The 54,810-nt window shown below is 74.3% G+C and carries 58 protein-coding genes (2 of these 58 cut by a window edge); 30 read left to right on the top strand and 28 right to left on the bottom strand.

The genetic code is table 11. The annotated features are described in order from the left end of the window. The 6 genes in view from ACFPL3_RS31865 to ACFPL3_RS31840 are tightly spaced (at most 27 nt apart) and all read right to left on the bottom strand, a layout consistent with a single transcriptional unit that may run on beyond the window. Positions 1-394, bottom strand: the start of a protein-coding gene (locus ACFPL3_RS31865; RefSeq protein WP_343941523.1) for an ABC transporter permease. It extends 638 nt beyond the left edge of the window; only the first 394 of its 1,032 coding nucleotides appear in the window; the start codon lies at positions 392-394; its stop codon lies off the left edge, out of view. Next, positions 391-1,167 (bottom strand): ATP-binding cassette domain-containing protein, encoded by a 777-nt coding sequence (locus ACFPL3_RS31860; protein ID WP_343941522.1) that lies wholly within the window; start codon positions 1,165-1,167, stop codon positions 391-393. The genes ACFPL3_RS31865 and ACFPL3_RS31860 overlap by 4 nt, the downstream gene beginning before the upstream one ends. Beyond that, positions 1,167-2,156, bottom strand: coding sequence for a sugar ABC transporter substrate-binding protein (locus ACFPL3_RS31855; RefSeq protein ID WP_343941521.1), 990 nt, complete (start codon positions 2,154-2,156; stop codon positions 1,167-1,169). Before ACFPL3_RS31855 ends, ACFPL3_RS31860 begins: the two co-directional genes overlap by 1 nt. Before the next feature lie 27 nt (positions 2,157-2,183). Beyond that, positions 2,184-3,125: an alpha/beta hydrolase gene (locus ACFPL3_RS31850; RefSeq protein WP_343941520.1), complete on the bottom strand. Its 942-nt coding sequence runs from the start codon at positions 3,123-3,125 to the stop codon at positions 2,184-2,186. After that, entirely contained in the window at positions 3,122-4,504 is a 1,383-nt protein-coding gene (locus ACFPL3_RS31845) for an MFS transporter (protein ID WP_343941519.1), read from the bottom strand. The genes ACFPL3_RS31850 and ACFPL3_RS31845 overlap by 4 nt, the downstream gene beginning before the upstream one ends. Next, on the bottom strand, positions 4,501-5,181 hold the full coding sequence (locus ACFPL3_RS31840; RefSeq protein ID WP_343941518.1) for a DJ-1/PfpI family protein: 681 nt from the start codon (positions 5,179-5,181) through the stop codon (positions 4,501-4,503). Before ACFPL3_RS31840 ends, ACFPL3_RS31845 begins: the two co-directional genes overlap by 4 nt. Before the next feature lie 225 nt (positions 5,182-5,406). Between ACFPL3_RS31840 and ACFPL3_RS31835 the strand changes: the two genes are divergently transcribed. The 3 genes from ACFPL3_RS31835 (at position 5,407) to ACFPL3_RS31825 (ending at position 8,179) form a co-directional block, all read left to right on the top strand. Continuing rightward, positions 5,407-6,996 carry a PucR family transcriptional regulator gene (locus tag ACFPL3_RS31835; protein ID WP_343941517.1) on the top strand — a complete coding sequence of 530 codons (1,590 nt, stop codon included), beginning with the start codon at positions 5,407-5,409 and terminating at the stop codon, positions 6,994-6,996. 97 nt (positions 6,997-7,093) lie between these two features. Beyond that, on the top strand, positions 7,094-7,663 hold the full coding sequence (locus tag ACFPL3_RS31830) for a peroxiredoxin (RefSeq protein ID WP_343941516.1): 570 nt from the start codon (positions 7,094-7,096) through the stop codon (positions 7,661-7,663). A 36-nt stretch (positions 7,664-7,699) separates the two neighbouring features. After that, entirely contained in the window at positions 7,700-8,179 is a 480-nt protein-coding gene (locus tag ACFPL3_RS31825; protein WP_343941515.1) for a CinA family protein, read from the top strand. A gap of 18 nt (positions 8,180-8,197) precedes the next feature. Here the strand turns inward: ACFPL3_RS31825 and ACFPL3_RS31820 are convergent, their stop codons facing one another. The 3 genes from ACFPL3_RS31820 to ACFPL3_RS31810 form a co-directional block, all read right to left on the bottom strand. Then, positions 8,198-9,991 (bottom strand): thiamine pyrophosphate-requiring protein, encoded by a 1,794-nt coding sequence (locus ACFPL3_RS31820; protein ID WP_343941514.1) that lies wholly within the window; start codon positions 9,989-9,991, stop codon positions 8,198-8,200. 84 nt (positions 9,992-10,075) lie between these two features. After that, on the bottom strand, positions 10,076-12,007 hold the full coding sequence (locus ACFPL3_RS31815) for a primary-amine oxidase (RefSeq protein WP_343941513.1): 1,932 nt from the start codon (positions 12,005-12,007) through the stop codon (positions 10,076-10,078). 217 nt (positions 12,008-12,224) lie between these two features. Beyond that, a complete protein-coding gene (locus ACFPL3_RS31810) occupies positions 12,225-12,482 on the bottom strand; it encodes a hypothetical protein (RefSeq protein ID WP_379589910.1) in 258 nt (85 codons plus the stop codon). Positions 12,483-12,575: 93 nt separating this feature from the next. On the opposite strand from ACFPL3_RS31810, the gene ACFPL3_RS31805 reads away from it, so the two are divergent. After that, positions 12,576-12,815: a DUF397 domain-containing protein gene (locus ACFPL3_RS31805; protein ID WP_343941511.1), complete on the top strand. Its 240-nt coding sequence runs from the start codon at positions 12,576-12,578 to the stop codon at positions 12,813-12,815. A 22-nt stretch (positions 12,816-12,837) separates the two neighbouring features. Here the strand turns inward: ACFPL3_RS31805 and ACFPL3_RS31800 are convergent, their stop codons facing one another. Next, positions 12,838-13,665, bottom strand: a complete 828-nt coding sequence (locus ACFPL3_RS31800; protein ID WP_343941510.1) for an SAM-dependent methyltransferase — start codon at positions 13,663-13,665, stop codon at positions 12,838-12,840. 117 nt (positions 13,666-13,782) lie between these two features. On the opposite strand from ACFPL3_RS31800, the gene ACFPL3_RS31795 reads away from it, so the two are divergent. Continuing rightward, positions 13,783-14,295, top strand: coding sequence for a mycothiol transferase (locus ACFPL3_RS31795; protein WP_343941509.1), 513 nt, complete (start codon positions 13,783-13,785; stop codon positions 14,293-14,295). 64 nt (positions 14,296-14,359) lie between these two features. Here the strand turns inward: ACFPL3_RS31795 and ACFPL3_RS31790 are convergent, their stop codons facing one another. Genes ACFPL3_RS31790 through ACFPL3_RS31750 form a run of 9 tightly spaced genes read right to left on the bottom strand, consistent with a single transcriptional unit; the run spans position 14,360 to position 23,080 of the window. Then, positions 14,360-15,544, bottom strand: a complete 1,185-nt coding sequence (locus ACFPL3_RS31790) for an MmgE/PrpD family protein (protein ID WP_379589907.1) — start codon at positions 15,542-15,544, stop codon at positions 14,360-14,362. Further along, positions 15,541-16,848, bottom strand: a complete 1,308-nt coding sequence (locus ACFPL3_RS31785; RefSeq protein ID WP_343946339.1) for a TRAP transporter large permease — start codon at positions 16,846-16,848, stop codon at positions 15,541-15,543. The genes ACFPL3_RS31790 and ACFPL3_RS31785 overlap by 4 nt, the downstream gene beginning before the upstream one ends. Then, on the bottom strand, positions 16,848-17,390 hold the full coding sequence (locus tag ACFPL3_RS31780; protein WP_343946340.1) for a TRAP transporter small permease: 543 nt from the start codon (positions 17,388-17,390) through the stop codon (positions 16,848-16,850). The genes ACFPL3_RS31785 and ACFPL3_RS31780 overlap by 1 nt, the downstream gene beginning before the upstream one ends. Positions 17,391-17,398: 8 nt before the next feature. Then, positions 17,399-18,421: a TRAP transporter substrate-binding protein gene (locus ACFPL3_RS31775; protein ID WP_343946341.1), complete on the bottom strand. Its 1,023-nt coding sequence runs from the start codon at positions 18,419-18,421 to the stop codon at positions 17,399-17,401. Next, on the bottom strand, positions 18,418-19,437 hold the full coding sequence (locus ACFPL3_RS31770; protein WP_343946342.1) for an LLM class flavin-dependent oxidoreductase: 1,020 nt from the start codon (positions 19,435-19,437) through the stop codon (positions 18,418-18,420). Before ACFPL3_RS31770 ends, ACFPL3_RS31775 begins: the two co-directional genes overlap by 4 nt. A 34-nt stretch (positions 19,438-19,471) precedes the next feature. Next, the gene (locus ACFPL3_RS31765) at positions 19,472-20,626 is read right to left on the bottom strand and encodes an acyl-CoA dehydrogenase family protein (RefSeq protein ID WP_343946343.1); all 1,155 of its coding nucleotides are present in this window, start codon (positions 20,624-20,626) and stop codon (positions 19,472-19,474) included. Further along, the gene (locus ACFPL3_RS31760) at positions 20,623-21,111 is read right to left on the bottom strand and encodes a MaoC family dehydratase (RefSeq protein WP_343946344.1); all 489 of its coding nucleotides are present in this window, start codon (positions 21,109-21,111) and stop codon (positions 20,623-20,625) included. Before ACFPL3_RS31760 ends, ACFPL3_RS31765 begins: the two co-directional genes overlap by 4 nt. Then, positions 21,108-22,256 carry a CaiB/BaiF CoA transferase family protein gene (locus tag ACFPL3_RS31755; protein ID WP_343946345.1) on the bottom strand — a complete coding sequence of 383 codons (1,149 nt, stop codon included), beginning with the start codon at positions 22,254-22,256 and terminating at the stop codon, positions 21,108-21,110. The genes ACFPL3_RS31760 and ACFPL3_RS31755 overlap by 4 nt, the downstream gene beginning before the upstream one ends. After that, complete coding sequence (locus ACFPL3_RS31750) at positions 22,253-23,080, bottom strand: HpcH/HpaI aldolase/citrate lyase family protein (protein ID WP_343946346.1); 828 nt, start codon at positions 23,078-23,080, stop codon at positions 22,253-22,255. Before ACFPL3_RS31750 ends, ACFPL3_RS31755 begins: the two co-directional genes overlap by 4 nt. A gap of 104 nt (positions 23,081-23,184) precedes the next feature. Between ACFPL3_RS31750 and ACFPL3_RS31745 the strand changes: the two genes are divergently transcribed. The 5 genes from ACFPL3_RS31745 to ACFPL3_RS31725 all read left to right on the top strand — a co-directional run bounded on the left by ACFPL3_RS31745 (position 23,185) and on the right by ACFPL3_RS31725 (position 28,166). After that, positions 23,185-23,988, top strand: coding sequence for an IclR family transcriptional regulator (locus tag ACFPL3_RS31745; RefSeq protein WP_343946347.1), 804 nt, complete (start codon positions 23,185-23,187; stop codon positions 23,986-23,988). A gap of 193 nt (positions 23,989-24,181) precedes the next feature. Next, a complete protein-coding gene (locus tag ACFPL3_RS31740) occupies positions 24,182-25,144 on the top strand; it encodes a carbohydrate ABC transporter permease (RefSeq protein ID WP_343946348.1) in 963 nt (320 codons plus the stop codon). Then, complete coding sequence (locus tag ACFPL3_RS31735; protein WP_343946349.1) at positions 25,141-25,986, top strand: carbohydrate ABC transporter permease; 846 nt, start codon at positions 25,141-25,143, stop codon at positions 25,984-25,986. Before ACFPL3_RS31740 ends, ACFPL3_RS31735 begins: the two co-directional genes overlap by 4 nt. 22 nt (positions 25,987-26,008) lie before the next feature. Beyond that, positions 26,009-27,358, top strand: coding sequence for an ABC transporter substrate-binding protein (locus ACFPL3_RS31730; protein ID WP_343946350.1), 1,350 nt, complete (start codon positions 26,009-26,011; stop codon positions 27,356-27,358). Then, positions 27,342-28,166, top strand: a complete 825-nt coding sequence (locus ACFPL3_RS31725) for a glycerophosphodiester phosphodiesterase (RefSeq protein ID WP_343946351.1) — start codon at positions 27,342-27,344, stop codon at positions 28,164-28,166. Before ACFPL3_RS31730 ends, ACFPL3_RS31725 begins: the two co-directional genes overlap by 17 nt. Here ACFPL3_RS31725 and ACFPL3_RS31720 read toward each other — a convergent pair. Then, on the bottom strand, positions 28,156-28,440 hold the full coding sequence (locus ACFPL3_RS31720; RefSeq protein WP_343946352.1) for a DUF6158 family protein: 285 nt from the start codon (positions 28,438-28,440) through the stop codon (positions 28,156-28,158). The genes ACFPL3_RS31725 and ACFPL3_RS31720 overlap by 11 nt on opposite strands. A 71-nt stretch (positions 28,441-28,511) precedes the next feature. On the opposite strand from ACFPL3_RS31720, the gene ACFPL3_RS31715 reads away from it, so the two are divergent. Continuing rightward, complete coding sequence (locus ACFPL3_RS31715) at positions 28,512-28,835, top strand: hypothetical protein (RefSeq protein ID WP_343946353.1); 324 nt, start codon at positions 28,512-28,514, stop codon at positions 28,833-28,835. On the opposite strand, the gene ACFPL3_RS31710 is transcribed toward ACFPL3_RS31715, so the two are convergent. Both ACFPL3_RS31710 and ACFPL3_RS31705 read right to left on the bottom strand, forming a co-directional pair. Continuing rightward, positions 28,804-29,514, bottom strand: a complete 711-nt coding sequence (locus ACFPL3_RS31710) for a DUF1990 family protein (RefSeq protein WP_343946354.1) — start codon at positions 29,512-29,514, stop codon at positions 28,804-28,806. The two genes, ACFPL3_RS31715 and ACFPL3_RS31710, sit on opposite strands and share 32 nt — an antisense overlap. After that, entirely contained in the window at positions 29,511-29,738 is a 228-nt protein-coding gene (locus ACFPL3_RS31705) for a hypothetical protein (RefSeq protein WP_343946355.1), read from the bottom strand. Before ACFPL3_RS31705 ends, ACFPL3_RS31710 begins: the two co-directional genes overlap by 4 nt. A gap of 23 nt (positions 29,739-29,761) precedes the next feature. Between ACFPL3_RS31705 and ACFPL3_RS31700 the strand changes: the two genes are divergently transcribed. Continuing rightward, complete coding sequence (locus ACFPL3_RS31700) at positions 29,762-30,589, top strand: DUF1990 family protein (RefSeq protein WP_343946356.1); 828 nt, start codon at positions 29,762-29,764, stop codon at positions 30,587-30,589. Continuing rightward, positions 30,576-31,019 (top strand): hypothetical protein, encoded by a 444-nt coding sequence (locus tag ACFPL3_RS31695; protein WP_343946357.1) that lies wholly within the window; start codon positions 30,576-30,578, stop codon positions 31,017-31,019. Before ACFPL3_RS31700 ends, ACFPL3_RS31695 begins: the two co-directional genes overlap by 14 nt. 363 nt (positions 31,020-31,382) lie before the next feature. Here ACFPL3_RS31695 and ACFPL3_RS31690 read toward each other — a convergent pair whose 3' ends face one another. Together ACFPL3_RS31690 and ACFPL3_RS31685 are read right to left on the bottom strand one after the other, a co-directional pair. Continuing rightward, positions 31,383-31,796 (bottom strand): SsgA family sporulation/cell division regulator, encoded by a 414-nt coding sequence (locus ACFPL3_RS31690; protein ID WP_343946358.1) that lies wholly within the window; start codon positions 31,794-31,796, stop codon positions 31,383-31,385. 241 nt (positions 31,797-32,037) lie between these two features. Then, complete coding sequence (locus ACFPL3_RS31685; RefSeq protein WP_343946359.1) at positions 32,038-32,502, bottom strand: hypothetical protein; 465 nt, start codon at positions 32,500-32,502, stop codon at positions 32,038-32,040. Between the two features lie 153 nt (positions 32,503-32,655). Here ACFPL3_RS31685 and ACFPL3_RS31680 point away from each other — a divergent pair, with 153 nt between their 5' ends. The 3 genes from ACFPL3_RS31680 (at position 32,656) to ACFPL3_RS31670 (ending at position 35,735) form a co-directional block, all read left to right on the top strand. Continuing rightward, the gene (locus ACFPL3_RS31680) at positions 32,656-34,341 is read left to right on the top strand and encodes an AMP-binding protein (RefSeq protein WP_343946360.1); all 1,686 of its coding nucleotides are present in this window, start codon (positions 32,656-32,658) and stop codon (positions 34,339-34,341) included. A gap of 157 nt (positions 34,342-34,498) precedes the next feature. Beyond that, positions 34,499-34,726, top strand: a complete 228-nt coding sequence (locus tag ACFPL3_RS31675) for a hypothetical protein (RefSeq protein ID WP_343946361.1) — start codon at positions 34,499-34,501, stop codon at positions 34,724-34,726. A 4-nt stretch (positions 34,727-34,730) separates the two neighbouring features. Continuing rightward, entirely contained in the window at positions 34,731-35,735 is a 1,005-nt protein-coding gene (locus ACFPL3_RS31670; RefSeq protein ID WP_379589898.1) for a cobalamin biosynthesis protein, read from the top strand. Here ACFPL3_RS31670 and ACFPL3_RS31665 read toward each other — a convergent pair. Continuing rightward, positions 35,668-36,675, bottom strand: a complete 1,008-nt coding sequence (locus tag ACFPL3_RS31665; protein WP_343946991.1) for an HNH endonuclease signature motif containing protein — start codon at positions 36,673-36,675, stop codon at positions 35,668-35,670. The genes ACFPL3_RS31670 and ACFPL3_RS31665 overlap by 68 nt on opposite strands. Before the next feature lie 760 nt (positions 36,676-37,435). On the opposite strand from ACFPL3_RS31665, the gene ACFPL3_RS31660 reads away from it, so the two are divergent. Then, positions 37,436-37,900 carry a hypothetical protein gene (locus tag ACFPL3_RS31660; protein ID WP_379589896.1) on the top strand — a complete coding sequence of 155 codons (465 nt, stop codon included), beginning with the start codon at positions 37,436-37,438 and terminating at the stop codon, positions 37,898-37,900. A 384-nt stretch (positions 37,901-38,284) separates the two neighbouring features. On the opposite strand, the gene ACFPL3_RS31655 is transcribed toward ACFPL3_RS31660, so the two are convergent. Further along, the gene (locus ACFPL3_RS31655) at positions 38,285-39,085 is read right to left on the bottom strand and encodes an SURF1 family cytochrome oxidase biogenesis protein (RefSeq protein ID WP_343946990.1); all 801 of its coding nucleotides are present in this window, start codon (positions 39,083-39,085) and stop codon (positions 38,285-38,287) included. A 20-nt stretch (positions 39,086-39,105) separates the two neighbouring features. Between ACFPL3_RS31655 and ACFPL3_RS31650 the strand changes: the two genes are divergently transcribed. The 3 genes from ACFPL3_RS31650 to cobO all read left to right on the top strand — a co-directional run bounded on the left by ACFPL3_RS31650 (position 39,106) and on the right by cobO (position 43,299). Continuing rightward, positions 39,106-40,623: a cobyric acid synthase gene (locus ACFPL3_RS31650; RefSeq protein WP_343946989.1), complete on the top strand. Its 1,518-nt coding sequence runs from the start codon at positions 39,106-39,108 to the stop codon at positions 40,621-40,623. Continuing rightward, on the top strand, positions 40,620-42,614 hold the full coding sequence (locus tag ACFPL3_RS31645) for a putative cobaltochelatase (protein ID WP_379589894.1): 1,995 nt from the start codon (positions 40,620-40,622) through the stop codon (positions 42,612-42,614). Before ACFPL3_RS31650 ends, ACFPL3_RS31645 begins: the two co-directional genes overlap by 4 nt. 70 nt (positions 42,615-42,684) lie before the next feature. After that, complete coding sequence (gene cobO, locus ACFPL3_RS31640) at positions 42,685-43,299, top strand: cob(I)yrinic acid a,c-diamide adenosyltransferase (RefSeq protein ID WP_343946986.1); 615 nt, start codon at positions 42,685-42,687, stop codon at positions 43,297-43,299. A 4-nt stretch (positions 43,300-43,303) separates the two neighbouring features. On the opposite strand, the gene ACFPL3_RS31635 is transcribed toward cobO, so the two are convergent. Further along, positions 43,304-43,588 (bottom strand): GNAT family N-acetyltransferase, encoded by a 285-nt coding sequence (locus ACFPL3_RS31635; RefSeq protein WP_343946985.1) that lies wholly within the window; start codon positions 43,586-43,588, stop codon positions 43,304-43,306. 120 nt (positions 43,589-43,708) lie between these two features. Between ACFPL3_RS31635 and ACFPL3_RS31630 the strand changes: the two genes are divergently transcribed. Both ACFPL3_RS31630 and ACFPL3_RS31625 read left to right on the top strand, forming a co-directional pair. Beyond that, the gene (locus ACFPL3_RS31630; RefSeq protein ID WP_343946984.1) at positions 43,709-44,680 is read left to right on the top strand and encodes an aldo/keto reductase; all 972 of its coding nucleotides are present in this window, start codon (positions 43,709-43,711) and stop codon (positions 44,678-44,680) included. Beyond that, on the top strand, positions 44,677-46,008 hold the full coding sequence (locus tag ACFPL3_RS31625; RefSeq protein ID WP_343946983.1) for a cobyrinate a,c-diamide synthase: 1,332 nt from the start codon (positions 44,677-44,679) through the stop codon (positions 46,006-46,008). Before ACFPL3_RS31630 ends, ACFPL3_RS31625 begins: the two co-directional genes overlap by 4 nt. 29 nt (positions 46,009-46,037) lie before the next feature. Here ACFPL3_RS31625 and ACFPL3_RS31620 read toward each other — a convergent pair whose 3' ends face one another. After that, positions 46,038-47,276 carry an FAD-dependent monooxygenase gene (locus ACFPL3_RS31620; protein WP_343946982.1) on the bottom strand — a complete coding sequence of 413 codons (1,239 nt, stop codon included), beginning with the start codon at positions 47,274-47,276 and terminating at the stop codon, positions 46,038-46,040. Between the two features lie 85 nt (positions 47,277-47,361). Here ACFPL3_RS31620 and ACFPL3_RS31615 point away from each other — a divergent pair, with 85 nt between their 5' ends. The 8 genes from ACFPL3_RS31615 to cobA all read left to right on the top strand — a co-directional run. Continuing rightward, entirely contained in the window at positions 47,362-47,898 is a 537-nt protein-coding gene (locus ACFPL3_RS31615; protein ID WP_343946981.1) for a TetR/AcrR family transcriptional regulator, read from the top strand. Between the two features lie 76 nt (positions 47,899-47,974). Beyond that, complete coding sequence (gene cobM / locus ACFPL3_RS31610; protein ID WP_343946980.1) at positions 47,975-48,787, top strand: precorrin-4 C(11)-methyltransferase; 813 nt, start codon at positions 47,975-47,977, stop codon at positions 48,785-48,787. A 31-nt stretch (positions 48,788-48,818) separates the two neighbouring features. After that, a complete protein-coding gene (cbiE, locus tag ACFPL3_RS31605) occupies positions 48,819-50,000 on the top strand; it encodes a precorrin-6y C5,15-methyltransferase (decarboxylating) subunit CbiE (protein WP_379589887.1) in 1,182 nt (393 codons plus the stop codon). Then, positions 49,997-51,724, top strand: a complete 1,728-nt coding sequence (gene cobJ, locus ACFPL3_RS31600; protein ID WP_343943383.1) for a precorrin-3B C(17)-methyltransferase — start codon at positions 49,997-49,999, stop codon at positions 51,722-51,724. Before cbiE ends, cobJ begins: the two co-directional genes overlap by 4 nt. Positions 51,725-51,751: 27 nt before the next feature. Then, positions 51,752-52,237, top strand: coding sequence for a Fic family protein (locus tag ACFPL3_RS31595; protein ID WP_343943384.1), 486 nt, complete (start codon positions 51,752-51,754; stop codon positions 52,235-52,237). 220 nt (positions 52,238-52,457) lie between these two features. Next, positions 52,458-53,054 (top strand): precorrin-8X methylmutase, encoded by a 597-nt coding sequence (locus ACFPL3_RS31590; protein WP_343943385.1) that lies wholly within the window; start codon positions 52,458-52,460, stop codon positions 53,052-53,054. Beyond that, positions 53,051-53,947: a sirohydrochlorin chelatase gene (locus ACFPL3_RS31585; protein WP_343943386.1), complete on the top strand. Its 897-nt coding sequence runs from the start codon at positions 53,051-53,053 to the stop codon at positions 53,945-53,947. The genes ACFPL3_RS31590 and ACFPL3_RS31585 overlap by 4 nt, the downstream gene beginning before the upstream one ends. After that, positions 53,947-54,810: the 5' portion of a uroporphyrinogen-III C-methyltransferase gene (gene cobA, locus ACFPL3_RS31580; RefSeq protein ID WP_343943389.1), read on the top strand. The gene runs 354 nt beyond the window's last position; 864 of the gene's 1,218 nt are visible here — the first part of the coding sequence; it begins with the start codon at positions 53,947-53,949; the stop codon falls past the right edge of the window. The genes ACFPL3_RS31585 and cobA overlap by 1 nt, the downstream gene beginning before the upstream one ends.

The raw sequence follows: 54,810 nt of genomic DNA, 5'->3' as shown, positions 1-54,810 counted from the left end.
CCACACCGACGAGGGCGGCCAGCGCCAGCCCGCCGAGCAGGGCGATCGGCCACGGCACCTCGGACACCAGCATCGTGCTGCCCATCAGCGCGGCGAGGGTGAACACCGCGCCCGCGGAGAAGTCGAGCCCGCCGCCGATGATCAGCATCGCGGCCCCGCAGCCCACCAGGAAGTAGATGACGCTGCTGCGCAGGATCTCCAGGAGGTTCTGGGCGTCCAGGAACAGGCTCGACCGCGACGCCGCGAGCGCCCCCACCACCACGATGACCAGCAGCAGGGTGGTCTCCTGGCGGGCCAGGAGGTCGCGCAGCAGCTCGCCGCGGGTGCGCCGCGGATCCGCGGAGCCCTGGTGGCCGGTGGCCTGCCACGGGGCACCGGTGCGCACGGCGCTCACCGCCCCACCTCGGCGGTGGCCGCGTCGCCCGCGACGGCGCCGGTGATCATGCCCACGACCTCGTCGCGCGTGACGTCGGCGACGGTTCGGGTGCCGACGGTGCGGCCGAGCCGCAGCACGGTGACCTTGTCGGCGTGCCGGAACACGAAGTCGAGGTCGTGGCTCACGCAGATCACGGCCTTGCCCGCCGCCTTCAGCTCGTCGATGATCTCGCCGACGTGCGCGGTCTCCTGCACGCCGAGCGCCGCGGTGGGCTCGTCCAGCAGGATGATCGGCTTGTCCATGCGCACCGCCCGGGCGATCGCGACGACCTGGCGCTGACCGCCCGACAGGAGGCCCACCGGGGTGCGGACGTCGCCGACGCGCACCTTCAGCGCGCGCAGCACCGCCGCGGCCTCGCGTTCCATCCGTCTGCGGTCGAGCACGACGCCGAAGCGGCGCGGCAGGTTGCCCAGCGCCATGTTCTGCGCGATGTCGAGGCATTCGACGAGTGCGAGGTCCTGGTACACGACCGAGACCCCGTGGTCGTGGGCGTCCGCGGCGGAGTGGCGCAGCGCCATGCGCTCGCCGTGGAGGAGCACGTCACCCGCGTCGGCGGCGTGGATGCCCGTGATGATCTTGATGGTGGTCGACTTGCCGGCCCCGTTGTCGCCGACGATCGCGTGCACCTCACCGGCGTGGGCGTCGAACCCGACGTCCTCCAGCGCGGCGACCGAACCGAACGACTTGCGCACGCCCCGCAGGCGCAGCGCGGGTGGTGCGTCCACCGCCATCAGACCCACCCCCGGGCCAGGTAGCCCTGCACCTCGTCGGCTCCCACGACGACGGTCTCCACCGGGATCGGCGCGGCCGCCCGGCCCTCGGCGACGTCGACGACGCGGTCGACCATCGCCTTGCCCAGGCCGCACACGTCCTGCAGGAGCATCAGGTTCGCCGTGCCCTCCGCGATCGCCTCGGAGCCGCCGTTGTCGTGGCCCACGGCGGTGAGGAACGTGCGGCCGGTGAGGTTCTTGGCCTTGATCGCCGCCACCGCGCCCGGCGTCACCGTGCCCATGTGGGTCGCGATGTCGGTGATGTCCGGGTGGGCCGCGAGCAACGCGTTGACCTGCGGCAGTGCCTTGGCGGCGTCGTCGCCGGTGTAGACCTCGCCCGCGATCGTCACGTTGTCGGTGCGCGCGGCAGCCGCCTTGATGCCGTCCAGCCACGCCTTGCCCAGGCCCGTGTCGGCCGCGGCGACGAGCCCCAGCACGTGTTGACCGGGCAGGGCCGAGATCCCGCCGACGACCTGCTCGCCGATCGTGCCCCAGTCGGGCCCGGCGTTGACGTCGGCTCCGCTGTCGGGGCCCTCGGACCCGTAGTACGTGCCGGTGACGATCTGCTTCGACTGGGCCTGCTTCAGCACCGGGGCGAAGCCCTCACCGGCGGGCAGGGTGACGATCGCGCCGGCACCCGTGGCGATGGCCCGTTGGAGCTGCTGGATCATCGCGCCGGAGTCGATGGTCTGCCCGCTCGGCCCGCTCTCCCGCAGCGGCACGCCGCGTTGCCCTGCCTGCTCCTCCATGCAGTCGCCCAGCAGGCGCCACGTCGGGTAGTGGGGGAGCGGGTTCACGAACTGGATGGAGCTGAGCGCGGGGTTCGCGGGTGCCGCGGCCGCGCTGGCGTCGTCGCCGGCCGCGCAGCCGGCCGCCGTGGCCGTCAGGAGGGCGAGTACGGGCGCGACGAGCCGCGCGCGCCGCCTGCCCACGGTGGGGATGGGTGACACGGTTCCTCCTGGGGGTGACCCTCGAGGTCAGGACGGCCAGGACGGCGTTGTTCCCGTCCGGATGAGGTGGCTGACGGTGTGGGTCAGCCGGGTGAAGGCGCGATCGGCCGCGGGGATGCACGGCGCGAAGTCGATCCAGCCGTGCACGAGCTCGGGGTCGAGTTGCACGGTGACGGGCACGCCCGCCTCCCGCAGCCGCCGGGCGAAGTCCTCCTCGGCCGAGCGCAGCCGGTCGTGCCCGGCGATCACGAGCACGGCCGGTGGCAGCCCGGCGAGCGAGGCGGCCTGGCCCGGGTAGGCGTACGGGGTCCCGGTCCCGGGCGGGGCGTACCGGTGGAAGTGGTGGCGCAGGTCGTCGCGCGTGATCCGCGGGTCCCCGGTGTCGCCCAGCATGCTGGGGGTGTCGAGGTCGTCGTCGGTGGCCGGGTACACGAGAACCTGGCCGTCGATGCGGGGGCCGCCCTCGTCGCGTGCGCGCAGCGCCACGCACCCGGTGAGGGTGCCGCCCGCGCTGTCACCCGCCACGAGGAGCGGCAGGTCCGGGTGCAGGCCCGCCGCCCATGAGACGGCGTCCCACGAGTCGTCGAACTGCGCCGGGAACGGGTGCTCGGGCAGCAGGCGGTAGTCGACCGACACCACGGTGGCGCCGGTGTCGCGGCTGAAGCGGCGCGTGACGAACTCGTGGGTGTCGATGTCGCCCGCCACCCACGCCCCGCCGTGCAGGTACACGAGCACCGCGGTCGGGGTGCGCGGCCGGTAGACCCGCACCGGGATGCCACCGCCTCGGCCGGGGACGACCTCGTCGACGACCTCGTGGACGGCGATGGGCTCGGCGTCGCGGGTGAACGCGTCGATCGCGTCGCGCATGCCCTTGCGCATCTCGTCGGCGGTGACGTCAGCGACCGGGACGGGCGGGCCGAGCCGGGCCAGCAGAGCCGTGACGTCGGGGTCGACGGGCTGCTCGGTCACGCCACGCCCCCGGATCCCACCGCGGGCCGGGCGGCGGCGGGCGCCGGAGCCAGGGTCGGGGCCATGTCCGTCAGGTGCGTCTCGGGGAGCATCCGGGCGCACACCACGCTGACCAGCGCCAGGGCGGCGAGCATGATCCCGACCGCCATCGGGCCGAAGGTCACCGCGAGCGGCGCGGCGATCATCGGCGGCACCGTGCCCCCGAGGATCGCGGCGAGGTTGTAGGCCGCACCGGCGCCGGAGTAGCGGTGCCGGGTCTCGAAGAGCTCGGGGAACATCGCCCCCATCGGGCCGTGCTGCACGCCCACGATCGCCAGGGTGACCACCAGCCCGATGCCGAAGGCCCACCCGGTGCCCACGCCGAGCAGCGGGAACAGGACCAGCGCCCACACGGCGGCGGCCGCGCACGAGGCGATGACCAGCCGCCTGCGCCCGATGCGGTCCGAGAGCCGCCCGGACACCACGGTCATCGTCCCGAAGGCGATGCCCGACGCGATGCCCATCGCCAGCACCGTCTGCCGGCTCAGCCCGACGCCGGACGCGCTGGCCCCGTAGCTGGTGAGATAGGCGGTGCCGATGTAGAAGAACGCGAACAGCGCGATCCCCGTGCCGCCGCCGAGCAGGATCGTGCGGGCCTGCGAGCGGATCGCCGAGACCAGGGGAGCGGTGCCGAGCTGGGCCGAGGCCTCCCGCTGGCTGCGGGCCCGGACGAACGCCGGGGTCTCCTCGATGTTGAGCCGGACGTAGAGCCCGACGCCGACGAGCACCGCGCTCACCAGGAACGGGATGCGCCAGCCGTAGTCGAGGAACGCCTGGTCGGTGTCGCCCAGCACGAGGCCGGTGGCGAGGAAGGTCGCGTTCGCGAGCACCAGCGCGATCGGCGCGCCGAGCTGGGGGAAGACCGCGTAGAAGCCACGCTTGCCCGGAGGGGCGTACTCGGCGGTGAGCAGCACCGCGCCCGTCCATTCCCCGCCCACGGCGAAGCCCTGGGCGAAGCGCAGCACCACGAGCGCGATCGGCGCCGCGACGCCGATCGTCGCCGATCCCGGGAGCAGCCCGATCAACATCGTGGACACGCCCATCAGGACGAGGGTCGCCACGAGGGTGCGTTTGCGGCCGAGCCGGTCGCCGAAGTGGCCGAAGAAGATCGCGCCGAGGGGCCGCGCGATGAACGCCACCGCGAACGTGGCGAAGGACGCCACCGTGCCCGCGGTGGCCCCGAGCACCGGGAAGAACACGGTCGGGAAGACGAGCGCCGCCGCCGTGCCGTAGATGAGGAAATCGTAGAACTCGATCGTGGTGCCGACGCCGCTGGCGATCGCCACCCGGCGCATCGTCGCGGAGTCGGGGGTGCCGGTCCCGGCTGCGGGCGTGGTCATGACAGGGCCCCTTCCGCGACGGCCGGGGTGGCCGGGCGGGCGCCGGCCAGCCGCTGCTCCCGCTGCGCCAGCAGCTGCTCGACCACGGCGGCGGGTGCCTTCTCCCGGGATCCGGCGTCATGGGGAGGGTCGGGGTCGTACTCCATCATCAGCTGGATCTCCTGCGCGGTGCGCTCCCCGGCGATGCGCTCCGCCAGCCCCAGCGCCATGTCGATGCCGGCGGACACCCCGGCGGAGGTCACGTACTTGCCGTCCACCACCACGCGATCGGCCACCGCCGTGACGCCGTACTCGGCGAGCTGGTCGACGGCCAGCCAGTGCGAGGTGGCCCGGCGACCGCGCAGGAGCCCGGCCGCCGCCAGGATCAGTGATCCCGTGCAGACCGAGGTGGTCCAGGTGGTGTGCGCGTCCACGGCGCGCAGCCAGCGGTGCAGCGGCCCGTCGGACATCTGGTGCCGCTGGCCGGGCCCACCGGGCACGACCACGACGTCCGGGTCGGTGACCTCGTCGAAGGTGGCGGTGGCCACCACGGACAGGCTGCCGACGGTGTCGGGGACCGGGCCGGTGCGCTCGGCCACGATCACCGTCTCGGCCCCGGGGAGGCGGCTCAGCGCCTCGTAGGGCCCGACGGCGTCCAGGCTGGTGAATCGATCGTAGAGGGGAATGGCGATCTTCATGATCTTCTCCGTCCCGGACGGCCGCACGCGCGCGGGAAGCCCCACCGGGGTCGCCGGCGTCGGCGTCAGCGCGGTTCAGCCTTGTGCAGGGGGTGCCCCGGCTCGGGAGCCCGGGGAGCGGCCCAAGCATAAGAACGCATGTGACCTGCACGACTGTTCGCGACAACGAATAGGACGGTAGATTTCCGTGCGATTGCCCAATGACGGCCGGCCGGGGTGAACGCGATGACACGGATGACCGGCACGGCCGACGACACCGCGCTGCCGCTCGCCCGGATCGTCGACAACCTCGGGCCCACGCTGCTGCGCGTGGTGCAGGGGAATCGGGAGCGGGCCGTCCGCAGCCTGAGCATCGTCGATCCCGTCGACGGCGGTGCCGTGGGCGCGGCCGCCCTCGTGCTCGGCATCGGCGTCACGGACGCCGCCCGGGCCACCGCCCTGCTCGCCGAGCTCGGTGCGGCGCAGGCCGCCGCGCTGCTGCTCAAGGCCCCGCCGGCGGCCGACCCCGACGTGCTGGCCGCGGCCGCGGCGGCCGACGTCGCGGTGCTCGAGGTGAGCAGGGGAGTGGCGTGGGGGCAGCTGTTCCTCCTGCTGCGCCGGTTGCTCGAGCATGCCGACACCGGCGCCTCCGAGGACGGCGCTGGCGACCTGTTCCAGCTGGCCAACGAGGTGGCGGCCCTCGTGGGCGCCCCGATCACGATCGAGAACGCCACCGGCGGCCTGCTCGCCTTCTCCGTGGGGCAGGAGGACACCGACGACGGCCGGATCCGCACCATCCTCGGCAGGCAGGTCCCCGAGCAGTACCAGCAGTCGTTGCAGGACGAGGGCGTGTTCGGCCGGCTCACACGCACCACCGAGCCCGTCTACATCCCGTCGTTCGCGCCGGGGAACCTGCCGCGCACGGCGATCGCCGTGCGGGCGGGCGACTCGGTGCTCGGCTTCCTCTGGGCGGTCGTGCGCGAACCGCTGCCCGAGCGGAACCTCCGTGCGCTCAAGGCCGCCGCGGCGATGGTGGCGGTCCAGCTTCTCCACGAGCGGGTGGTCACCGCCGCGGGGCCGCGGCTGCGCAGCGAGCAGCTCACCGTCCTGCTCAGCCGCGACGGCGACCCGGTGGAACCGGCGCGCCGGCTCGGGGTCTCGGGGCTGAGCCTCTGCGTCGTCGCGGTGGAACTGGAGGGCGGGTCGGCCGACGCGGAGCGGGCCGCGGAGCTCCAGCGCATCTACGACGCCCTGGGCATCCACCTGCGCCTCGTGCACCGGGCCACCGCGGTGGCCACGCTCGGGGACGTCGTCTACGGGCTCGTGCCGGCGCCGACGGAGGAGGCCGCGCTGCAGGTCGTCGAGGAGTTCGTCAAGCGGTCCGGCTCGCGCACCCCCGTGCGCGCCGGGGTGGGCCGCGTGGTCGACGACCCGGCGCACCTCGCCGTCTCCCGGGCCGACGCCGACGACGTGCTGCGCGTGTTGCGCTTCTCCGGCCGCCCGGCGGCGTCCGCGCGCTCGCTGCGCACCGACCTGATGATCCTGCGCATGGCGGACGTGGCGGGCCTGCGCGAGATGCCGCAGGACGGTCACGTCGCGCGGCTGCTGCGCCACGACGCCGAGCACGGCACGAACCTCACCCGCACGCTCGAGGCCTACCTCGACCGGTTCGGCGAGGTCAGCCGAGCTGCCGCCGACCTGCACGTGCACCCCAACACGTTCCGCTACCGCCTCGCCCGGCTCGCCGAGGTGGCCGGACTGGACCTCGGCGACCGCGACGCCCGGCTGCAGGCGATGATCGACCTGCGCCTGTACCGCCACCGCGGCCTGCGCTGAGGCCTCCCCCTGTGCCGGCAAGGTGGCTTTACTGGCGTAATGGGCCGGCAGAGCCACCTTGCCGGCATTGCGTGCCGGCATTCGAGGAGGAGCCTTCATGAGCCTGCCCGTGCCCGTGGACGACGGGGCCGCCGACCACCTCCCCGGGCTCTCGGTGCCTCACCTGCTGCTGCCGAGCACGTCCGGCGGCAGCGTCGCGCTGGACGGGCTCGGCCCGGGGCGCACCGTGCTGTACGTCTACCCGAGGACCGCGGGGCCGGACGGCGTGGTGCCCGACGGGTGGGACGACATCCCGGGAGCCCGCGGCTGCACGCCCGAGGCCTGCGGCTTCCGCGACCACCACGAGGAACTGCTCGCCGCGGGTGCCACCGGCGTGTTCGGGATCTCCGCGCAGGACACCGCCGAGCAGTGGGAGGTGGTGGAGCGCCTCGGCCTGCCGTTCGCGCTGCTGGCCGACCCGGGGCTCGGGCTCGCCGCCGCGATGCGGCTGCCGACGTTCGACGTCGCGGGGGCCACGCTCTACCGGCGGCTCACGCTCGTGGTGCGCGACGGCGTGGTGGAGCACGTCTTCTACCCGGTGTTCCCGCCGGGTGAGCACGCGCAGGAGGTGCTCGCGTGGCTGCGGGCCACCCCCCGGATCACCGAGCCCTCTCGAGGGTGCGGGTGAGGGTTGGCGGGCGCCCGGTGCGGGTATCGACGCGAGGTGTCCGAGGTCGATGATCGTCAGACGAGGGAGCGGCTCGCCGCCGAGGTGTCGCGCCGTGCCCGGGAGCGTGGACGCACCGTCGCCGTCGCGGAGTCCCTCACCGGCGGGATGATCGCCGTCGACCTCGCGGCCGCCGAGGCCGCGAGCGAGTGGTTCCGCGGTTCGCTGGTCGCGTACGCGAGCGAGACCAAGCACGAGGTGCTCGGCGTGCCTGACGGGCCCGTCGTCAGCGCCGAGGCCGCCGGGGCGATGGCCCGGGGGATCCGCAGGCTGCTGAACGCCGACCTCGCGGTGGCCGTCACCGGGGCCGGTGGTCCCGGGTCGCAGGACGGGCGCGACCCGGGCACCGTCTTCCTCGCGGTGCAGGACGGCGACGACGTCGAGGTCCTGCGCCTCGACCTCGACGGCAGCCCGGAGGAGATCTGCTCCGCCACCGCGGAGGCCGCGCTGCGGGCGCTGGTCGAGCGCCTCGGCTAGCGCGCGATATCCCCTGGATCAGCTGCGCCGGCCCGGCAGCATCTCCTGCACCTTCGTCTTCACCCCCTGCGCCACCATGTGGAACGCGTCGGGGTCGCCCTTCAGCACGGCCTCGGTGGCCGACTTCACCTGCTCGAACGTGGCGTGCGGTGGGATCGGCGGCACCTCCGGGTCGCACCGGACGTCGAGCAGCGCGGGCCCGTCGGCGGCCAGCACGGTGTCCCAGGCCGGGCCGAGCTGCTCGGGCCGGTCGACGCCCACCGCGGTGATCCCGAGCGAGCGGGCGAAACCGGTGTAGTCGACGTCGGGCAGGGCCTGGGACTCCTCGAACTTCGGTGCGCCGCCCATCGCGCGCAGCTCCCACGTGACCTGGTTGAGGTCGTTGTTGTGGAAGACGCAGACGACGCAGCGCGGGTCGCGCCACAGGTCCCGGTAGTGGGCGAGGGTGATCAGCTCGGCGAGCCCGTTCATCTGCATGGCGCCGTCGCCGACGAGCGCGATCACGGGGCGGTCGGGGTGGGCGAACTTGGCGCCGAGCGCGTACGGCACGCCGGCGCCCATCGTGGCGAGCGTGCCCGACAGGGACCCGCGGATGTCACCGCGGATGCGCAGGTTGCGGGCGTACCAGTTGGTGGACGAGCCGGAGTCGGCGGTGACGATCGCGTTGTCCGGGATGCGGCGCGACAGCTCGGACACCACGGCCATCGGGTTCACCGGCTTCGCCTCCAACGCGGCCTCCCGCTCGACCGTGTCCCACCACGCCGCCACGTTCTTCTCGATCGTCTCGCGCCACGACCGGTCCGGCTTGCGGTGCAGCCGCGGCAGCAGGGCTGCCAGGGTGGCCGCGCTGTCGCCCACGAGGTTGACCTCGGTGGGGTAGCGCATGCCGATGAGCCGGCCGTCGATGTCGATCTGCACGGCCCGCGCCTGGCCGGGTTCGGGCAGGAACTGGCTGTACGGGAAGTTCGAGCCGACGATCAGCAGCGTGTCGCAGTCGCGCATGAGCTCGTAGCTCGGCCGGGTGCCCAGCAGCCCGATGGCGCCGGTGACGTAGGGCAGCTCGTCGGACAGCACGTCCTTGCCCAGGAGCGCCTTCGCGACGCCCGCGCCCGTGAGGTCCGCGAGCTGCCGCACCTCCTCGGCGGCACCGCGCGCCCCCTGCCCGACCAGCACGGCCACCCGTTCGCCCGCCTCGAGCACCTCGGCGGCGGCGTCCAGCTCCGCGTCCGAGGGCACCGGGCGCGACCACGACGTGCCCGGTGGGCTGGACGGCACCTGCTTGAACGCGTGCGCGGGCGGCGAGTACGGCTCCTCCTGCAGGTCGGCCGGGATGATCAGCGCCGTCGGGCACCGCGACCACCGGGCGGTGCGGATCGCCCGGTCCAGCGCGTTGGGCAGCTGCTGGGCGACGTTCACCTCCACCAGGTACTCGCTCGCGACGTCCTTGAAGAGGGCCTGCAGGTCGACCTCCTGCTGGTAGCTGCCTCCCATCGCGCTGCGCGCCGTCTGCCCGACGATCGCCACCACCGGCACGTGGTCGAGCTTCGCGTCGTAGAGCCCGTTGAGCAGGTGGATCGCGCCGGGGCCCGAGGTCGCCATGCACACCCCGACCTCGCCGCTGAACTTCGCGTAGCCGACGGCGGCGAACGCCGCCATCTCCTCGTGGCGGGTCTGCACGAACCGCGGCTGGTTGTCGGCCTCGCCGAACGCCGAGACGAGGCCGTTGATCCCGTCGCCCGGATAGGCGAACACCTGCTCCACGCCCCATTCGCGCAGCCGGTGGAGCAGGTGGTCGGCGACCGTCTGGCCCATGAGAACTCCTCACCACGAACATCGGATCCGCCTGCGCGGTTACCCGATGTCCCGGCGTGTACGCCGCCTGCCGGGTGGGAGCGCTCAGCAGTGGTGGGCCGGCGGAGGCACGTCCAGCGCGGGGCTGCGGTCGAAGAAGCCCGCGGGCTGCAGCAGGAACCCCACGTGCTGCACGGGCATCACCGGCCAGTCCTCCAGCCGCGCGACGTGGTGGGAGCCGAACGTGTACCAGACCACCACGTCGCGGTCGGTCACGTCGCGGTCGGCTGCGGTCCAGCGGGGGAGGCCGTCGCCGCCCGCGTGCTGGTTGGGGTACTCGCCCGCGGCGTACCGCTCGTCCTCCGCGTACGGGGTGACCCAGAGGTGGTGGGCCATGAACCCGGCCCGGCGCAGCACGCTCGCCTCCGGCCGCACGAACGGCACGACCGTGCCGTGCGGCTTGATCGCGTACGCCGTGGGCTCACCCACCGCGTTGCGCGCGCCGCTGCTGCGCACCTCCCAGTACCGCGCCCGGTCCAGGCTCACCCGCCGCTGGGCGCCGAGCTCGCTCGTGAGCCGGGTGGCGGTGGTGCGGAACGCGTTGCCGAGCGGGTTGTCCGGCCCCGCCGGGTCGGTGACGGTGTCGACCTCGTAGACGGAGTTGGCGGTGCCGTCCACGTCGAAGTCGAGGCGCACGTTGAACACGTGCTGGTGGATCGGCGCGTAGAGGCCGTCGGTGTTGAGCAGCTGGCCGTGGGTGGGCGTGGTGCCCGGCGGCACCGCGCCCGTGGACATGATGCCGGTGAGCTTGACGTCGAACTCGATCGAGCCGTCCTGGTAGAGGTACCAGAAGAAGCCGTACTCGTAGTTGCCGACCGTGGCGATGAACGACAGCACGAGCCGCCTGCCGCGGCGGACCTCGGTCTTCTCGGTGCGGAAGTCCGTGTGCTTCCACAGCATGCCGTGGTCCTCCTCGTGCAGGCACACGGCGTGCGGGATCGTGAGCGGGTTGCCGTCGGGGTCGGCGAGGACGGCGTCGAAGTAGCGGATCTCGCCCAGGCAGTCGCAGCCCAGCTCGAGCGGGTTGGCGAGCGTGCCGATGTTGTACTCGCCCGCGTCGAAGGCGTTCTTGCGCCGGTGCGTGGGCGCCGGGTCGCCGTAGGGCACGACCATCTCCGACAGCGAGGCGCGGTGCAGCACCGGCCGCTCGCGGTCGCCGCCCGATCCGTCCGTGTCGGTATAGCGGACCGCGTGCAGCACCAGGCCCTCGCGCGCGGTGAACCCGATCCGGAACCGCCACTTCTGCCAGCGCACCTCGTGCCCGTCGATCTCGAAGGACGTGCCATCGGGCTGGGTGATCTCGATCGGCTTCAGGTCGGTGCGCGGCGCGACGTCGGCGCTCGTGTATTTGCCGGGTTGCTGCGGCACGGGTACCACGCCGTGGTCCTCGATCTTCGCGACGCGGCCGGCGAGGGGGTCGACGTAGACCACGAGGTTCTCGACGGGGTGGGCGTAGCCGTTGTCGTCCGGCCCGCCGATCTTGATCCACACGAGGGCGCGCACCAGCCTGCCCTCGAGCTCGTCGCCGTAGTGCCCCGCCGACCACGGGTCGACCATCACGCCGTCGAACTCGGTGATCCCGCGCGCCCGCAGCGCGTCCTGAACGCCGGGGTCGGACTTCACGATCTCCTCGCAGGCGAAGAACTCCTCGAGCAGCACCTGCGGCTGCACGCCGGGCACGTGCTCCCAGCGGGTGACGGTCGAGTCCGACAGCGAGACCGTGGCTTCGTAGGTGCGCCCGTCGGACCGGTCGAGCACCACCGCGTCGGCCTCCCTCGCCACGCCGGTGCCGTCCTCGTCGAACGCGAGCACCGCGGACTTCACCGGCTCGTGCAGCGTGATCGAGACGAACCGGGAACCGGGCCCGGTGCGGCCCGAGTCCCGCAGCACGGCCGCCGCGACGCTGATCTCGGCCGCCGTCAGCGGCTCCAGCGGATGCGTGACGGTGGTGGACTGACGCTCTCCGGTCGCGGTCACTGCTCCTCCTCAGGGTGGCGCTCACCCCACTGTGGTCCGCACCACCCGGCCCGGTCCAACCGTGGTCGGTGAGCGGAGGGCGTAACGAACGGGCGGCGGGCACGGAGTCAACGAGGCGTCCGCGGTGATCCCCCCGGCCGCGGGCGCAACCGGTCGGGGCCCGGCCCCGCCCGGCGGCAGCACCCGCCCGGTCCGGGCGGGTGCTGTTCGCCGCAGGTCAGCGCAGGATCCGCGCGCGGCGGCGGGGGGAGGTGCGCTCGACGATCGCCGCGCAGAGCAGGCAGGGCTCGCCGTCCGGCTCCACCATGGGCGCCGCCGCGACCCGGTGACCGCACAGCGCCTGGTAGTGGCCGTCGCTGCGCTGGGCCGCCGCGGCGAGCTCGGCGTCGGGCACCTCGTGGGCCCGGGAATCGGCAGCGCAGGTGATGGTGATGGTGTCGGCAGTGAACAGACCTGGTCGATCGCCACCGCTCATAGGGCTCAGTTTTCCCAGTCCGGCTTGCGGATGCAAGAGCGTCTGCAAGTACATTCGTCGCGGACGTCAGTACGTGAACTTCCGGGAGGGCGCATGGAGCAGGTCGAGGACAACGGCACCCCAGCAGATCGGCTCGGGGCCGTGACGTGGCGCAAGAGCAGCGCCAGCAACCCGAGCGGTGACTGCATCGAGGTGGCCGCCCTCGACAGCGGTGCGGTCGCGGTGCGCAACTCCCGCGACCCGCAGGGCCCGGCGCTGGTGTACACGCGCGCCGAGATCGCCGCCTTCATCGCGGGTGCGAAGGACGGCGAGTTCGACGACCTGACGGCCTGACCGGCACCGCTCCGGTCACCCGTCACGGCTTGCGGCCGACTCCGCCCGCGTACAGCGTGGTCACCGGGCTGCCGTTGGGCGTGGACGCGTCCGGCCGCCAGTCGTTCGCGTAGACGAGGCCCGGCTCCACGAGCTCCAGCCCGTCGAAGTAGCCGTGCAGCTCGGTCCAGGTGCGGAAGCGGCCCGAGCCGAGACCGCCGTACAGGCACGCCCGCTCGAGCGCGCGGGCCCGCGGCTCGTCGTCGTCGAGGAAGTGCGACAGCAGCAGGTAGCTGCCCGGGCACAGCCGAGCCCGCACGGCGGCCACCAGGCCGCCCGGGTCCTCGTCGTCGGCCAGGTGGTGCACCACGCCCGACAGCAGCACCGCGAAAGGCTCGTCGAGGTCCAGCAGCTGCATGGCTTCGACCCGGTCGAACAGCTCGTCGGGACGGCGCAGGTCGCCCGGCACGGCGGCGGTGCGCTCGTCGGTGGCCAGCATCGCGCGGGCGTGTGCGAGCACGATCGGGTCGTTGTCGACGTAGGTCACCCGGACGTCGGGGTCGGCGGCCTGCGCCACCTCCTTGACGTTCCCGTCGCCGGGCAGCCCGGAGCCGATGTCGAGGATCTGGCGGACCCCCGCCTCGCGCACGAGGTACGACACCCCGCGGCGCAGGAAGCGGCGGTTGGCCCGGGCGATGTCCCCGGCCTCCGGCACCACGTTCGTCATCGCGTCCGCGGCGCGCCGGTCGGCGTCGAGGTACTCCTTGCCGCCGAGCAGGTAGTCGTACACGCGCGCGATCGAGGCCCGGGTCAGGTCGACGTCGAACGGCGCGGCCGACTCCTCGTCCACCGACCGTTCCCCCTTCGTCACCGTCCGATGCCGGGGGCCGACCCTAGCGTGATCGTCCGGCGGCGCGGAAGGTGTGACCGCCGGTCACAGCGGGTGATCCACCGCCACCGGAGCGCGCTGCCGCCGTAGGGTCGGGGCGTGGATGTCGCCGCTCTGCTCACCGACGCGTTCTCCCGGATCGGGGAGGAGGTGCACGGCGCCGTCGACGGGCTCTCCGCGGAGCAGCTCGCCCACCGCGTCGATGCCGAAGCCAACTCGATCGCCTGGCTGGTCTGGCACCTGTCCCGCGTGCAGGACGACCACGTGGCCGGCGTCGCCGGCAGCGAGCAGGTGTGGACGGCGCAGGGCTGGGCCGACCGGTTCGGGCTCCCCTTCGAGGTGGGCTCGATCGGCTACGGGCACTCCGCGGCCGACGTGGCGAAGGTGCGCGTCGACTCCCCGGACCTGCTCACCGGCTACTACGACGCCGTCGCCGCCCGCACCCGCGAGTACGTCGCCGGGCTCACCGAGGCCGACCTCGACCGCGTCGTCGACGAGAACTGGGACCCGCCCGTCACGCTCGGGGTGCGGCTGATCAGCGTGATCGACGACTGCGCCCAGCACGCCGGCCAGGCGGCCTTCGTGCGGGGGATCGTGCTCCGGCGCGGCTGACGATCACGTACGAACGGCACCTCCGTACCGCTCTATCGGACGAGGGTGCCGTTCGTACGGTGGGTCAGGGGAGCACCCGGCGCAGGAGCGCCGCGGCGCCGGGCCAGTCGAGGGCGAGCACCTCGGGTGCGCGGTCGGCGCCGACGCAGTCGGTGACCTTGCGGGCGAGGTCGTCGTCTGACGGTGGACGCTCGGGGTGGCCGTCGGGGACGTCGAGGCGGGCCTCGTCCACGGTGCCGTCGCGGCGGTGGCGGCGCACGAGCACGTCGCCCGCGAGGATGCCGCTGCCGCCGGGCTGCGCCTCCACCTCGACGCTGTGCACCAGCCGTTGCGCCTCCGGCCGGGTGACGGCGGCGTCGGTGAAGCTCCCGGCGCCGGGGAACCCGTCGAGCAGACCGGCGGCCACCGCGTACTGCAGGGAGAACTTGCCCTCCAGGCCGGTTGCGGGGCGGTCGTGGATCAGCGGCTGGAGCGCGACGGCCGGGGTGCGCACCTCGATGCGGGAGACGTCCTCGACCGGGGCGGGCGGGAGGGCCCGGGCCGCGGAGATCGGGCGCTGCAGGGCGTAGCAGCAGGGGTACAGCTTGATCGCGAGGCCCTCGGGGACGAGGGGACCGTCGAGCTGCAGCGGGCTCGTGCCGCCCACCAGTTCGAACCACTGGTCGAGCGCGGTGGGGTCGGCGGACGCGCCCGCGGCGGCCAGGCGGGCGGCGCGGACGCCCGCGGCCGCGGCGAACCCGACCTGCAGCGACTTGCCGCCCGTGCCGAACGCGCGCTGCACCCCGCCCGCGGCCGGCACGGCGAGCGCCATCGCCCGTGCGAGCCCCGCGGCGTCCAGGCCGAGCGCGAGGCCCGCGCCGACGGCGGCCGCGGGCGCTCCCGCGGTGCAGGTGGCGTGCCACCCGGCCCGGTAGTGGTCCCAGCCGAGCGCGGCGCCCAGGCGCGCCATCACCCCGGCCGCGGCCAGGTATTCGCGGGCGCCGCCGCCGCAGGCGAGGGTGGCGGCCGTGCACACGACGCTGACGTGCGACGTGGAGGGCAGGTGCACGTCGTCGAAGTCGAGGACGTGCCCGACCGCGGCCCAGCGCAGCGCCGGCTCCATTCCGGCCGTCCACTCCGCCACCGGGTCGTCCAGCGCGGCGAGCGTGACGGCCACCGTGTCGATCAGCGAACGGCGGGCCAGCTCCTCGTCTGCGGGGCCGGGCCGTACGGCGCAGGCCCAGTCGGCGAGATCGGCGATGCGGGTCATCCGAGCAACTCCGGCAGGAAGGTGGCGAGCTGCGGGAAGGCGATCATGATCGCCAGCAGCAGCATCTCGATGGCGACGTAGGGGGCGATGCCGCGGAAGATGTCGGCGAGGTCGAGTTCGGGCACCACCGACTTCATCGTGTAGAGGTTCAGCCCGACCGGCGGCGTGATCACAGCGATCTCCAGGTTCACCACGAGCAGCACGCCGAACCACAGCGGGTCGTAGCCGAGCTCCTCGATCGCGGGCACCAGGATCGGGGTGACGACCAGCAGCAGCGACGCGGCGTCGACAAGGCAGCCGAGCACCACGAGCACCAGCATGATGCCGATCATCACCACGACGGGCGGGACGTCGAGGCCGACGATGAACTCCGTGAAGGCGTCGGGCACCCGGGCCAGCACCAGCATCTGCGTGAAGACGAACGCCGCGCCGACGATGGCGAGCACGGCCGCGGTGACCTGGGCGGTGGAGACGAAGATCCGCCGGAGGTTGGCCCAGCCGAGCTTGTGGTAGATCGCCCCGGTGACGACGAACGCGGCGAGTGCGCCCACCGCGGCGGCCTCGGTGGGCGTGGCGACGCCGGTGTAGATCGAGCCCAGCACCAGCAGGATCAGCAGCAGCGCGGGGGAGATGCGCCCGATCGCGGCGAACCGCTCACCCCAGGTGAACCGGTCCGGGTCGACGGGGGCGTTCTCCGGTGCGACCTTCGCGCGCACCACCACGTAGATGATCATCATGGCCGCGAGCAGCAGGCCGGGCAGCAACCCGCCCGCGAACAGGTCGGCCACGCTCTCGCCGGTGATCGACGAGTACAGGATGAACATCAGGCTCGGCGGGATCAGCATCGCGAGCGCGCCGGACGCGGCCACGGCACCGCTGGCGAACCCCGGCCGGTAGCCGCGTTCCAGCATCTCCGGCACGGCCATCCGCCCGATCACGGCGACCGAGGAGATGCTCACCCCGGACATCGCGCCGAACACCGTGGAGGCGCCCACCGCCGAGGCCCCCAGCCCGCCGGGGACCCGGTTGAACCAGCGGTGCGCCGCGCCGAACAGGTCGCGCCCGAGCCCGCTGACGGCGAGCGCCTCGCCCAGCAGGATGTAGAGCGGCGCGGCCACCAGGGCGTACTCCTGCAGCTGCGACACCAGCGCGAGCGGCACCAGCTCCACCGCGGTGAACCCGCCGAGGCCGAGCAGCCCGGCGACCCCGGCCACGCCGAGGGCCACGAAGATCGGTGAGCGCAGCGCGATCAGCACCAGCAACAGCGCCACCGCGAGGGTGACGACCAGACCGTCCGCGATCATCAGGCGACCCCCTGGGCCTCGGCGCGCGCGTCCACGTCACCGGGCACGGCGGCAGGTGTGTCCGCGGGCTGCCCGGTGGCGGGGAACAGCAGGGCCGCCAGCACGAGGAACACGCCGGAGACGACGAGGACGGCGTCGATGACCCAGAGCGGGATGTTGAACGTGCCCGCCCCGGTGAGCCCGCCGACCCACGCCACGGTCATCGAGCGGAACGCGGTGACGGTGAGAACGAGGCCGAGGAACGCGGTGGCCACTGTCGTCACGACGTCGGCCACCTTCCGCGCCCCCGCGGGGAGCGCGCGGTAGAGCAGGTCCATCGAGATGTGGTGCCCGGTGGCGTACAGGTGCGGCACCGCGAGCATGGTCGCGACGAGGACACCGGTGGAGTTGAGCGGGTAGGCCCAGTCGGTGGGCGCGAGGAAGAGGTAGCGCATCGCGACGTCGTAGGTGATCGTCAGCATCATCACCCCCACGGCGACCATCGCGACGACGACCATCGCCCGGGTGCAGGCCAGCACGGCCTGGCGCGCGGTGGACAGCACGGTTCCTCCTACGCCTCGTCGATGAGGGCCACGGCCCGTTCGCTGACGGCCTGGTCGCCGATCAGGTGTTCCCACCGCCCGTACACGGGGCGGACGGCCGCGCGGAAGGCCTCGAGCTCCGCGCCGGTCGGCTCCACGAGCTCGACGCCGCCGTCGAGGACCGCTTTCAGGTAGTCGCCCTCGTGCACGCCGACCATCACCTCCGTGCCTTCCTGGTAGAGCGCGCGGCCCGCCTCGTCGAGGGCCGCACGCAGCTCGGGGGGCTGCGCCTCGTACCAGTCCGCGCGGCAGTAGGCGTCCACGGTGTAGGCGCCGACGTGCGCCTTGGTGCCGTACCGAATGATCTCCTGCAGGTCGCGGGACACCACCGTGCCGAGGTAGCTCATCAGCCCGTCGATGGTGCCCCGCTCGAGCGCCTCGAAGACCTCGGAGGACCCCATGAACACCGGGGCGCCGCCGAGTGCCTTGACCGTCTCGCCCTCGATCTCCCCGGCCACCCGGATCCGCAGCCCGCGCGCGTCGGCGGGTTCGCGGATGGGCCGGTTGACCGTCCAGAGGTACTCGAACGTGCACGGCATGCCGCCGAGCAGGCGGGCGTTCTGCGCGGCGAGCTGCTCGTTGATCAGCGCGTAGAGGGGGCCGTCCGGGTCTGCGGCGCGCCGCTGCTTCGCGTAGTCCTCGGCGCCGAACGGGAGCTCCAGCGCCCCCAGGATCGGGTAGCTCGACGACACGTACGAGCTGGTCTGGAACATCACGTCCGCCACGCCGAGCAACAGCCCCGGCAGGAGCTGCTCGGCGCCGAGCAGCGCCCCGGAGTCGAACATGTCGCTCTGCATGCGGCCCCCGCTGCGGGCGGCGAGGGTGTCCATGAACGTCTGGATGCCGGGGTAGAGGTCGTCGTAGGACTTCGGGATGTAGGTGGCCGTGGTGACGGGCGCGGCGCCGGCCGCCTCGGCGCGGGCGCAGCCGGCGAGCCCGGCCACCCCGAGCCCGGCTGCTGCGAGGAAGGCCCGCCGTCCGAAACCGGTCACGCCGCCACCCCCGCGAGCGCCGGGAGCACGTCGCCGGTGAGGCGCCGCAGGCTCTCCATCACGCGGTCGTGCGGCAGCCCCGGCCACTGCGGCCGGAGCAGCACGTGGGCGGGGCCGACGGTCTCGATCAGCTCGGCGAGCCGGTCGCGGCACGTCCGCGGGCCGCCCAGGATGAACCGCCCGCGGCGCAGCTCGTCGAACTCGCGGTCGAAGCTCTGCGACTCCGGGAGGATCGCGTCCTGGCCCCACGCCCGGTACGTGCGGTACTTCGCGGCGAGTGCCTCCCGCACGTCCTCCACGGCCGAGTCGTCGTCGGCGCCCACGTACACCTCCTGCAGCACGTTGATCTCGGCCTCCCGGCCGTGCTCGGCGCACCGCTCCCGGAAGAACCGGGCCTGGGTGCGCAGGTAGTCGGCGTCGACGTGGGCGGCCGCGGCCAGCCACGGCAGCCCGGTGCCCGCGGTGCGGGTGAGCGCCGCGTCGGTGTGCCCCGCCAGCCAGATCGGCGGGTGCGGGCGCTGCACCGGGCGCAGCAGCGGGCGGATGCCGTCGATCCGGCCCGCGTCGCCCTCGAAGTGCACCTCGTCCTCGGTCCAGAGCCGCCGCACGAGGTCGAGGTTCTCCCGGAACCGGCGCAGCCTGCGGTCGCGGGGCACGCCGAACGCGTCGAACTCGACGTCGCGGTAGCCGAGGCCCGCGCCGACGACGAGCCGCCCTCCCGACAGGATGTCGAGGGTGGCGAACTGCTCGGCGAGGTCCACCGGGTGCGCCAGCGCCATCAGCGAGATCGCGGTGCCGATCCGCATGTCGCCCGTCTCGGGCACCAGCCGGCCCAGCACGGCGAGCGGGTGCAGGTACTGCACCTCCTCCGCCAGGTAGTGCTGCGTGGCCCAGACCGAGCCGAACCCGTGGTCGCGGGCGTGGTGCACCTGCTGCACCTGCTCGGCGAACCGCGCTCCCGCGTCGTCGCCCGGCGGGAACTGGCTGCACAGGACCAGTCCGAAGTGGGGGACCACCGTTGCTCCTCCGTCGATGTGTGGGGGCTACCGATTAGAACGATCTCGGCATCCCGAGGACGTGCTCGCCCACGTAGGAAAGGATCAGGTTGGTGGAGATGGGGGCCACCTGGTACAGCCTCGTCTCCCGGAACTTGCGCTCGATGTCGTACTCGGCGGTGAAGCCGTAGCCGCCGTGGGTCTGCAGCGCCACGTCGGCGGCCTCCCACGAGGCGTCGGCGGCGAGCATCTTGGCCATGTTGGCCTCGGCGCCGCAGGGCTGCCCGGCATCGAACAGGTCGGCAGCCTTCCAGCGCATCAGGTCGGCCGCCTCCACGTGCACGTGGGCGCGCGCGATCGGGAACTGCACGCCCTGGTTCTTCCCGATCGGACGCCCGAACACCTCGCGCTCGCTCGCGTACCGCGACGCCCGCTCCACGAACCAGCGGCCGTCGCCGATGCACTCGGAGGCGATGAGGATGCGCTCGGCGTTCATCCCGTCGAGCACGTAGCGGAAGCCCTTGCCCTCCTCGCCGATGAGCGCGTCGGCGGGGATGCGCACGTCGGAGAGGAAGACCTCGTTGGTCTCGTGGTTGACCATCGTGCGCAGCGGCCGCAGCTCGACGCCCTCGACCTCGCGCAGGTCGAGCAGGAACAGCGACAGCCCCTCGGACTTGCGCGTCACCTCCTCGCGCGGCGTGGTGCGCGCCAGCAGCAGCATCAGGTCGGAGTGCTGCACACGGGAGATGAACACCTTCTGCCCGTTGACGACGTAGCCGTCGTCGGTGCGCCGCGCGGTGGTGCGGATGGACGTGGTGTCGGTGCCCGCCGTCGGCTCGGTCACGCCGAACGCCTGCAGCCGCAGCTCGCCCGACGCGATGCCCGGCAGGTAGCGGCGCTTCTGCTCCTCGCTGCCGTGCCGCAGCACCGAGCCCATCGTGTAGAGCTGGGCGTGTACCGGCCCCGCGTTGCCCCCGTTGGCGTTGATGCCCTCCAGCAGCACCGACGCGTCGCCGAGGCCCAGCCCGAGCCCGCCGTACTCCTCGGGCACGAGGGCGCCGAGGCAGCCGGTGCCGGTGAGCGCGTCGACGAACTCCTCGGGGTAACGGCGCGCCTCGTCCACCTCGCGCCAGTAGGCGTCGGGGTAGTCGGCGCAGATGCGGTCGATCAGGCCGCGCAGGTCCTTGCGCAGTTCGGCCCTGTCGTTCATGAACCCTCCGCGCGCGGGCCGTGCCCGCGCTTGTAGACCAGCAGCGTGCGCGTGAACTCGATGACGACCTCGCCGGTCTGCTTGAGGCCCGTCGTGCGCACGCTCACGACACCGAGCCCGGGCCGCGACTTCGACTCCCGCACGGCCTCGACGGTGGAGCGGGAGCGGATCGTGTCGCCCTCGAACACCGGGTTCGGCAGCGTGATCTCGCCCCACCCGAGGTTGGCGAAGACGTTCTGGGACACGTCGGAGACGCTCTGCCCGGCCACCAGCGCGAGCGTGAAGGTCGAGTTGACCAGCGGTTTCCCGAACTCGGTGCGCGCGGCGTACTCGTGGTCGAAGTGCAGCGGCGCGGTGTTCTGGGTGAGCAGCGTGAACCAGATGTTGTCGGTGGTGGTGACGGTGCGCCCGAGCGGGTGCTCGTAGACGTCGCCCACCACGAAGTCCTCGTAGAACCGGCCCTGCCACCCGGTGTGGACGGTCATGACTCCTCCTCCAGCTCGGCCAGCACGGCGGCGGTGTGGGCGCCCAGCGCGGGCACGGCGCCCGCGTCCGCCACCCGGTCGCCCGGGGCGCCGGGCGGGCGCAGCGTGCGCACCTCGCCCGCGGGGGTCGCGGTGGTGAGCCAGCGCGCCGCGGGCGCGAGCTCCGGGTGCCGTTCGAGATCGGCCAGCGCCGTCAGCCTGCTCCAGGCGATGCCGGCGGCGTCGAGCCGCTGCGTCAGGACGTCGGCGGGGAACCGGCCGCACGCGGCGGCGAGCGCGGCGTCCAGCTCGGCGCGATGCGCCACGCGCAGCGAGTTCGACGCGAACCGCGGATCGGCGGCGAGCTGCGGGTCCTCGAGCACGTCGGCGGCCAGGCGGGGCCACTCCCGCTCGTTCTGCACGGCGATCATCACCGACCGCCCGTCGGCCGCGGTGACGGCCCCGTAGGGAGCGATCGTGGGGTGCGCGGTGCCCATCGGCACGGGCGCCACCCCGGAGTGGGCGGTGTAGTAGAGCGGGTAGGCCATCCACTCGGTGAGCGCGCCGAAGAGCGACACGTGCACGGGCAGGGCCTCGCCGGTGCGCTCGCGGTGGCGCAGCGCGGCGAGCACCCCGCTGTAGGCGTAGCAGCCCGCCGCGATGTCGGCGATCGAGATGCCCACCTTCGCCGGGGCGTCGGGGTGCCCGGTGAGCGACATCAGCCCGGCCTCGGCCTGCACGAGCGCGTCGTAGGCCTTCTTCCGCTCCGACGGCCCGCCCGGCGGGTAGCCGCTCACGACGCACGTGATCAGGTGCGGGTGCCGCGGCGCGAGGGCGTCGGCGGTGAGCCCGCGCCGCTCGAGCGTGGCGGGGGAGAGGTTGGCCACCAGCACGTCCGCGCGGGCCAGCAGGCGCTGCAGCGTGGCGAAGCCGTCCGGGTCGGCCAGGTCGAGCTGCACCGACTCCTTGCCCCGGTTGAGCCAGACGAACGCGCTCGACTGGCCGTCGACGACCGTGTCGTAGCCGCGGGCGAAGTCACCGCCGTCCGGGCGCTCGACCTTGATCACGCGGGCGCCGAGGTCGGCGAGCTGGCGGGTGGCGAACGGGGCCGCGACGGCCTGCTCCAGCCCGACGACGGTCACCCCCTCCAGTGGGAGCCCGGTCACGCCTCGACCCCCAGCAGGGCGGCGGCCCGGCGCACCACGGGCGCGTCGACGAACGTGCCGTCGGGCAACCGGAACGCTCCGGTGCCCGCCTCCCGGGCGGCGTCGAGCACCTCGCGGGCACGGGTGAGTTCGGCCTCGGTGGGCGCGAAGGCCTCCCGTACGGGAGCGAGCTGGCGCGGGTGCAGCACCACCTTGCCGCTGAAGCCGAGCTCGCGGGCCAGCGTGCTCGCGCGCACCAGGCCGTCGGTGTCGTCGAGGGCGGCGTGCGGGCCGTCGAGCGGGCCGGGCAGCCCCGCCGCGGCCGTCGCGAGCACCACCTGCGACCGGGCGTGCAGCAGCTCCCGCCCCCCGACGGTGGGGGTGACGCCGAGGTCGGCGGCGAGGTCGAGCGTGCCGAACAGCAGCGTGGCCACGCGCGGGCTCGCGGCGGCGATCGCGGGGGCGGCGAGCACGCCGCGCGAGGTCTCGACGATCGGGAGCAGGGCCGCGGCGCCGCCGAGCAGGTCGTCCAGACGTCGGACGTCCTCGGGGGTCTCGGCCTTCGGCAGCAGCACACCGGTGAGGCGGGGCAGGAGGTCCTGCGCCACCGCGAGGTCGGCTGCGAACTCCGGGTCGGAGAGGGCGTTGACGCGTAGGAAGAGGTTCGCCCGTGGCTCAGCGGCGTGTACCGCGGTCACCGCGGACGTGCGGGCGACGGGCTTCGCGGCGGGTGCGACCGCGTCCTCCAGGTCGACCGCCACCGCGTCGGCGTCCGTGGCGATCGCCCGGGCGATCCGGTCGGGCCGGTCGCCGGGGACGAACAGCAACGTCCGTCCGACGGGCATCTGCGCTCCACTCTGTGCCGCCACACGGCACACGTTCCGTCCTCCGGTCCAAAACCTGTGCCACCATCGGTGACGGCGTTCCGACGTGTCAAGGGGGACATCTGATGAGTTGCGCGGAAGCGGCGGCCACCCCGGCGTCCGGGATGCGGGTGGTCCGCACGGCGCTGCGCGTGCTGGAGGCGGTGTCCGAGCTGCAGCCGGTCGGTGTGTCGGCGATCGCCCGCTCCACCGGCATCCCCAAGAGCTCGGTGCAGCGCTGCCTGGTCAGCCTGCGCGAGGCGGGCTGGATCACCCCGTCCCCGGGGGACGCGCAGCGCTGGGCCCTCACCGGGCGGGCCCTGAGCGTGGGCCTGCGCGGCTCGGCCGAGCGCGGCCTGCGCGAGGCCGCGCGCGCGGTGATGCAGGAGCTGCGGGACGCGACGCGCGAGACGATCCACCTCATCGGCTTCGGACCCGAGCACGCATCCTCCGCCGAGGCGGCGCCGGGCGCGCTCGTCGTCATCGACCGGGTGGACAGCCCGGAGCCGGTGCGCACCTGGGTGCGGCTGGGCACGGCCGTGCCGCTGCACGCGAGCTGCAGCGGCCGGGCGGTGCTGTCCCGGCTCCCCGAGGCAGAGGCCCTCGAGCTGGTCGGGCGCGAGCTGGAGCGCTTCTCCGTCGAGACGATCACCGACCCGGACGAGCTGCTGGCGGAGCTGCGCGCGGTGCGCGAGCGCGGCTACGCCGTGGCGCGGGGGAGCTGGCGGGCCGGGGTGGGCGCGGTGGGGGCCGCCGTCCTCGACGCGGCGGGCCGGCCGGTGGGTGCGCTGGCCGTCTCGGCGCCGCAGCAGCGGTTCGACGCCGGGCGCGCCGAGGAGCTGGGGGATCTCGCGATCTCGGCGGTAGCGAGGGTGGGCGCCGCCCTGTAAGGTCCGTGATCCAGATCTCCGGCTGTCTTTCTCGTGACAACCGGATGAACTGCGCAGGGATCGGGGGAACCGCGCGTGAACAGCAGCTGACATCCTCCCGTGCAATTCGCACGCCGGCGGCGGCACCCTCGATACGGCCGCGCCGGCGGCTTAGTGTGTGCGCGCACCGACAAACGGAGGACCCCTCGCGGCCATGGCCACCGCAACCACCCCGCCGGACGCATCCGCCCGGCGGGCCGGAACGCACCGGGAACCGGGTTCCCGGCCCCGCTCCCGGCGTCGCAACCAGCTGCGGAACTGGCTGATCTTCGCCGTTCTCGCCGGCCCGAACATCGCATTGCTCGTGGTGTTCACCTATCGGCCGCTGCTGCAGTCCTTCTTCCTCTCCACGTTGCAGTGGAACCTCGGCTCGCCGTCGGCGGTACCGGTGGGCCTGGCCAACTACGCCGACTTCTTCGCCGCCCCGGGCACCCCGCGGCTGCTCGCCGTCACCGCGATCTTCACCCTCGCCACGGTGGGCGGCGGGATGGTGCTCGGCCTGCTGCTCGCGGTGCTGCTGAACCGCAAACTGCGTTTCCGGGGCGCGGCGCGCACGATCGTCGTGGCCCCGTACGTCCTGTCCGGCGTGGCGGTCGGGCTGCTGTGGCTGTTCGTGTTCGACCCGAACTTCGGCGTGCTGTCGGCCCTTCTGGGCGGCCTCGGCATCGCGTCGCCCGCGTGGTACACCGACCCGCAGTGGGCGCTGGTGATGGTCATCATCGTCTACCTGTGGAAGAACGTCGGCTACGTGGCGCTCATCTATCTCGCGGGATTGCAGGCGGTGCCCCGGGATCTGCTGGAAGCGGCCTCGCTCGACGGTGCCTCGCCGGTGCGGTCGTTCGTTTCCGTGGTGCTCCCGCTGCTCGGGCCCACCACGTTCTTCCTCGGCATCACCACATTGCTGACGTCGTTGCAGTCCTTCGACATCATCCGCGCGATGACGGACGGCGGCCCGCTCGAGGGGACCACCACGATGATGTACGCGATCTACCGCGAGGGATTCGCGAACGGGCGGGCCGGCTATTCGTCGGCGATCGCCACGATCCTGTTCCTGGTGCTGTTCGTCATCACGCTGGCGCAGCTGCGGTTCGTGGAGCGGAAGGTGCACTACGCATGACCGTGGAGCACGCGCCCGCGCGGCGCCCGCGGCCGGCCGTCGGCGGCTACCTCACGATGGCGTTCGCGGTGGCCGTGATGATCCTGCCGCTGGTGTGGATGGCGCTCGCCAGCTTCAAGGGCCTCGACGAGCTGTACCAGCTGCCGATCCAGTGGCTGCCCGACTCGCTCGCCGCCACCAACTACGTCACGGCCACGCAGACGGTGCCGTTCGGCTCGTTCTTCGTCAACAGCGCGATCGTCACCGCGGTCGGCGCGGGCCTGAAGATGACGCTCGGCCTGATGACCGCGTACGCGCTGGTGTTCGTCGACATCCCGTTCCGCAGGTTCTTCTTCTACGTGGTGGTGTGCGCGCTGCTCGTGCCGCAGCAGATCGTGCTCATCCCCAACTACGCGCTGGTGGCCCAGCTGGGCTGGCTCAACACCTACCAGGGGCTGATCCTGCCGGGCCTCGCGAGCGCGTTCGGCACGTTCCTGTTCCGGCAGCACTTCCTCACCCTGCCCCGCTCGATCCTCGAGGCCGCGCAGATCGACGGCGCGGGGCACTGGCGGCGGCTGTGGGGGTTCGTCGTGCCGCTCTCCGGCCCCACGATCGCCGCGGTCGGGCTGGTCTCGATCGTCACCGAGTGGAACGACTACCTCTGGCCGCTCCTGGTGATCGACCGGCCCGAGATGATGACGCTCCCGGTGGGGCTCACCCTGCTGATGAACTTCGACGGCGTCCCGGACTGGGGCGTGATCATGGCAGGCACCGTCCTGGTCACCGTGCCCGTGCTCGCCGTCTTCTTCCTCCTCCAGCGCCGGATCGTCGACGGCCTGGTCACCGGCGCCGTCACCGGCTGAACCGCTTCCAGAGAGGCTGCACATGACCACACCCGATCTCTCCCGGCGCGCATTGCTGCGCCTCGGTGCCCTGCTGGGCGGCTCGGCCGCGCTCGCGGCGTGCGGCGGGCCGAGCCTCTCCGAGTCGGGCGGCGCGGCGCAGGCCGACATCGACTGGTCGGGGGTGCAGCCCGCCTCGCAGATCACCTGGTGGAGCAACCACCCGGGCACCTCGATCGAGCTGGAGAAGGAGTACATCCGCCGGTTCCAGGAGCAGAACCCGGGGATCACGGTCAACCTGGTCACGGCGGGCAAGAACTACGACGAGGTCGCCCAGCGGTTCCAGGCGGCCGCAGGCACCGACAACACCCCCGACCTGGTGGGCGCCAGCGACGTCTGGTGGTTCCGCTACATGATCAACGGCCAGATCATCCCGCTCGAGGGCCTGGCGCAGCACCTGCAGATCGACACCGGCGACTACAACCGCACGCTCTACGACGACTACGCGTTCGACGGGCAGCACTGGGCGCTGCCCTACGCCCGGTCCACTCCGCTCTTCTACTACAACCGAGACGTCTGGCAGCGCGCCGGACTGCCCGACCGGGCCCCGGAGACGTGGGACGAGTTCGAGCAGTGGGCGCCCGCGCTCGCGGGGATCGTCGGCAAGCCGCCGCTGGGGCTGGGCCCGGGAACGTCCTGGACGGCGTGGTGGTTCTGCAACCTCATGTGGGGCCGCGGAGGGGCGTACTCCCAGGAGTGGACGCTGACCCTCGACAAGCCGGAGACCCTCGACGCGGGGGAGTACCTGCGCGCCATGGTCAACGACAAGAAGTTCGCGGCCGTGTCCGCTGGTGGCGACGACGGGTACGTCGCCGACTTCTCGGCCGGCGTCACCGCGTGCACGATGGCCTCCACCGGCTCGCTGCGCGGCATCCTGCAGCAGGCGCAGTTCGAGGTCGGCACCGGCTTCCTGCCGAAGGGCCCGGCCGGGCCCGGCTGCCCCACCGGCGGCACCGGGATGGCGATCGCGGCGGCCAAGTCGCCCGAGCAGCAGCTCGCGGCCGGCATGTTCCTCAAGTTCCTCACCGAGCCCGAGCAGACGGCGAACTTCTCGGCGGGCACCGGCTACATGCCGGTCCGCACCTCGGCGGTCGACAGCCCGGACATGCAGGCCGTGTTCGCCGAGACCCCGCAGGCCCGCACCGCCGTCGACCAGCTCGCCACCACCCGCGTGCAGGACTGGGCCCGCGCGTTCGTACCGTCGGGCGACCAGTACCTCACCACCGCCATCGAACGGATCATGTTGCAGAACGAGAACCCGGCCACCGCCTTCTCCGCGGCGGCCGCGGAGATCCAGACCTCGTACGAGCAGAACGTTGCCCGGTACATCTAGGCCGAGCGACCGGCTCCCCGAATCCCTGCGCCCGGAGCCGGGACGCATCCGCACCATCGCGCACCGGGGCGACTCCTCGTCGGCCCCCGAGAACACCATCCCGGCCTTCGACGCCGCCGTCGCGGCGGGCAGCGACCTCATCGAGATCGACGTGCGGATCGCGTCCGACGGCGTGCCGGTGATCATGCACGACCGCTCGGCGCTGCGCACCACCGGCCTGGACGCCGAGGTGGCCCTGACCAGCTCCACCACGCTCGGGATCGCCGACGCGGGCAGCTGGTTCGCCGCCGGGTTCGCCGGCGCCAGGGTGCCGACGTTCGACGAGGTCGCCGAGTGGGGTGCCGCCCACCCGGACGTCGGGTGGCTCGTCGAGTTCAAGGGCAGCTGGACCGCGGGCCAGATGGCCGGGCCGGTGGCCACCCTGCGCCACCACGGGATGGCCGGGCGCACCATCCTGCAGGGCTTCGAGACCGAGACGGTGGAGGCGGCCCGCGACGTGGCCCCCGACCTGCCGCGGGCGCTGCTCGTCCACCGCCCCGAGCACCTCCACGGGCTGCAGGACCGCCTGGAGGAGCTCGGGGCGGCCGGCTGCAACCCGATCGGCCAGCTGCCCATCGAGATGCCCGGACTGGCCACGCAGCTGCGTGAGGCCGGGTACAGCGTCTACCCGTGGACGCTCGACGAGCCCGACGAGTGGGGGGCCGCGGGCGTCGCCGGCGTCGACGGGGTGATCACCAACCGCCCCGGCCCGTTCCGCACCTGGCACAACCTGCGGTGGAACCCGCGGCCCGTCGAGCTCACCGCCTGACGGGGGAGTCGTCCAGGTCGCGCCCGGGCACCGGCTGGCCGGCCTCCTCCCGGCTGCCCGCCCGGGTGCGGCGCGGGTCGGGGGCACCCGCGTCGGGGAACCGGCGCAGGAACTCCTGCTCCAGCGCCAGCATCCGCTCGGTGTGCGCCTGGAGGGCCGACTCGCTGCCCCCGAGCAGCGTGTCGTGCCGGGTCTCGTGCAGGTGGGCCACCTCGCGGCGCAGGTCGTCGTCGGTGAGCTGGTCCGGTGCGATGCCGTGCGGTCGGTCGGTCATGGACCAGGGGTGCCCGCCAGGACCGGCGCCATGCGGGCGCGCCGGGTGCGGGATGGGGCAGGATCGGTGCGGTGATCGTGCAACTGACGGCGGCCGGTGCCGTCGTGCAGAACCCCGACGACCTCGGCGATCTGCACCTGGAGACCGAGCTCGACGACGAGGCGCTGCGCAAGGCCCTCGCCACCACCGACACCGGGGAGCTCGCCGACGACGGCACCGCGCTGCTCGACGTGGCCCGCCTCCGGTCGCTCGCCGTGCTGCGCCCCACCTCTGCGGATTGGTCGAAGCGGTGGACCGCGATGCTCGAGGACGCCGAGCGTCACGGCAGGCTGTCCGCCGACGGGCTGTCGGTGCGGGTGCCCGTCACGCGCCCGGGTGGGCGATCCGCAGGGTGAACGACTCGAAGCGGCCCGGTTCCACCCCGCTCGGGGCCCGCACCAGGCCGTCCGGCCCGGGCCGCGGCGGCCCGGGCGGGGACTGCAGCAGGCGGTTCAGCCGCGCCTGCGCCTGCCGGTAGAACCGCAGCTGCGTGCGCCTGCCGAACAACCGGAACCCCAGCCGGAGGATCGGGTTCGGGATCGGGGCGCGCCGCGAGTACGCCTCGATCCGGAACCGAACCCGGCCCGTCTCCAGCGACTTGGCCAGCTCGTAGGTCAGCCGGCCCTGCTCGAGGTGGCCCCGCAACGTCTCGTAGGACCAGCCGATCACGCGTTCGGGCCCGTCCGGGCCGGTGCGGATCTCGTCGTGCTCGGCGGTGATCCGCACCCCCATCAGGAACCGCAGCACGAGGAACCGGGCCTCGAGCAGCATGTCGCGGCCCACCAGGTCAGCGGGGTGCCGGAAGGCCGCGCGCAGGATCGCCGGGTCGCTGAACTCGTAGTGGTTCACCAGCGCCTGCGCCGTCCGGAAGACGCCGTCCGGCTCCGGTTCGCCCGGTGCCTCGGCGCCCAGTTCCAGCACGCGGCGGTCGCGGTGCCACCCCGCGGTGACCGCAGGTGGCGCATTCTCCTCGCAGTAGTTGATCGGCAGGTCACGCAGGGCCGCGACGGTGGTGCCGAGGTCGCGGCGGCTCACCGCTCGGCGCCTCGCCGGGCGGTGTCGGCGGCGGTGTCCCCGATCAGCCACAGCGTCGGTGGCCACAGCCCGACGAACAGCGCGCGGCGTTCGGCGTTGCCCCGCTCCTCCTGGTCCACGGTCTTGGCACGCAGCCACAGCCCGATGCACAGCCCGATCGAGGCCATCGACGCGGCTCGGGCGACCAGCGAGAATCGGCGCAGCACGGCTGCGTTCATGACCATGCTCGGCGGGTACCCCGCACGACGTGTCGCTATCCCCTTGGTCCCACGGCCTCCCGGACGGTCCGCTGCGCGTACCCGTGCTCCTCGCGCGGTGGCCGCTGGGTATGGCGCTGGTCATGTGGCGCTACTTGTGGCGCGTTACCGCCGTGCACCGCAGCGAGACCGACGGCACGGAACAGGACCGCCCGCCACCGCTGCCCGCGGACGTCGCCGAGGGCCTCCAGCGCGACGAGGCCGGCGTGGGCCCGCTGCTGCGCCGCCGCTACACGGTGCGGATCACCGGCGCGTCCGCCACGCCGGACGAGGTGATCGCGCGCTTCGCCCACGACCCCAACTGCGGCGCGCCCAGCGAGGTCGCGGTGTTCGAGAAGGTCGACGGGGCGGGCGAGGAGACCGGCGTCGGCGACGAGTTCCTCATCCGGATGCCCGGCCCGTGGAACGGCCCGGTGCGCGTGATCGGCCGGGAGGAGGACTCGCTGCGGCTGGCGACCCTGCCCGGGCACCTGGAGGCCGGCCAGATCGAGTTCCGCTGCCGCACCGAGGACGGCGAGCTGGTGTTCGAGATCGAGTCCTGGGCCCGCTCCGGGGACCGGCTGTCGCACCTGCTCTACACGAAGCTGCGGCTGGCGAAGGAGATGCAGCTCAACATGTGGGTCGAGACCTGTCTGGGCATCGCACGCGACGCGGGCGGCCGGGCGCGCGGCGGCGTGCGCGTCGGGACCCGCAGGGTGCCGGAGCCGGCGACCGCGCCGGGTGTGGCCGGCCGGGGCCACGGGTACGCGGCCCCCGACAGCGCACCGAGTCGACAGCCGAGCGAGAACGGAGGTGCACGTCGCCATGGCGCAGCGTGACCGCGACGAGGAGCAGCCCGGCCGCATCGTGATCGCCGACGGGGGAGCCGCGCTGGAGGCCCCGGACGCGATGGACGGCCTCGCCGTCGGGGCCGAGCACGGCGCGTCCGGGGAGGAGGCCGCCCTGCACGTCACCGACGACCCGGCGGCGCCCGGGGTGACCGAGCCGTCCGTGGCCGGAGCACCCGAGCTGGACGACCCCGCACCGGAGGACGCCGTGAACTCCGACCCGGAGGCCGAGCGGGCCCAGGAGCAGGCCGCGCGCGACGTGGCCGCAGACGGCGACGTCTTCGACCCCGGCCTGCCCGTGCTCCCCGACGAGCCGGGTGGCGGGCCCGACGCCGCCCGCGTCGACCGCAGTCCGGACGCCGGGGGAGCGGCGGCGGGAGCCGACGGAAGGCAGGACGCGGGGCCGGAGGCCTGGGGCTAGCCACCACTCCACCGGTACGAACGGCACCTTCGTCCGTTAGGTGCGTACGGATGTGCCGTTCGTACAAGCGGGAGCTGTGGTGATCCGCGCGAGCCGCACACGGCGGTAGGTGTGGCAGCGGTGTGGTGCTGCTCGCGGGCCGGGAGATGTCGACCAAGGGAAAATGGTCGTTAGTTGATCTCCGTGCGGGACCATGTCGCCTTGATCGCGGAGTCGGCGCGTTCCCGGGTTGTTTCCGCCCGTTTTCGCGCCGAATCCGTGATCTTGCTGGGACCGGAGGCTGTGGAGCCACCCACCGCTGCAGCTGGACGAGCGGCACCTTCGTCCGATAGGTGCGTACGGATGTTCCGCTCGAGCCGCGCCCTATTCGGCGCAGCTGCGGGTGATCCGGGCGATCTCGCCGTCGAGGTCCATGCGTTCGGCCTCCGTGCCGACCGGGACCAGCTCGAGGGTGGATTCCACGAAGGACCGCAGCAGTTCGTGGTCGACCTCGAGCACGGCGCGCCCGTCGTGGGAGCGGATCTCGATCTCGACGATGTCGTATCCCTGCACGGTGAGCGGGCGCATCCGCACGTCGCCCTCACCGGTGGGCTCCTCGAGCGCCGAGATCACGAGCTCGCGCCCGATGAGCCACTCGACCCAGCGGTCCTGCCGGGTGCGCACCGCCAGCGACACCGCGAACGGGTCGTAGGCGCTGTAGCTCCAGCGCGTGACCACGGGTGCCGGCTGGCCGTGCAGCACCGTGAACATGTCCTGCTGGACCAGATCCTTGTTCATCGTCCGTCCTCGCTGCGCTCCGCCGGCGCGTCGCGCAGGCTCGATCCACTCGACAGCACACTCATCGCCTTTCGCCCCCCAGGGCGCCAGGGCCGCCCGCTCGTGCAGCGGCGTCACCCTCTGCATCGCAGCATGCCTCAGGAACGCGACAGTCCGGGGGAGACTTCACCCGAACAAGCGAGCGCGTGCCCATACCGGCACGCAGCGTGAACCCCCGTTGCGACGGCGGAGTGATCGAACTTCAGCGGTGCTCCGCCGTCACCACCCAGATCCCGTCGCCGCCTTTCCGGGCGGGCTGGGCGAGGGTGAGGGTGATCCGTTCGCCGTCGGCGTTGCGGACGTCCACGCTGGTGCCGTCCGGGCCGGGGTAGGCCTCGGCGTCGGGCCAGTCGTGGGCCGCGGCCGCGTAGGAGATGGCGACCTCGGAGGGGTCGAGCAGCCACGGCTGGGAGCCCCGGTCCACCTCGGCCTGCAGGGCGGCGGCGGCCGCCGCGTCGGGTGCGGGCCAGGGCAGCTCCACCTGCGCGGAGTCGGGAGCGGCGGTCGGTGTCGTGGTGGCGCCGGGGGCCAGGTCGGTGCGGGCGGGCGCGTGCGCGCCGGGCGCCGTGTCGGACGTGCACCCCGCCGCCAGGACGCTGAGCAGCACGGCCGTGGCGATCCCGCCGGCGACGCGGGGAAGGGGGGTACGCCGGCCGGTCGGGAACACGGTGTCACGGTAGGGCGGCTGCGGCCTGGCCGGTCGGCGCAGCAACCGGCGCGTCCGGGGGATCCGGCAGGGCAACTGTCCGTTCGGGGGTGAGCACGGGCGCCCCGGATCATTAGGGTCGGGGCGGCAGCGCGGCGACATCGAGGTGAGGTCATGAACCGGTCCGCAGAGAACTTCTACGCAGCCCGCGAGTTCCTCGTGGCGCACCGCGAGGACTACGACACGGCGTACCGTGACTTCCGCTGGCCCGAGATCGACGAGTTCAACTGGGCGCTCGACCACTTCGACGCCGTCGCCGCCGACCCGGAGCGCGGGGCGGCCCGGGCGCTCTGGATCGTCGAGCAGGACGGCAGCGAGGCCTTCTGGACGTTCCGCGAGCTGGCCGACCGCTCGAACCAGGTGGCCAACTGGCTGCGCGACCACGGCGTCGCGCGCGGCGACCGGATCATCCTCATGCTCGGCAACCAGGTGGAGCTGTGGGAGACCCTGCTCGCCGCCATGAAGCTGGGCGCGGTGGTGATCCCGGCCACCACGCTGCTCACCGCAGCCGACCTGCGCGACCGGCTCGACCGCGGCGCCGCCAAGCACGTCGTGGTGGGTGGCGCCGACGCCGGCAAGTTCGACGACGTCGAGGGCGACTACACGCGCATCGCCGTGCGGGGCGCGCCGGAGGGCTGGCTCGACTACGCCGACACCGCGGCGGCGTCCACGCAGTTCACGCCCGACGGCGTCACGCGCGGCAGCGACACGCTCCTGCTGTACTTCACCTCGGGCACCACGGCCAAGCCGAAGCTCGTGGAGCACACCCACGCGTCCTACCCGGTGGGTCACCTGTCCACGGTGTACTGGATCGGGCTGCAGCCCGGCGACGTGCACCTGAACATCTCCTCGCCGGGCTGGGCGAAGCACGCCTGGAGCAACGTCTTCGCGCCGTGGATCGCCGAGGCGTGCGTGCTGGTGATGAACTACGCGCGGTTCGACGCCGAGTCCGTCCTCGGGGTGCTGGACCGGTGCGGCGTCACGAGCTTCTGCGCCCCGCCCACCGTGTGGCGCATGCTGATCCAGGCCGACCTGTCGAAGCTGCCGAACCCGCCCACCAAGGTTGTCGGGGCGGGTGAGCCGCTCAACCCCGAGGTGATCGAGCAGGTCGAGAAAGCCTGGGGCATCCGGATCCGCGACGGTTTCGGGCAGACCGAGACCACCCTCCAGATCGGCAACCCGCCCGGGCAGCCCGTCAAGCCCGGCTCCATGGGCCGCCCGATCCCCGGCTACCCGATCGCGCTGCTCGACCCCGTCACCGGCGACCCCGGTGACGAGGGCGAGATCTGCATCGACCTGTCCGACCGCCCGCTCGGGCTGATGGTCGGCTACCGGGGCGACCCGGAACGCAACGCCGAGGCGATGGCGGGCGGCTACTACCACACCGGCGACGTCGGCACGCGCGACGCGGACGGCTACATCACCTACGTCGGCCGCTCCGACGACGTGTTCAAGGCCTCGGACTACCGGATCAGCCCGTTCGAGCTGGAGAGCGTCCTCATCGAGCACCCCGCGGTGGCCGAGGCGGCCGTGGTGCCCTCGCCGGACCCGGTGCGCCTCGCCGTGCCCAAGGCCTACGTCGTGCTCGCCGGGGGCCACGAGCCCACGGAGGAGACCGCGCGCTCGATCCTCGAGTTCGCGCGCGACAATCTCGCGCCGTACAAGCGGATCCGGCGCCTGGAGTTCGCGGCGCTGCCGAAGACGATCTCCGGGAAGATCCGCCGCGTGGAGCTGCGCGGGCGCGAGGCCGAGTTGCACGCGGCGGGGGCGGCCTCGCCCGACGGCGAGTACACGCTGTGATCATCCGTTCGCGCCAGGCGGGCCCTGCTGTCCGACGATCGGTCGACTTCCGGGCTATGGCGCGCGTCACGCACGGTCGATCGTGCGATTTCCGCCGTTCGGCGACCGGACGCCGAGGGTGGAATTGCTCGTCGCCGCGGCGCGTGTTGGACCGGGTGTGACGCAACCAGAGCCGGCCGGCGGCATCGCCGACGTCATGGCAGGCATGCCGGAGGTGTGGCGCCGGCTGCTCGCCGCCCACGTGCCCGACCGGCTGGGGCGCTGCACGTCCTGCCGCACCGCCAGCGGCTCCGGGGAGCGATGGCCGTGCTCGCTGCATCGCATCGCGAGCGACGCGCAGCGCCTGCACGAGCTGCGCCTCGGACAGGCGATCGCCGGGGACTGAGCGCGTGGGCGCGCACTGGTGGGTCCGGCCCGCCGGGCTGCTGCTGGGGGCGCTGGCCGACGCGGTGATCGGCGACCCGCGCCGGGGCCACCCCGTCGCGGGGTTCGGCCGCGTCGCGGCTGCCGTCGAGTCCCGCTGCTACGCCGACCGCCGGGCGGCGGGGGTGCTGTACACCGGCCTGCTCGTGGGCGGCGCCGCGGCGCTGGGTGTGCTCGCCGAGCGGGTGACGGCCAGGCGGCCGCTCGCCGGGGTGGCGTGCACCGCGCTCGCGACGTGGGCCGTCCTGGGTGGCTCCTCCCTCGCCGGGCACGGGTCCGCACTGGCCCGCGAGCTCACCGCGGGGGATCTGCCGGCCGCCCGCACCCGGCTGCCTGCGCTGTGCGGGCGCGACCCGGCGGCGCTCGACGCGGCCGGGATGGCCCGGGCGGGCACCGAGTCGATGGCCGAGAACACGTCCGACGCGGTGGTGGCGCCGCTGCTGTGGGGCGCCGTCGCGGGGGTGCCTGGCCTGCTCGCCTACCGCGCGGTGAACACCCTCGACGCCATGGTCGGCTACCGGTCCGCGCGGTACCGGCGTTTCGGCTGGGCGGCCGCGCGCCTCGACGACGTGGCCAACCTCGGGCCCGCCCGCGTGTCGGCGCTGCTCGTGGCGGCGCTCGCCCCGGCCGTCGGCGGCTCGCCGCGGGCGGCGCTGGGCGCGTGGCGCCGCGACGGCGCGGCCCATCCCAGCCCCAACGCCGGCCCGGTGGAGGCCGCAGCCGCGGGCGCGCTCGGCGTCACGCTCGGCGGGCGCACCGTGTACCCGCACGGCGTGGAGGAACGCCCCCGGCTCGGCACGGGGCCCGCCCCGGCTCCCGCCGATCTGGCCCGTGCCGCACGGCTGTCGCGCCTGGTGGGCGCGGCGGCCGCGGTGCTGGCCGCGGGGCTGACTGCGGCGATCGCTAGAACGGCGGCGGCTCGTCGTCGCGCGGCTGCTCCGGCTCGGGTGGTGGCCGGGGTGTCCGGGTAACGGATGGTTCCAGGATGCGTTGTTCCCAGCGGCGCAACCGGCGGTCCAGCTGTGCGGCGCTCTCCTCGGTGACCTCTGTTGTCTCGGTGTTTTCGGGTGCGGGGTCGGGGTCGGGGAGGTCGGGGCGGATGGGTTCTCCGCGGGTGCGGTAGGTGCGCCCGAGCGGGCTGATCCAGACGAAGATCCCGGGTTCGGGTTGGTCGAGTGTCCAGCCGCGGTCCTTGTCGGGGTGGTGGCGCTTGCACGCGGGCCCGATGTTGGCGGCGAGGGTGCGTCCGCCGCGGCCGTGCTCGCGGGTGTGGTCGAGGTCGGAACGCCGGGCCGGGCGGGTGCAGCCGGGGCCGATGCAGTGGGGGTCGCGGATGCGGATGTGGTCGGCGAGTTGGCCGCGGGCGAACCGGGCCTGTGGGTGGGCGGTCAGAAGCCGGCGGAGGCGGTCGCGGTCGGCCCAGGCGGCGGTGATCTCGGCCAGCACGCCGGCCCATCCGGGGAGGTGGGGGTCGGGGTGGGTGGTGTGGTGTTGGAGTTCGGCGAGGGTGAGGTGTAGTTCGACCACGCCGCCGCGGACCGCGGGTGCCCGGCTGGTGCTGTGGGGGCGGCGGCGCAGCGGTCCGGCGAGCAGGAGGTAGCCGGCGGTGTCGACGACGGCGAACCGCCAGGCCGCGCCGCGGTGTTGTGCGGTGATCGCGGCGCGGGCGACGGCGGCGCCGATCGGGCCGAGTCCGGGGATCTCGCCGGGCCGCTCGTCGAGCCCGGCCGCGGTGGCCAGGCCGAGGCTGGATCTCGATGCCTTCCCGGACGGCGCCCCGATCGGCCTCCCCGCCACCGGCCCCCGCGGAGGCAGCAGCTCCAGTCCCACCAGACCCAGCGGCGCCACCAGTAGCCGTACCAGTGCCAACCACAGCCGGGGCGACGCCGGACGCAGGCGCACCAGCAGCATCCGAGCTAGCGCCATTGACACCAGAGCTGGTGCCAGCGCCGGCAGCGCCAGCGATGTCAGCAGCCGTAGCGGTTCCAGAGCCAGCGGCAGCGACACCCGAGGCAGCAGCAGCGCCTGAGACAGTCGCAGCCGCGGTCTCGGGTTGGGCAGCCCCGGGGTCGGCGCTCGGGGACCCGGCAGTGCCAGATGCGGCAGTGCCAGATGCGGCAGCGCCAGATGCGGCAGCGCCGGTCCCGGCAGCCGCGGGCTCCTCGGTCTCGGGGTCGCGGTGGCTCTCGGGCGTGTGGTGGTCCTCGGGTCGTCGCCGGTGGAGCAGGCGGGTGATGATCTGTTGTTCGTTCAGGCCGTGGAAGGTGCCGCCCAGCATGCCGAGGTAGAGGTCGGCGGAGATCTGTGGGCGGGTGCCGGGGTGCCCGGCCCGTTTGGCGGTGTCGACCAGCCGGTCGAGGCGGGTGGCTGCGGCGGCGGCTTCGTCGGGGGGTAGGCCGTTGCCGGTGAGGGTGGCGGTGCCGGTGCGCGGGTCCAGGTAGAGGGCGACGCCGCGGGCTTGGACGGCGCGTTCGTAGCGGCGCCGCCGTAGGTCGGGGTCGATGGCCTGCAACGCCCGCAGCAGCCGGTCGGCGAGTTGCTTGGTGGTCAGCCCGGGTGCGAGTGGCACGAACTTCTCGCATAGCAGGCGGGCCTGCGCCTCGGTGACGTCGCCGGTGGCGGGGTCGAGGTAGTCGGTGAACACCCGCGCTTTGCCCCGGCCGATCCGGCCGTGCCGCAGGGCGTGCTGGACCAGGGGGAGGCGTTCGACCAGCGCGGTGGCGAACTCCAGTTCCCGGTCGGCGGCGGTGGGGGTCCAGGCCAGGCCGGCGGCGATCTCGTGGGCGGCCCACTCGAACCGTTCCGCGGCCCGGGCCACGGTCTCGTCGGGTTCGCCGTGCAGATCGGTGAGGGCGACGGTGTGGGCGACCTCGACCAGCTCGGCGAACAACAGGGCCTGCTCGTGCGCCAGCTGCCGCGACCGGGCCTGCAGCACCTCGACCCGCCGCGCGTTCGGCACCCCGGTACCGGCCAGCTCCTCCAGGAGGGCAGCCAGCTGCGCGCCGGGCGGGAGTGCCACCGCCCGGTCGGCGAGTGCTGCCACCCCGGCCATGATTCGAACATGCGTTCGCACCCTGACAGAACCGGGGCTCCTCCGACAGCTCCCAGCGGTTCACCCGAAAAGCCCAATGGCTGACGCTTGGCGCGAGGCGCTCACCCTTGTGCTCCGCTGAGCGGCACGATGGCATCGATCCGAAAGCCCGCCGAGGAAGGAACCGAGCGGCGCTCTCGACGACTGAGTCCGCTCCATGCGTCCGACCCGCGCCCCCGGTGGTGTTCTCTCGCCCGCACCGGGACGGTCATCGGCTGACGCGCCACTCGCCCCGCCGGACGCGGGACTCGCGCCTCAGAACGGGAGACTCGCGCACCGCCCGGCCGCGAGTCTCCCGTTTGGTGGGCCGAGTTCCGCGTTCCGCAGGCCCAGTGCCGCGTTTCCGCAGCCGGCGGCACAGGACGCGCACCCGGATCTCCGGTCCCGTCCCCTTCGGGATGCCGAGGCGTACCGGCGAGCTGGCCAGACCTAGGGCGCCGCGCGGTCGTCGTCGTCCCCGGCGAGCGCGCGGCGCAGGGCCGCTCGGTCCGGTGCGCGGCGCTGCAGCAGCTCCAGGCGCACGAAGTAGACGAGGGCGAACAGCGCGATCACGCCGAACGTGATCCACTGCAAGGCGTAGGAGAAGTTCGTGAACGGGGCGCCACCGCCGGTGGTCGGAGCCACCGGGAGGGCGCGCAGCACCCCGGGCTGGCCGTCGGAGAGCTGCAGGAACCCGGGCTCCAGCGGCATGCCGGTGGCGGCGGCCAGCGCGCGGGAGTCGGCGGCGTAGACCTGGCGGTGCCCGTCGGACTCGATCGCCGCGCGGCCCTGGGGGTCGGTCTCGTCGAGGCGCAGCCGCGCGGTGAGCGTGACCAGCTCGGTGGGAGCGGCCGCGACGTCCGGCGCCGACGCCCCCGACGCGGCGGCGACCGAACCGCGGTTCACGGTGAACAGTCGCCCGTCCGAGGTGCGGAACGGGGTGAGGACCTCCACGGCGGGCTGGCCGTCCACCACCCGCAGGCGCACCAGTCCCTCGCCGTCGGGCACGAACGTGCCCTGCACCGTGACCTGCCGCCACTCGTCGTCGGGCGCCACCTGCTCCCCGGGTGGCACCAGCTCGACGAGGGGGACGGGTGGGGTGGCGGACGCGACGTCGATCGCGCGCTGCTGGGCCTCGCGCTGTTCCTCCCGCCCGAACTGCCACGGGGCGAGCAGCGTGAACGCGGCGGCCGCGAACCCGATGACCGCGACGACGAGCGCGATCCACCCGGGACGCAGGAGGAACTTCACACCCCGACCATACTGACGCCGTGCGCGGGGCTCTGCTGGTGGCGGGAACGACCTCGGACGCCGGCAAGAGCGCCCTGGTCACCGGGATCTGCCGGCTGCTCGCGCGCCGTGGCGTGGCGGTGGCGCCGTTCAAGGCGCAGAACATGTCGAACAACTCGGTCGTCACCCCCGACGGCGGGGAGATCGGCCGCGCGCAGGCCGTGCAGGCGCTCGCGTGCGGCCTGGCGCCGAGCGTCGCGTTCAACCCGGTGCTGCTCAAGCCGGGCAGCGACCGCAGCTCCCAGGTGGTGGTGCGCGGTCGGGTGGACGGCACCGTCAGCGCGCGCTCCTACCAGGAGCGCAAGGCGGCGCTGCTCGACGTCGTCACCGAGAGCCTCGCCGACCTGCGCAGCCGGTTCGACGTGGTGGTCTGCGAGGGGGCGGGCTCGCCCGCGGAGATCAACCTGCGGGGCAGCGACATCGCGAACATGGGCCTCGCGCAGGCCGCCGACCTGCCGGTGGTGATCGTCGGCGACATCGACCGCGGGGGCGTGCTCGCCCACCTCTTCGGCACCCTCGCCGTGCTGGACGCCGCCGACCAGGCGCGCGTCGCCGGGTTCGTGGTGAACAAGTTCCGCGGTGACCCGGCGCTGCTCGCGCCCGGCCTCGACCAGCTCGCCGCGCTCACCGGCCGTCCGACCCTCGGCGTGCTGCCGTGGGAGGAACGGCTCTGGCTCGACGCGGAGGACTCGCTGTCGGCCGTGGCCGACGGCGTGCTCGGCCGGCCCGCGCCACCGCGCGGCTCGCAGTGGCTGCGGGTGGCCGTGGTGCGGCTGCCGCGCATCTCGAACTCGACGGACGCGGAGGCGCTCGCGTGCGAGCCCGGTGTGGCCGTCCGGTACGTCACGGAGCCCTCGCGGCTGGAGGACGCCGACCTGGTGGTGCTGCCCGGCTCGAAGGCCACGGTCGACGACCTGGCCTGGCTGCGCCGCACCGCTCTGGCCGACGCGGTGGTGGCGCACGCCCGCGCGGGTCGCCCGGTGCTGGGGATCTGCGGCGGGTACCAGATGCTGGGCGAGCGGATCTCCGACCCGCACCGGGTGGAGGGCGGCGACGCAGAGGGCCTCGGTCTGCTGGACCTGGAGATCGCGTTCGACGCCGAGAAGCACCTGGGCAACCCCACCGGCACGGCGTGGGGCGAGCCCGTGCGCGGCTACGAGATCCACCACGGCCGGGTGGTCCGCAGTGGCGACCCGCCGCTGCTCGACGGCGAGGGCTCGGACGCCGGGGCCGTCCTCGGCACCCACTGGCACGGCCTGCTCGAGAACGACGGGTTCCGCCGCGCCCTGCTGCGCCGCGCCGCCGGGCAGGCGGGCCGAACCGGCTTCGTCGCGGCCCCGGACACCGTGTTCGCCGCAGAGCGGGCGGCCCAGCTCGACGTGCTCGCCGACCTCGTCGAGGAACACCTCGACATCAGCTCACTTGAACATGTCATCAATCACGGTGTGGCCGCGGACCTCCCGGTCGTGACCACCCGTCTGGCAGGCTCGCCCGGGTGACCGGTCCGCAGTTCCCCTTCTCCGCTGTCGTCGGGCACGACGACCTCCGGCTCGCGCTGCTGCTCAACGCCGTGCACCCGGGCGTCGGCGGCGTGCTCGTGCGCGGCGAGAAGGGCACCGCCAAGTCCACGGCCGTGCGCGCGCTCGCCGCCCTCCTCCCCGCGCTCGACGTGGTGCCCGGCTGCCGGTTCGGCTGCGCGCCCGGCGCCCCCGATCCGGCCTGCCCGGACGGGCCGCACCCCGGCACCGTCGCGGCCGAGACCCGCCCCGCCCGCCTCGTGGAGCTGCCGGTCGGGGCCACCGAGGACCGCCTCGTCGGATCGCTCGACCTGGAGCGCGCGCTGTCCGAGGGTGTGCGCGCCTACCAGCCCGGCCTGCTCGCCGACGCCCACCGGGGCGTGCTCTACGTCGACGAGGTCAACCTGCTGCACGACCACCTCGTCGACCTGCTGCTCGACGCTGCCGCGATGGGCCGCGCCCACGTGGAGCGCGACGGGGTCTCGGTCTCGCACGCGGCGCGGTTCCTGCTGGTGGGCACGATGAACCCGGAGGAGGGGGAGCTGCGCCCCCAGCTGCTCGACCGGTTCGGGCTCACCGTGGACGTGCGCGCCGCGCGCGACGTCGAGACCCGCGTGGAGGTGGTGCGCCGCCGGCTCGCGTTCGAGGCCGACCCCGACGGGTTCGCCGCCGCCTGGGCCGACCAGGAGCAGGCCACCGCCCGGCGGATCGCGCAGGCCCGGGAGCGCGTGGACGCGGTCGTGCTGCCCGACACCGAGCTGCGCCGGATCGCCGCCGTCTGCGCCGCCTTCGACGTCGACGGGATGCGCGCCGACCTCGTGATCGCCCGCGGCGCGGTGGCCCACGCGGCCTGGCGCGGCGCGGAGACCGTCGCCGAGGAGGACGTGCGCGTCGCGGCGCGGCTCGCGCTGCCGCACCGGCGCCGCCGCGACCCGTTCGACGAGCCCGGCATGGACGAGCAGGCCCTCGACGACGCGCTGCGGGAGGCCGCAGAGGAGGAGCCGCCGGACGGGCCGGACGACGGCGGGCCCGGCGACGGCGGCGGCGCGCCGGACCCGGGGGAGGGCGCCCCGCCGAGCTCCGGCTCGGACTCCGACGCCGGCGCGGCCCCGCGCCCGGCAGGTGACGGCACGCCCCGGTCCACGCCGCCCGCGTCGGCGCCGTTCCGCGCCCGGCTGCTGCAGGTGCCGGGGATCGGGGAGGGGGCGCCGGGCCGCCGGTCCCGCGCCCGTACCGACACGGGTCGGGTGGTCCGCGCGTCCGGTGCGGTCCCGCGGCGCGCGGCCGACCTGCACCTGCCGGCCACGATCGCCGCGGCCGCGCCCCACCAGCACCGTCGGGGCCGCACCGGCGCCGGGCTGCGGCTGCACGCGGGCGATCTGCGCAGCGCCGAGCGGGAGGGCCGCGAGGGCAACCTCGTCCTCTTCGCCGTGGACGCCTCCGGCTCGATGGCCGCCCGGCAGCGGATGGCCGCGGTGAGCGGGGCGGTGCTCTCCCTGCTGCGCGACGCGTACCAGCGGCGGGACAAGGTCGGGCTGGTGTCGTTCCGGGCGGGTGGCGCCGAGCTGGTGCTGCCGCCCACCTCGAGCGTGCCCACCGCCCAGACCCGGCTCGCCCAGCTGCGCACCGGCGGGCGCACACCGCTCGCGGAGGGGCTCCTGCGCGCCCGGGCCGTGCTGCGCGTCGAACGCCTGCGCGACCCGCGGCGGCGCGCGCTGCTCGTGCTGCTCACCGACGGCCGCGCCACCGTGGCGGCCCGTCCCGGCGGCGACCCGGTGGCCGACGCCTGCGGCGCCGCGGGCCTGCTCGCCGCCGACGGGGTGGCCACGATCGTGGTCGACTGCGAGAGCGGCCCGGTCCGCCTAGGCCTCGCCACGCGGGTGGCCGCCGCCGCGCAGGGCCCGGTGCTGGGTCTCGCCGAACTGTCGGCCGACCAGGTGGCGGGCGTCGTCCGCGCCGCTCGAGCCGCCTGACGAGCTGTCGTGAGTGGATACGGGTGCTCCAGCACTCGTATCCACTCACGGCCCGACGGAGGAGGGAAGCATGCCGCAGGGGCAGGTCACCACGGTGCCCGACGACGGGCTCACCACCCGCCAGCGCCGCAACCGGCCGCTGGTCGTCGTGCACACCGGCGAGATGAAGGGCAAGTCCACCGCGGCGTTCGGGCTGGCGCTGCGCGGCTGGAACCAGGGCTGGTCGATCGGGGTGTTCCAGTTCGTGAAGTCGGCCAAGTGGAAGGTCGGCGAGGAGGCCGCGTTCCGCGCGCTCGGCCGGGTGCACGAGCAGACCGGCGAGGGCGGGCCCGTCGAGTGGCACAAGATGGGCGAGGGCTGGTCCTGGACCCGCAAGAAGGGCTCCGAGGACGACCACGCCGCCGCGGCCGCCGAGGGCTGGGCGGAGATCCGCCGCCGCCTCGAGAGGCAGGCGCACGACCTCTACGTGCTCGACGAGTTCACCTACCCGATGAAGTGGGGCTGGGTGGACGTGCGCGAGGTGGTGGAGGTGCTCGCCGCCCGGCCGGGCCGCCAGCACGTGGTGATCACCGGCCGGGACGCCGCGCCCGAGCTGATCGAGGCCGCCGACCTCGTCATGGCCACCACCAAGGTCAAGCACCCGATGGACGCCGGCCAGAAGGGCCAGCGCGGGATCGAGTGGTGAGCGCTCAGGCGGCGGAGTCGACGAGATCGCCGTAGTCGTCGGGGTGCTTCTCGATGTAGCCCTTCACGAACTCGCACACCGGGCGCACCTTCTTGCCCTGGGCGCGCACGTCGTCGAGCGCCCCGCGCACCAGCGCGCTCCCCACGCCCTTGCCCTCGAACCCGGGCTGCACCTCCGTGTGCAGGAACGTCACGATCCGGTCCGAGGCCCGGTACTGGGTGAAGCCGGCGAGCTCGCCGTCGATGCGGGCCTCGTAGCGCCGCTGGTCGGGGGCATCGGTGACGTCCATGGGCCCACGCTAGTCGAGGGTGCGCATCCCGGGAGTTCAGGAAAGCCACATTCAGGGCCGCTCGGGCCTTGAATGTGGCTTTCCTGGCCCCCGGCTCGGCGACTGGAGTAGACAGACCGCATGGAGTACACGCGACTGGGCGCGACCGGCCTGCAGGTCTCCCGGATCTGCCTGGGAATGATGAGCTACGGCACGCCGAGCTGGCGGGAGTGGGTGCTCGACCTCGACGCGTCACGGCCGCTCGTGCGCAGCGCGGTGGATGCGGGGGTCACCTTCTTCGACACCGCCGACGCCTACTCGCTCGGCGTGAGCGAGGAGGTCACCGGCACGTTGCTGCGGGAGTTCTTCCCCCGCCGCGAGGACTACGTGCTCGCCACCAAGGTGTTCATGCCGATGAGCGACCGGCCGAACGACCGCGGCCTGTCGCGCAAGCACATCATGGCGAGCATCGACGGGTCGCTGCGGCGGCTGGGCACCGACCACGTCGACCTGTACCAGATCCACCGGTGGGACCCGGAGACGCCGATCGAGGAGACGATGGAGGCCCTGCACGACGTCGTGCGCGCGGGGAAGGCCCGCTACATCGGCGCCTCCAGCATGTTCGCCTGGCAGTTCGCGAAGGCGCAGCACACGGCCGACCTCGCCGGCTGGACCCGCTTCGTCTCCATGCAGGACCACTACAACCTGATCTACCGCGAGGAGGAGCGGGAGATGCACCCGCTGTGCCTCGACCAGGGGGTCGGGGTGATCCCGTGGAGCCCGCTGGCGCGCGGCCGGCTCGCGCGACTGCCCGAGGAGCGCACCACCACGCGGGCCTCCAGCGACCCGATCGCCGACCGGATGTACACCGAGTCCGACGACGCGGTCGTGCGTGCGGTCGCCGACGTCGCCAAGGCGCGCGGCCTGCCGCTGGCGCAGGTGGCGCTGGCCTGGGTGCTGCACCAGGAGGCGGTCACCGCACCGATCGTCGGTGCCACGAAGCCCGGCCACGTCGAGGACGCGGTGGCGGCGGTCGACCTGGAGCTCTCCGCCGAGGAGATCGCCGCGCTCGAGGCGCCGTACGTGCCGCACCCGGTGCTCGGCCACCAGTGAGCCGCGCGCTCGTCGTCGCGGCGCCGGCGTCGGGCTCGGGGAAGACCACGGTCGCCACCGGGTTGATGGCGGCGCTGCGCAGGCGGGGCACGGCCGTGGCGCCGTTCAAGGTGGGCCCGGACTACATCGACCCCGGCTACCACGCGCTGGCCGCGGGCCGACCCGGCCGCAACCTCGACCCGGTGCTCGTCGGCACCGACCGGATCGTCCCGCTGGCCCGCCACGGGTCGGCGGGCGCCGAGGTCGCCGTCGTCGAGGGCGTGATGGGCCTGTTCGACGGCCGGATCCCGGACGGCGCGGGGTCCACCGCCGAGGTGGCCGCGCTGCTGGGCGCCCCGGTGCTCCTGGTGGTCGACTGCCGCGGGCAGTCGCGCAGCCTCGCCGCGCTGCTGCACGGGTTCCGGTCGTTCGACCCGGCGCTGCGGATCGGCGGGGTCGTGCTCAACCGGGTGGGCAGCGACCGGCACGAGGAGGTGCTGCGCGCCGCGGCCGACGAAGCCGGGTTGCCGGTGCTCGGGGCACTGCCGCGACGCGACGCCCTGGCCGTGCCGTCGCGCCACCTCGGGCTCGTCACGGCGGCCGAGCACGGCGCCGCGGCGCACGCCGCCGTGGACGCGATGGCCGAACTGGTGGCCGCGCACGTCGACCTGGACGCGGTGGTGGCGCTGGCAGCACCGCTGCCGGACGGCCCGGCGTGGTCTCCCGCCGACGCCGTGCGCACCGAGGTGCCCGGGTCGCCCGTCGTGGCCGTGCTCGGCGGGCCGGCGTTCACGTTCGGCTACACCGAGCACGTCGAGCTGCTGGCGGCGGCCGGGGTGCAGCCCGTGGTCGTCGACCCGCTGCGCGACACCGCGCTGCCGGCCGGGACGCGCGGGCTCGTGCTGCCGGGCGGCTTCCCCGAGGAGCACGTTGCCGAGCTCGCGGCGAACGCTGCGCTGCTCGCGGCGGTGCGGGAGCTCGCGACGTCCGGGGCGCCGGTGCACGCGGAGTGCGGCGGGCTGCTCTACCTGTGCGAGACGCTCGACGGCACGCCGATGTGCGGCGTGATTCCCGCCGCCGCCACCCGCGCCGAGCGGCTCACCCTCGGCTACCGGGACGCGGTGGCGCTCGCCGACTCGGTGCTGCACCCGGCGGGTGCCCGGGTGCCGGGGCACGAATTCCACCGCTGGTCGGCCACGCCGCGGGCGGGTGCCGCGCCGGCGTGGGGCTGGCGGGGTGGCGACCCGGAGGGCTTCGTGGCGGGCGGCGTGCACGCGTCGTTCCTGCACACGCACCCCGCGGGGGATCCCGCCGCGGTGGCGCGCTTCGCCCGCAGCGCCGGGGGGTAACCGGGGCCCGGTGTGCAGCACGGCCACCCTCACCCGTCGTCGCGAGGGGAGGGCGGCCGTGCTGCAACGGGGGCGCCGTGGCCGGGCAGCGGGAACGAGCTCGCCGCCTCGTCGACCCGGCCGGTGAACAGCCGCTCGAGCGGTCCGAGGTGGGGGAGCGCGGCGAGCACGCGGTTGCGCACCCAGAGGGCGGTGCGCGAGCGCGGGATCAACGCGTCGCCGCCGGACGTGGCGAGCCGCTGGTTGCGCTCCACGAACGGGCGCAGCAGCCGCTCGTACGCGGCGAAGGCGGCGGTGTGGCCGCCGACCGCCGCGGCCAGCTCGCCGGCGAGCACGTACGCCCCGACGAGCGCGAGGCTGGTGCCCTGGCCGGACAGCAGGGCGGGGGCGTACGCGGCGTCGCCCACGAGCGCCACGCGGCCCGCGCTCCACGCCGGCATCCGGATCTGGCTCACCGTGTCGAAGAAGAAGTCGTCGGCGGTGCGCATGGCCGCGACCAGGCGGGGCACCTCCCAGCCGCCGCCTTCGAACGCCGCGGCGACGGTGTCGCGTTGTGCGGCGACGTCACGGTGGTCCACCACGAACCCCGGCGGGGTGGCGAAGGCCAGCACCCCGATCAGCCCGTTCCGCCCGGGGAGCGCGTAGCAGCCGGCCATCCGGCCGGGCGCGTTGTGCACGAGCACCTCGCGGTCGAGCCCGCCGCGGTCGGCCACCGAGAAGCCGGCGAAGGCGAAGCCCAGGTCGTGGCGGTAGCGCGCCTCCGGCCCGAACGCGAGTGCGCGGACGCCCGAGTGCAGCCCGTCGGCGCCGACCACGAGATCGACGGTGCGCGGCTCGGCGTGGGCGAACGTGACGTGCACGCCGTCCGCGTCCTGCTCGAGCACGGTGACGGCGTCGTCGAACAGGTACTCGACGTCGTCGCGGGTGTGCTCGTGCAGCAGGCGGGCGAGGTCGCCGCGGGGCAGCTCGACGTCGCGGCCCTCGGGGCTGCCGGTGAAATCCTCCGGGGTGATCCGCGCGATCCGGCGGCCTCGGGCGTCGACGATCGTGGTGTGCCGGGTGGCGACATGGGCAGCGCGCACCGCGGGCAGCAGTCCCATGCGGTCGACGACGTCGACGGCGGCGGCGCGCACGTCGATCGGGTAGCCGCCCCCGCGGACGGCCGCGCCGCGCTCCACGACCAGGGGCCGGAGTCCGTGGCGGTGCAGCCAGAACGCGAGGGCCGGCCCGGCGATGCTCGCGCCGGAGATCAGGACTGTGCGGGTCATGCTCGCTCCTCCCAGGTGCCTACTTGCCGCACGGTAAGTAGCTACTGACCGGGCGGCAAGTAAATAAGCCGCTAGGCTTCGCGCCGTGCCGCGTCGCAACGCCGATACCAGGGAGGACATCCGCGCCGTCGCGCTGGAGCTGTTCGCCGAGAACGGGTTCGAGCAGACCAGCCTCCGCCAGATCGCCGAGCGACTCGGCATCACGAAGGCGGCGCTCTACTACCACTACCCGTCCAAGGACGAGCTGCTCTCCGCGCTCGCCCGGCCCCTCGTCGAGGACCTCGAGGGCTTCCTCCGCCACGCCCGCGGTGCCGGCCCGGACGACGCGCCCGACCTGCTGCGTCGCTACCTCGCGCTGTGCCACCGCAACCGGCGGCTCCTGCAGAGCGTGCTGCGCGAGCCCGCCGTGCTCGCCCGGCTGGGGCTGCTCACCGCGGTGCTCCAGCGGCGGCTCGAGGTCGACCGCGCGCTGGTCGGCAGCGACCTGCCCGCTGACCGGGTCCGCGCGATCATCGCCTTCGGCGGCCTGCAGGACTGCGTGGTGCTGATGGGCGACGAGCCGCTGGACGGCTACGCCGACGCGGCGGTCGAGACGGCCCTGCGGGCCCTGCGGCCGGCGTGATCGCGCGGAGTGCGCAACGTCGCACTCCGCCCGGCCGGATGGACTCCACGGCCGCGCGCAGCACAGACTGACCGGCGTGGAGCGCGGGAAGGTGTCGTTCGTGGGTGCCGGGCCGGGTGCGGCCGACCTCATCACGTTGCGGGGCGCGCGGCGGATCGCCGAGGCCGACGTCGTGATCTGGGCGGCGAGCCTGGTGATGGCGGAGTGTGTCACCGAGCACGCGCGGCCCGACGCGGAGCTGGTGGACTCCTCGCAGATCGCGCACGAGGACGTCCTCGCCCTCTACCGCCGCGCGGCCGCCGAGGGGCTGCGGATCGCGCGCGTGCACTCCGGTGACCCGTCGTTGTGGGGCGCGGTGCAGGAGCAGTACGACGCGGCCGAGGAGCTCGGCCTCGAGGTGGAGATCGTGCCCGGGGTCTCGGCGTTCGGGGCCGCCGCCGCGGTGGCGGGCCGCGAGCTCACGATCCCCGAGGTGGCGCAGTCGGTGGTGCTCACACGGCTGGAGGGCGGCAAGACGCCGATGCCGCCGAAGGAGAAGCTGCGCGAGTTCGCCCGACACGGCACCACGATGGCGATCTTCCTGTCGGCGGCGCGCTCCGGGCAGATGGTCACCGAGCTGCGCGCGGGCGGCTACGCGGACGACACCCCGGTGGTGGTGGCCCACCGCACCAGCTGGCCCGACGAGCTGACGTTGCGCTGCCGGCTCGACGAGGTCGAGCAGGTCTGCAAGGAGCACAAGCTGTGGCGCCACACCCTGTTCCTGGTGGGGCCCGCGCTCGGCGCCGCGGGCACGCGCAGCCACCTCTACCACCCGGGCCACTTCCACACGTTCCGCAAGCCGGACCCGGCGGCCCGCAAGGCCCTGCGCGCGGCGCGCCGCTCGTCATGACGCGCCGTCCGCTCTGCAGCCGGGCGGCGCGGTGCTGACGGTCGTCGGGATCGACGGCGGGGCGCTCCCGGCGCCCGCCCGCGACGCGATCGCGCGGGCCGAGGTGGTCGCCGGGGCGGCGCGACACCTGGACGCCGTCGCGGTGCCGCCGTCGGCCGAGCGCGTGGTGCTGGGGCCGGTCGAGCCTGCCCTGCGGCAGCTGACCGGGCGCCGGGCCGTCGTGCTGGCCAGCGGCGATCCCGGGTTCTTCGGCATCGTGCGGCTCCTGCGCGCGGCCGGGCACGCGCCGGTGGTGTTCCCGGCGCTCTCCAGCGTGCAGCAGCTGTTCGCGCGCTTCGGCCGCTCGTGGGACGACGCCGCGGTCGTGAGCGCGCACGGGCGCGACCTGCACCGCGCGGTCAACGTCTGCCGGGCGCGCCCCGCCGTCGCCGTGCTCACCGGACCGGGCGCGGGCCCCGCCGAGATCGGCGCCGCGCTGCTGGGGTGGCCGCGCACGCTCGTCGTGGCCGAGGACCTCGGCGGCCCGGGGGAGCGGCTCGTCGAGCTGCCCCCGGCCGAGGCCGCCCGCCGCGACTGGCACCCGCTCACCGTCGTGCTCAGCCTCCGCGACCCGTCGGCGGTGCCGGCCCGGGGCTGGTGGGCGGGCGGCGAGCCCGTGCCCCCGGCCGGCGGGTGGGCGCTCCCCGACGACGCGTTCGAGCACCGCGCCGGCATGGTCACGAAGGCCGAGGTGCGGGCGCTCGTGCTGGCCCGGCTCGCCCCGCGGCCCGGTGCCCTCGTCTGGGACGTCGGGGCGGGGTCCGGGTCGGTCGCCGTCGAGTGCGCCCGGCTCGGCGCCGCGGCCCTCGCCGTGGAGAGACGCCCCGACGACGCCGCCCGGATCGCCGCCAACGCGGCCGCGCACGGCGTCGACGTCCGGGTCGTCGAGGACGAGGCGCCGGCGGCGTTCGCCGGGCTGCCCCGGCCGGACGCGGTGTTCGTGGGCGGGGGCGGGCCGGACGTCGTCGCCGCGGCCGCGGGGGCGGGACCGGAGCGCGTGGTCGTGGCCCTCGCGGCGCTGGACCGGATCGCGCCCACCCGCGCCGCGCTGCAGGCCGCGGGCATGACCGTGGCCGGGGCGCAGCTCGCGGCGTCGCGGCTCGCCGACCTGCCCGGGGGCTCCGTGCGCCTGGCCGCCACCAACCCGATCACGATCCTCTGGGGAGAGCGATGATCGCCCTGTTCGCCGTCACCGACGCGGGCCGGCGGGCCGCGGCCGAGGTCGCCGCCCCGCTGGAGGCCCGGCTGCACGCGCTCGACGAGCTGCCCGAGCTGTGGCCCCGGCTGGACGCCGCGGTGTTCTTCCTCGCCACCGGCGCCACCGTGCGGCTGATCGCTCCGCTGCTCGGCGACAAGCGGGCTGATCCGGGCGTGGTCTGCGTCGACGAGGCCCGCCGCTTCGCCGTGGCGCTCACCGGCGGGCACGAGGGCGGCGCCAACGCCCTCGCCGAGCGGGTGGGCACGCTGCTCGGTGCCGAGCCCGTCGTCACCACGGCGTCCGACGCCACGGCGGCGACCGGTGTGCACGACCTGGCCGCCACCCTCGACGCGGTGGTGGACGGCGACGCCGCGGCGGCAGGCCGCGCGCTGCTGGACGGCACCGCGGTGGTGGAGAACCCGCTGGGGGTGCCGCTGCCGCCCCTGACCCAACGCCAGCATGGTGGCTTTACTGGCGTAATCGGCCAGCAAAGCCACCATGCCGGCGCCCCCGCCGGCACCCCCGCCGGCACGCGGATCGTCGTCACCGACCGCCTCGGCGAGGACGCCGCGGTCCGGGTCGTGCCGCGCACGCTCGTCGTCGGCATCGGGTCCGCCCGGGGCGTGTCCGGTGAGGCCGTCGCCTCGGCGTTGCGGCGCATCGAGGCCGACCACGGCTTCGACCTGCGCGCCGTGCGGGCGTACGCCAGCGTCGACCTCAAGGCGGACGAGGCCGGGATCCTCGCCGCCATCGCCCCCGACGAGCTGCGGACGTACCCGGCGGAGGTGCTGGCGCAGGTCGCCGTGCCGAACCCGAGCGAGGTGGTGCGGGCCGAGGTCGGCACCGCGAGCGTCGCCGAGGCGGCGGCCCTGCACGCCGCCGGCGAACTGGGCGGCGGGGCTCCCGTCGAGCTGGTGGTCGAGAAGGTCAAGGGCGACAACGTCACGGTCGCGGCCGCGCGGATCCGGCCCCGCGGCCGGCTCGCGGTGGTCGGCCTCGGGCCGGGCGCCGCCGACCTGCGGACCCCCCGCGCCGAGGCCGAGCTGCGCCGCGCGTCGGTGGTGGTGGGCCTCGACCAGTACGTCGAGCAGGTCCGCCACCACCTGCGCCCCGGCACCGAGATCCGCGCCAGCGGGCTCGGCGACGAGGAGCAGCGCGCCGCCGACGCCGTGGCGCTCGCCGCGAAGGGCCACGCGGTGGCGTTGATCGGCTCCGGGGACGCGGGCGTCTACGCGATGGCGAGCCCGGCGCTGCAGCAGGCCGGACCGGGCATCGAGGTCGTCGGGGTCCCGGGCGTCACGGCGGCGCTGGCGGCCGCGGCGCTGCTCGGCGCGCCGCTCGGGCACGACCACGTGCTCATCTCGCTGTCCGACCTGCACACGCCGTGGCCGGTGATCGAGCGGCGCGTCGCCGCGGCCGCGAAGGCCGACCTCGTGACCTGCTTCTACAACCCGCGCAGCCGCGACCGGCACTGGCAGCTCGGTGCCGCCCTCGACGCGTTCCGCGCGCACCGCCCGCCGTCCACGCCGGTCGGGGCGGTGCGGCAGGCCAGCCGCAGCGGGCAGCGGGTGTGGACCGCGCCCCTGTCCGAGTTCGACCCGGCCGAGGTGGACATGCTCACCACCGTGGTGGTCGGGTCCTCGGCCACGCGGATGGTGGCGGGGCGGATGGTGACGCCGCGGGGATATCGCTGGAGTTGAGTGGTATCACCGCGGTGCCATCGAGGCATGGCCATGACTCTGCGGCTCACGGATGAGGAGACCGAGGCTCTGCGCGCGCAGGCCGAGATCGAGTCGCGCTCCATGCAGGAGGTGGCGCGAGCTGCCCTGCGGGAGTACGTCGCGCGCCGCGGCAACGCCCGGCTGGTCATCGCCGACGCGGCGGTCGAGGGCGATCCGATCGTGCGAGACATCGGACTCCTCGAGTCGGCGCTCGGCAGGCCGCGGGCCACGGTCTTCGGCAGCGATGCCTATCCGACCTTGCACCTGAAAGCGGCCGCGGTGCTGCACTCGATCGCTCGCAATCGCGCGCTCCTCGACGGCAACAAGCGGCTGGCCTGGGCGGCCACCGCCGTGTTCCTCGGTATCAACGGTCATCGGGTCGTGACCGGCCAGGACGAGGTGGTGGACCTGGTCCTGGCCGTCGCCGCCGGCACCCTCGACGACATGGAGAAGATCGCGGCGCAGCTCGAGGCCTGGTCGCCGGCGCGCTGAGCGGCTGCCTACGGACGCCGACGTGGTCGGCGATGCGACATCGCGCACGGGACGGGGGAGCGGGGGCCGAGGGGGGTTAGGCTCGACCGGCCGCGTGGGAACCCGGTGCGAGCCCGGGGCGGTCCCGCCACTGTCACCTGCCACCCGGCAGGGAGCCAGACCTCGCGCGGCACACCACCCACCCGACCCCGTCCGGGCGTGGACACCCGGGGAGGAGCACATGAACGCGCGCGCCGCCGTGCATCCCATCGAGCTCGAGTCGTACGAGATCCTGCGCAGCAGGCTCGACACCACCGATCTGCCACCGCTCACCCGCGCCGTCGTCGAGCGCGTCGTGCACACGAGCGCCGACCCCACGTGGGCGGGCGAGCTCGTCGCCGCCGAGGACGCCCTGCGCGCCGGCCGGGCCGCCCTGCTGGCCGGGGCGCCGCTGATCACGGACGTGCGGATGGTGGCCGCCGGCGTCACCGCCCGGCCGGCGACCGTCGCCCTCGACCTGGCGCCCGCGCCGGAGCCGGGGCTCACGCGCTCCGCGGCCGGGATCCGCGCCGCCGTCGCCCAGCACCCCGACGGGGCCGTGTGGGCGATCGGGAACGCGCCCACCGCGCTCGCCGAGCTCGTCCGCTGCGCCGCGGCGGGCATGCTGCACACCCCGCTGGTGGTGGGGCTGCCGGTCGGGTTCGTCGGGGCGGTCGAGGCCAAGGCGGCGCTGCGTGCGTCGGGGCTGCCCGCCGTGTCCAACCGCGGCGAACGCGGCGGGGCGGCGGTCGCCGCCGCTGCCGTCAACGCGCTGCTCTACGCCGAGGGGGCCGCGTGAGCGCGCCGCTGCTGCTCGTCGGGCACGGCACGGTGGACACCACCGGGGTGGCCGAGTTCGTCGGGTTCACCGACCGGATGCGCGGGCTGCTCGAGGCCGACGGGATCGGCGTGGCGGGCGGGTTCATCGAGCTGTCCGCCCCCACCGTGCACGAGGCGTGGACGGAGCTGTCGGCGCGCGGGGCCACGACCATGGCCGCCGTGCCGATGGTGCTCGTGGCCGCGGGCCACGCGAAGGGCGACATCCCCGCCGCGCTGCAGCGCGAGGTGGTGCGCGACCCGGCCACCGGCTACGTCTTCGGCCGGCCGCTGGGCCCGCACCCGCTGCTGCAGCAGGCGGTGGAGGCCCGGATCGCGCAGGTCGCCCCCGCCGACGGCACGGCGGTGCTGCTCGTCGGCCGCGGCTCCACCGACCCGGATGCCAACGCCGAGGTCTGCAAGGTGGCCCGGCTGCTGCAGGAGGGCCGCGGCTACGACTTCGTCGAGCCCGCGTTCGTCTCCCTGACCGGTCCCGACGTGCCCGGCGGGCTGGCCCGGTGCCGGGCGCTCGGCGCGCGGCGGGTGGTGGTGGCGCCCTACTTCCTGTTCGACGGCGTGCTGCCGCGCCGGGTCGGGGAGCAGGCCCGCGCGTTCGCCGCCGCGCACCCGGACGTCGACGTGCGCGTCGCCCCGCACATCGGTGACTGCCCCGAGCTGGCCGAGCTCGTGCTGGAGCGCTACCGCGAGGCCCTGCAGGGCGACATCCGGATGAACTGCGACACCTGCGCCTACCGCGTGCTGCTGCCCGGCTTCGAGGACAAGCTCGGCGCCGCGCAGACCCCCCACCACCACCCGGACGACCCGGCGCACGGCCACGGTCATGGGCACGGCCACGGACACGTCAAGGCGGGATGATGCTCACCGTGGATCCCTACCTTGTCGGGCTCGACCTCGCCGGTCGCCGCGTCGTCGTGGTCGGCGGCGGTGTGGTGGCCCAGCGACGCCTCGGCGGCCTGCTCGCTGCCGGTGCCGACGTGGAGGTCGTCTCCCCGGAGGTCACGCCCGCCGTCGAGGCGATGGCCACGGCCGGCGAGCTGCGCTGGACCGCCCGCGGCTTCCGGTCCGGTGACCTCGACGGCGCCTGGTACGCGATCGCCTGCACCGACGACCGCGCCGTCAACGCCGCGGTGGGTGCGGAGGCGCTCGAGCGGCGGGTGTTCTGCGTGCGCGCCGACGACGCCCCCGAGGGCAGCGCGGTCACCCCGGCCGTCGGCAGCCACGACGGGCTCACGGTCGGCGTGCTCGCCGGCCGCAACCCGCGCCGCTCCGCCGCCGTGCGCACGGCGCTGGTGGAGGCGCTGCACGCCGGGGTCGTGGACGACGCCGCCGAGCCGGTGCACCCGGGCGTCGCGCTCGTCGGTGGCGGGCCGGGCGACCCGGAGCTGATCACGGTGCGGGGCCGGCGGTTGCTGGCGCGCGCCGACGTCGTGGTCACCGACCGGCTCGGCCCGCGCGACCTGCTCGACTCCCTCGCCCCGCACGTCGAGGTCGTCGACGCGTCGAAGATCCCCTACGGCCGGGCGATGAACCAGGCGCGGATCAACGAGCTGCTGATCGAGCACGCGCGGGCGGGCAAGTTCGTGGTGCGGCTCAAGGGCGGCGACCCCTACGTCTTCGGCCGCGGCTTCGAGGAGGCCCTCGCGTGCGCCGATGCGGGCGTGCCCGTCACCGTCGTGCCCGGGGTCACCAGCGCGTTCGCCGCCCCGGCCGTCGCCGAC

Origin of the sequence: Pseudonocardia zijingensis, assembly GCF_042657305.1 — a bacterium.
Classification (GTDB): Bacteria; Actinomycetota; Actinomycetes; order Mycobacteriales; family Pseudonocardiaceae; genus Pseudonocardia; species Pseudonocardia zijingensis.
The sequence above is the reverse complement of the archived record's forward strand: the minus strand, read 5'-3'. Positions and strand labels throughout refer to the sequence as shown.

Excerpts from the sequence above, each read along its gene's own strand:
- ACFPL3_RS31860 (WP_343941522.1), bottom strand. The coding sequence starts at position 1,167 with ATGGCGGTGGACGCACCACCCGCGCTGCGCCTGCGGGGCGTGCGCAAG.
- ACFPL3_RS31845 (WP_343941519.1), bottom strand. The coding sequence starts at position 4,504 with ATGACCACGCCCGCAGCCGGGACCGGCACCCCCGACTCCGCGACGATG.
- ACFPL3_RS31840 (WP_343941518.1), bottom strand. The coding sequence starts at position 5,181 with ATGAAGATCGCCATTCCCCTCTACGATCGATTCACCAGCCTGGACGCC.
- ACFPL3_RS31835 (WP_343941517.1), top strand. The coding sequence starts at position 5,407 with ATGACACGGATGACCGGCACGGCCGACGACACCGCGCTGCCGCTCGCC.
- ACFPL3_RS31830 (WP_343941516.1), top strand. The coding sequence starts at position 7,094 with ATGAGCCTGCCCGTGCCCGTGGACGACGGGGCCGCCGACCACCTCCCC.
- ACFPL3_RS31820 (WP_343941514.1), bottom strand. The coding sequence starts at position 9,991 with ATGGGCCAGACGGTCGCCGACCACCTGCTCCACCGGCTGCGCGAATGG.
- ACFPL3_RS31810 (WP_379589910.1), bottom strand. The coding sequence starts at position 12,482 with ATGAGCGGTGGCGATCGACCAGGTCTGTTCACTGCCGACACCATCACC.
- ACFPL3_RS31805 (WP_343941511.1), top strand. The coding sequence starts at position 12,576 with ATGGAGCAGGTCGAGGACAACGGCACCCCAGCAGATCGGCTCGGGGCC.
- ACFPL3_RS31790 (WP_379589907.1), bottom strand. The coding sequence starts at position 15,544 with ATGACCCGCATCGCCGATCTCGCCGACTGGGCCTGCGCCGTACGGCCC.
- ACFPL3_RS31785 (WP_343946339.1), bottom strand. The coding sequence starts at position 16,848 with ATGATCGCGGACGGTCTGGTCGTCACCCTCGCGGTGGCGCTGTTGCTG.
- ACFPL3_RS31765 (WP_343946343.1), bottom strand. The coding sequence starts at position 20,626 with ATGAACGACAGGGCCGAACTGCGCAAGGACCTGCGCGGCCTGATCGAC.
- ACFPL3_RS31760 (WP_343946344.1), bottom strand. The coding sequence starts at position 21,111 with ATGACCGTCCACACCGGGTGGCAGGGCCGGTTCTACGAGGACTTCGTG.
- ACFPL3_RS31750 (WP_343946346.1), bottom strand. The coding sequence starts at position 23,080 with ATGCCCGTCGGACGGACGTTGCTGTTCGTCCCCGGCGACCGGCCCGAC.
- ACFPL3_RS31745 (WP_343946347.1), top strand. The coding sequence starts at position 23,185 with ATGAGTTGCGCGGAAGCGGCGGCCACCCCGGCGTCCGGGATGCGGGTG.
- ACFPL3_RS31740 (WP_343946348.1), top strand. The coding sequence starts at position 24,182 with ATGGCCACCGCAACCACCCCGCCGGACGCATCCGCCCGGCGGGCCGGA.
- ACFPL3_RS31735 (WP_343946349.1), top strand. The coding sequence starts at position 25,141 with ATGACCGTGGAGCACGCGCCCGCGCGGCGCCCGCGGCCGGCCGTCGGC.
- ACFPL3_RS31730 (WP_343946350.1), top strand. The coding sequence starts at position 26,009 with ATGACCACACCCGATCTCTCCCGGCGCGCATTGCTGCGCCTCGGTGCC.
- ACFPL3_RS31720 (WP_343946352.1), bottom strand. The coding sequence starts at position 28,440 with ATGACCGACCGACCGCACGGCATCGCACCGGACCAGCTCACCGACGAC.
- ACFPL3_RS31705 (WP_343946355.1), bottom strand. The coding sequence starts at position 29,738 with ATGGTCATGAACGCAGCCGTGCTGCGCCGATTCTCGCTGGTCGCCCGA.
- ACFPL3_RS31695 (WP_343946357.1), top strand. The coding sequence starts at position 30,576 with ATGGCGCAGCGTGACCGCGACGAGGAGCAGCCCGGCCGCATCGTGATC.
- ACFPL3_RS31690 (WP_343946358.1), bottom strand. The coding sequence starts at position 31,796 with ATGAACAAGGATCTGGTCCAGCAGGACATGTTCACGGTGCTGCACGGC.
- ACFPL3_RS31680 (WP_343946360.1), top strand. The coding sequence starts at position 32,656 with ATGAACCGGTCCGCAGAGAACTTCTACGCAGCCCGCGAGTTCCTCGTG.
- ACFPL3_RS31665 (WP_343946991.1), bottom strand. The coding sequence starts at position 36,675 with ATGCTGCTGGTGCGCCTGCGTCCGGCGTCGCCCCGGCTGTGGTTGGCA.
- cobO (WP_343946986.1), top strand. The coding sequence starts at position 42,685 with ATGCCGCAGGGGCAGGTCACCACGGTGCCCGACGACGGGCTCACCACC.
- ACFPL3_RS31635 (WP_343946985.1), bottom strand. The coding sequence starts at position 43,588 with ATGGACGTCACCGATGCCCCCGACCAGCGGCGCTACGAGGCCCGCATC.
- ACFPL3_RS31630 (WP_343946984.1), top strand. The coding sequence starts at position 43,709 with ATGGAGTACACGCGACTGGGCGCGACCGGCCTGCAGGTCTCCCGGATC.
- ACFPL3_RS31620 (WP_343946982.1), bottom strand. The coding sequence starts at position 47,276 with ATGACCCGCACAGTCCTGATCTCCGGCGCGAGCATCGCCGGGCCGGCC.
- cobJ (WP_343943383.1), top strand. The coding sequence starts at position 49,997 with ATGATCGCCCTGTTCGCCGTCACCGACGCGGGCCGGCGGGCCGCGGCC.
- ACFPL3_RS31595 (WP_343943384.1), top strand. The coding sequence starts at position 51,752 with ATGGCCATGACTCTGCGGCTCACGGATGAGGAGACCGAGGCTCTGCGC.
- ACFPL3_RS31590 (WP_343943385.1), top strand. The coding sequence starts at position 52,458 with ATGAACGCGCGCGCCGCCGTGCATCCCATCGAGCTCGAGTCGTACGAG.